Genomic DNA, 54,832 nt, shown 5'->3' on the forward strand with positions numbered 1-54,832 from the left:
GGCGCAATCCGGCCGCTCGGCATCCATTCGGCAAACCGGTGCTTCCCACCCTCAGCGGCCCTTCGCAAGGCCAAGATGATCCGGTTTAAACCCTAGCCCTCTCCGTCCCGCTCCCGGCGCTCCCTCGCCTGCAAGGCTTCCTCGATGAGTTCCGCGACCCGCTGCGCCGCGGCGCGGGACCGCTTGGCCCGGACGGCGACGATGCGGGTCGGGGGCGCCCCCGGCGCGGAGACGACCAAGCCGCCGTCGGCGCGCAGGCGCACGGTGGCGACCACGTCCTCCGTGGCGGCCTTACGCACGGGCGGGGGCTCCACGTCCCTCGATAGGTCGACGTAGCTGCCCGAGGCCCGCATGCGCGCGACGCGCTCCTCGAAGGCCCGGGTCCCCGCGCCCTTGGCCGCCTCGGCTTCCAGAATGGCGGCCCGCTCCTCCGGCGGGAGGGCGAGCCACGCCGGATCAGGGACGTCCTCGACGTGCCCGGCCGGCCGCCGGGGCGGGGCCAGCCCATCAAGGACGCGGGCGGTCTCGGGCGGGTATGTGGGCTCGTCGGGATCGGGCATGCCCGCAGGATCGCGCCGGCCGGGACCCGGGGCAAGCTCGGGCGGGTGCTGAGGTCAGGCCCGCGCGACGGCCGCCTCGACGATCCGCGTGACCGTCAGGCTCACCGGGCCGATATCCCAACCATTAAAGCGTCCGGTCACGATACAGCCGATAGCCCTCTGGATCCGGCGGACGCGGTTTTGTGGCGTTTCCCTGTCGGTAAAGGGCCGGAAAAGTTCTGCGTGGTCGATGTGAAACGACCGCCCTGCGAACCGGCTGACGAGGAACGCTACCTCCTCGTCCGTGGCGCGGGGCAGCGCATCGCGGATGAGGGTCTCGGCCTGGCTGAGTGGGATTTCCCGCATGAGAAGGCTCCTGCCCGGCGCGGCGGCCGGTGCGATCGATGGGAGCCCTCAAGGGGATGCGGGAGGCTGACCGGCCGGAGCCGGTCCCCTATGCCAAGATGATGCCCCTGCGGAGGGGGCGCCGCAAGGCCAGGGTCTGTCCGGTAAGCGGACATAGCTGAAGGGGAGGGGGCCTCACCGCCGGATCTTCTTCTCTGCCTTCGGCTTCCGTGGCCGGCCTGGCCCACGCACGACAGGCTCGGGATCCGGTGTGGGCTCGGGCGGATCGACCGGGGGGGCAGATCGCAGCATCCGCTCGACGATCGGCCGCTCGCGCTCGTACGTATCGAGCACGTGCCGGACCCACACATTCATGCCCCGGGCCTTGAGCGGGAACCTCTGAGCCCTCGCGTAGACCCTTCGCGTGATGTCTTCGACCCTCGCGTCTTCATCGTCCTTCTTGCCGGTGCTGTGCGCCAGGATCGCGCTGCCGGCGCCGCCAAGTTCCTCGTCGGCCAGGTAGGAGGAGAGCGTCCGGCGGGCATCGTGCGGGGTCCAATGCCGGACCCCGACGAGCTTCAGCCAGTCCCTCTTGCGGGCGGTGACGGCGCCCTTTTTGCCCTTCTTCGCCTTACCTTGCAGCCGGTAGAACATCTGATTGAGGCCGTCCGACGTGACGTGCTTGCCGCTCGCTCGGCTGGGGAATAGCCAGTTCGTCTCGTTCTCCCGCTCGAACCGGGCGAGTACCTCAAGCGCCTCGGGCGGAATGGGCAGGCCGTGTGGGCGCGCCGCCGACGTACCGCCCTTCATTTCCTCGCCGGTCCAAGTCCAGGCGAGCCAACCGGGGTGGTCGGGCACGTCGATGATGCCATCCCGCCGGGTACACCCGAGGGCACCGGTCCGCTGTGCGGTCAGGACCACGGCCCACAGCGCCGCGATCGTCCCCGGTGTTGTCTCCTGGTCCGTGCCGCCGAGCGCCCTGCAGTGCTCCGCGACAAGGATCGTGCGGACGAGCTCTGTCACCGTAGGCGTATGCTCGCGCGTGTCCGCCTTGTACCGGACCTTGGCCCGATTAGACCACCAGGGGACGTCTTGCTCAGTCCAGCCGCAGAGGCCCGAGTGATCACTGTGGCCCCAGTCGAGCGCCGCGCGGGCGTTCGACATCGCCCGGGACGCCGTGCTCGGCGCCTGGTTCCGCACAAGGGCGTCCCTAATTTTCTCGAGCCTTGCCAGGGTTAGGCTGCTCACTGGCGTCTTGGCGATTTCATCGAACTCGGGCAGGCGCAGGGACCGTTCGTACTGCGGCTGCCAGCTCTCCCTTAGCGTCGGAAGATGCGCTTCGAGATAGAGGTCGACGAGATCCCGCCACTGCCACGGCCCCTTGCGGCGGCGTTCTTCCTGAGGTGTTTCGGGTGGCAAATGCTCACTCGGCGGATAAGCCAGCTCGACCGCCTTCGGTAGGGCCGTGCCTTCGCCGAGTGACCGCTCGAAGATCCCTGCGTCGAACTTGGGGTCAAACCCGGCGGCGAAGTCCAGACGCGCTCGTGCGGCGGCGATCCGGGCGGCCTGCAGGTCCAGCACGTCGACGCCCCCGAGCCGGATCGTGCCCCGGCGGTGGCGCAGGTACCAAGTCGCGCTCGCCCTCGTAACCCGGAGCGTCAGGCCGGCGGCGTCCTTGGCCGTGTCCGCGAACTCGATGCCGCGGCCGGGGACCTGGCCTTCGTCGATCATCCGCATCGCCCTAGCCACGGTTTGCGCCGTGAGATGGACGCGCTCGCGCTCGTAGCCCTGTCGCTCCTTCGCCACCGTGACCTCCAACCGGGATACAACGGGGGATACAACACGGCCCTGCGCGGCCCTGCAACGCAGCGGACTGCGCAGAAATGCAATATATCTGTGTGATATAAGTGATTTAGCTGGGGTGGTTAATAGGTTTTGCGGGTGCCAGTAAACCCGTCTCTAAAGCTTCCCAAGCTGAATGTCGTCGGTTCGATCCCGATCGCCCGCTCCATAGTTTTCAAGAACTTAGCTTGGGTCGGTGGTATCCGCGAGCGGATCTGTTCCACCCAGAATCCTCGTCCGTCCGGCGCCAGCACATGACCCTTGTCCGGATGGCGGGCAGAGGCGGCCTTCGTCATCGCCGATCGCGAGGGACGTGATCGGGACATCGGGCCTGCTTCGGCTGCTTGGCCTCCCCCACCCATTGACGGCTCGCCTTCATCGCACCGACGCGGCGCGGCGCGCGCCCCACGGAGGACGAGGTCGCCGGCCTCGCCGTCGAATGCTGCGGATGCGCCATCGAACGCGCCAACGCTGACATGCCGGCTCCGTTCGGCCCGTGGGACGCCGCCTGCATCGAACTCGGCGCATCCGAACGCCCGTCGGCTGCCTGATTGCCGGTCGGGGGACAGCTGGGCCCGCGGGACGGTCGGTTGGCCGGTCGAACGCCTCGTCGAGGCGGAGGCCTGTATCCCGTAGCCGGATTTCCTGTGTCGAGTTCCGGCGCTCTCGCGAAGGATCGGCGGTTCCCTTCCGGAACCCGCCACGCCCGTCGACGCGCCCGTGCTGCGGACGAGGCGTCCACGTCCCGCGTTTCGCGGCAGGCGCTCCGGGCTTGCGTATGACATAAGCATCTGCTTATCTATTGCCATGGTTGAGGACGACATCTTCCGGGCCCTGGCGGACCCCACCCGACGCGCGATCTTCGAGAAGCTCGCGGGCGGGCGCATGAACGCCAGCGCGCTCCGCCAGGGCATGGCGATCAGCCAGCCGGCGATGTCCCAGCATCTCGCCGTGCTGCGGGGCGCCGGGCTCGTGCGCGAGGAGCGGCAGGGCCGTTTCGTGAACTACGACGTCGATCCGGCCGGGGTGGCGCTCATCGCGCAGTGGCTGGCGAAGTACCGCGCCTACTGGCCCGCCCGTATCGACGCGCTCAAGGCCGTGCTGAAGGAGATGGATCAATGAGCGACGCGGCGTGCGACGAGCCCGGCCCCGGCATCGAGCAGGCCTACGAGCTGAGCGAACCGCCCGCGAAGGTGTGGCGCGCGCTCAGCATCCCGGCGCTTCGGGAGCATTGGCTGCCCGGGGCGGCGCTGGCCGCGCCCGAACCGATTGCCGTCACGCCAGGGTGCGAGGTCAGCTACCGGATGCGCGAGGCCACCCCGCCGTACCTTGAGAGCACGGTGACGTTCCGCATCGCCCCGAACGGGACGGGCGGCACCTGCCTGCGCATCGTTCACGACCTGACGGATGCCCGGTTCGCGCCGCTGACGACGACCGCCGCGAACGGCAACGCCCCCGTGCTGCGCGCCGCCTGACGCGGCTCGTACCAAGGCTTACCCCATCCAAGTCCCATCCCGGAAGATCGGAGGTCGCCGATGCGCGACGCGATGCAACTCGTCCCTATGGTCGTCGAGCAGTCCAGCCGCGGGGAACGGTCCTTCGACATCTATTCCCGCCTCCTGCGTGAGCGCATCGTCTTCCTCAACGGGGAGGTGAACGACACGGTCTCGGCGCTGGTCTGCGCCCAGCTCCTGTTCCTGGAGGCCGAGAATCCGACGCGGCCGATCCACCTCTACATCAATTCGCCGGGCGGCGTCGTCACGAGCGGCTTTGCCATGTACGACACGATGCGCCACATCCGCGCTCCGGTGCATACGCTGTGCATGGGGATGGCCTACTCGATGGGCTCGTTCCTGCTCATGGCCGGCGAGCCCGGGGAGCGGGCCGTACTGCCCAATGCCAGCATCCTCGTCCACCAGCCGCTCGGGGGATACAAGGGACAGGCATCCGACATTCTCATCCACGCCCAGGAGACGCTGCGAACCAAGCAGCGCATGACGCGGCTCTATGCCGAGCATTGCGGGCGGTCCTACGAGGAGTTCGAGCGCGCCATGGACCGCGACCGCTTCATGACGGCGGAGGAGGCGCTCGACTGGGGCCTCGTCGACCGCATCCTCCCTCCCGCGCGAACGGGCGGCCTCGCGTAGGGTGCAGGGCGCACGAGGGCCGAGCCTGCGGCGAACGTCATGTTACCGAAACCCCAAGCGCGTCAGCGCGCGGACCCGACCACGTGGAGGATCGTCACGATGCTCATCTTCGTGAACGGAGTGCGACTCTTCGTGGATGTCGCCAATTTCGGCCTCGTGCCTGACGGCGACACCCTGCGCGAGAAGCCGACCCTCCTCATGCTGCACGGCGGGCCGGGCTGGGATCACGTCGGCTTCAAGGAGGCATTCGCAGGCTTGAGCGATGTCGCCCAGGTGGTCTTCTGCGATCTTCGCGGCAACGGCCGCAGCGAGGGAGACGATCCAGCGACCTGGAACCTGGCGCAGTGGGCCGACGACGTGAAGGGCCTCTGCGACGCGCTCGGCATCGTCCGGCCCATCGTCTGCGGTCTCTCGTTCGGCGGCTTCGTCGCGCAAGCCTATGCCACCCGCTACCCCGACCACCCGGGCAAGCTCATCCTGCTCAGCACGGCCGCCAGGATCGACTTCCCGACGATCTTCGCCGCGTTCGAGCGTGTCGGCGGCCCGGACATCGGCGCGTTGGCCGAAAGCTACTGGATGAATCCAACCCCGGAGGGACGCGCCCGCTACATCGAGCGCTGCAGGCCGTTCTACCGGCACCGTCGTGACCGACCGCCCCCGAACCTCTCGCGCATCATCATGCGAACGGAGGTGGCACTGCACTTCAACGGGCCCCGGAACGAGCAAGGACGGTTCGACTTCCGCGATGACCTCGAAAGGTTGCGCTGCCCCGTGCTGCTGATGGCGGGTGAGCACGACCCCATCGTGCCGATACCTTTGGCCGAGGCGACAGCCGCGGCCATTCCCGCTCACCTCTTGCACTTCGAGCGTCTGGACCAGTGCGCCCACGACATTCATGGGGATGACCCGGATCGGGTGTTCGGTGCGATTCGCGACTTCATCGTCGCTCCGCACGCGCCGCCTGCTTGAGCGTCGAAAGGCGATCGGCTTGAGCATGCGAAGCGCCGCGGAGGGTGGACGGCGCTGCTCCGGGCATTCGATCGTGCCGCATCGTCTGCGACGAACCGGCAGCCCCTTCGTCGGACAATGCTCTCGCGAGAGGGTCCCCGTCCTGCGACGAAGACCCTCGATGCCGTCGGGTCCGGATGGGTCGGTGCGTCACGCCTTCGTGTCGATCAACTGCGCGACCCGGCGCAACGCCAGCAAGTATCCTTGCGTGCCGAGCCCCGCGATCACCCCGTCGGCGCGCAGCGAGACGTAGGAGTGATGGCGGAAGGCCTCGCGCTTGTGCACGTTCGAGATGTGCACCTCGATCACCGGCGCCTCGACGGTGTTGAGCGCGTCGAGGATCGCCACCGAGGTATGGGTGAAGGCCGCCGGGTTGATGACGATCCCGCCGGCGGTCTCGCGCGCCTCGTGGATCCAGTCGATGATCTCGTATTCGCGGTTCGACTGGTGGAAGCGGATCTCCAGGTCGAGCTCGCCGGCGAGCGCCCGGCACGAGGCCTCGACGTCGGCGAGCGTCTCGCTGCCGTAGATGTGCGGCTGGCGCTTGCCGAGCAGGTTCAGGTTCGGGCCGTTCAGCACGGTGACGAGGCGGCTCATGACGGGGCTCCTCCGGGATCCTCAGTACGACAGGCGGGCGACAGCCCGCAGTTCCTCGGCGGTCGTCGTGCCGAAGCCGAAGAATTCCAGGTAGGCGGGGATCTGCTCGAACAGCATGTCGGTCCCGACCTGGATCGGGCAGCCCTTCTCCAGGGCGGCGCGCAGGAACGGCGTATGCTCCTGCTTCATCACCACCTCGCCCACGAACGTGCCGGGCGCGATGCGGGTGACGTCCATCGGCAGGGGATCGCCGTCCCTCATGCCGAGCGGCGTGGCATTGACCACGACGTCGTAGCCGGCCGGGTCGTTGCTGCCGGTGACGACCTCCAGCGCCGTGTAATGCGCGCGCAGGCGTCCGGCGAGCGCCTCGGCGACGGCCGGATCGTGGTCGCAGACCCCGATCCCCGCGATGCCGGCCGCCGCCAGCGAGGCGGCGATGGCCGAGCCGACCCCGCCGCTGCCGACGACCAGGACCCGGGCGCCTGCGAGGTCGCGGCCCTTGCGCTGGACCCCGCGCACGAAGCCGGCACCGTCGAACATGTCGCCGACGAGCGTCCCGTCCGGGCGCCGCAGCACCGCGTTGCACGAGCCGGCGATCGTCGCGGTGGTGCTGACCTCGTCGAGCAGCCCGATCGTGGTGATCTTGTGCGGCATGGTGACGAGGGCGCCGCGGATGTTGGTGAGCCGGAACAGCGACCGGAACACATCCGGATAATCCTCGGCCTTGACGCCCATCGGCATCACCACGGCGTCGATCCCGCGCGATTCGAACCACGGATTGTAGATCATCGGCGCCTTGAACGACTCGGTCGGGTAGCCGAGATGGGCGATGAGGGTCGTGGTACCGCGGATCATGGTCTTGCCTCTCAGCAGGTTTCGCAAAAGCGGCCGCCGGTCTTGCGACAGAAAACTGCGAAAAATAAGAGCTTGGGCAGACTTGCGTCGGCCGCCAACGCAAGTCTGCCTTGTGGTTTGCGGGGCGGCCGGGAGGCCGCTCCCTGTTCCCGGTGCTACGCGGTCCGGACACGGACCGCGGCGGCTGCACGCCGCTTGCCGAGTTCGTTCATCGGCGTCCGATAGGTCTCGCGCGCGGTCGTGATCGAGACCGCCGCGATGGCGCAGGTGATCATGACGAAGATCGCGACGGGAACCCAGCCGTCCTGGCCCTGGCCCTGGAGGGCCGCCGCGATGCTGGGCGCGAAGCCGCCGATGGCGAAGCCGATCTGCGTGCTGATCGCCATGCCGGACAGGCGGATGCGGGTCTCGAACATCTCGGCGTAGAGGCACGGCCAGATGCCGTTCGCCGCGCTGTAGACGATGCCGGAGAGCAGGAGGCCCAGCACGTAGATCGGCGTGATGTCGGCCCGGCTGATCGCCCACAGATAGGGATAGATCAGCACGGCGCAGCCGATCGCCCCGAAGATGAAGACCGGGCGGCGGCCGATCCGATCGGCCAGCATGGCCCAGAGCGGGATCGCCGCGAGCGCGATCACGTTGGCGAGGATCAGCAGCGTCAGCATCGTCGGCCGCGGGATCTTCACCACGTTGACCGCGTAGGACAAGGTGTAGACCGCAAAGATCGTGCTCACCACGGAGATGATCGCGGCGAAGATCACCCGCACCACGTCCGGCCACTGGTTGCGGAACAGCGCCAGCACGGGGGCGGGCTCGCCCTGGTGCTGGTGCTTCTCCTCCTCGAAGGCGGGGGTCTCCGGCAGGGTGCGGCGGACCCAGAAGCCGACCGCGACGACGAGGGCGCTGAGGAAGAACGGGATGCGCCAGCCCCAGGACAGCATCTGGTCCTCGGGCATCGCCGAGACCGGCAGGAAGGCGAGCGTCGCCAGGATCAGGCCGGCCTGGGTGCCGCTCAAGGTGAAGCTGGTGAAGAAGGCGCGGCGGTGGGGTGGCGCGTGCTCCAGCGTCATCGAGCTGGCGCCGGCCTGCTCGCCGGCGGCCGAGACGCCTTGCAGCAGGCGCGCGATGACGAGCAGGATCGGCGCCAGGATGTCGGCCTGGCCGTAGGTCGGCAGGCAGCCGATCATGAAGGTCGAGAAGCCCATCAGGAGCAGCGTGAAGGTCAGCACCTTCTTGCGGCCGAAGCGGTCGCCGATATGGCCGAGCGCCACCGCGCCGAGGGGCCGGGTGATGTAGGCGACGCCGAAGGTCGCGAACGAGGCGATCGCCGCCGCCTGCGGGTTGTCGGGCGCGAAGAACAGCTTCGGGAAGATCAAAGCCGCGGCGGTGCCGTAGATGAAGAAGTCGTAGTATTCGACCGCGCTGCCGATCCAGCTCGCGAGCGCGGCCTTCTTCGGCTCGTGCGCGCCGGACGGTTCGTGCCCGGCAGTTTTTAATGAATTGCCCTGTATCGTCATGGTGGTTCCTCCCTCGTCAAGGCGCGCTGATCGTCGGCCTGGATCGGCAGGCTCCGGCGCATCGTTCGTGTTTTCTCGAGACCGGCGTGGCGTCCCGGATGCCGGCCAGGTCCGTGCGGATCGTAGCCGCGCCCGTACGGCGTTTCAGCCGGCGAGCACGCGCCGGGCCGCGGCCAGGTTCGTCCGCACGTGGTCCTCGGGCGTGGTGGTGCCGGTGACCGGCACCTCGATCGAGAGGGCGGTCGTGGGCGGCAGGGCCGCGACCAGCGCCTGCAGCGGCAGCGCCCCCTCGCCCGGGGGCAGGCGCCCCGCCCTGGCTTCCTGGATGATCGCCTCCGTCGAGTCCGGCGCCTGCGCCGGCGCGTCGCAGAGCTGCGCGTGGCGGATGAGGTGAGGCGGCACGGCGCGCACGTCCTCGGGCGACCCGCCCGTCCGGGCGAGGTGGAGCGCGTCGACGAGGACGCCGCCGTTCGGCCGGCCGGCGGCCTCGACCACCCGGACGGCATCGGGCAGGCTGGCGACCCGGCGCCAGGCCATGCATTCGAGGTCGACTCCCATCCCGAACCCGGCCGCGAGATCGCAGAGTTCGGCAAAGCGCGCGACGAGGCGCGGGCGGTCGGCATCGTCGCCGCACACGCTCAGGCGCCGGGCGCCGAGCCCCGCGGCGGCCTCGAGCATGCCGGACAGCGAGGCCGGCACGAAATCCTCCCCGACGACGACGAACTCGATGTCGTAGACGCGAAGGCCCTCGTCGGCGAGCGCCCGGCGCATCGCCCGGAAGGCGTCGCTCCCGGGCGGCAGCTCGTAGAACGGAGCCCCCGGAAAGGCCGGATGGAGCCGCAGGCCCACCGAGGCGCAGCCGGTCCGGGCGGCAAGCCGGACGAGGTCGACGGGCGGCACCCCGATGCAGGTGAAGTGGGCCAGGCCGAGCGGCCAGTCGGAGGAGGCATGCATGAGGGTCGCTCGAAGGATCGGGAAGGCGCTGGCGCTTACGGGGCGAGCCTGTCGGCGAGATGCCGCTGCAGGTTGGTGCCCGTCCGGTGGATGTGCTCGCGCAAGGCGGCACAGGCGAAGTCGGCGTCGCGGGCGACCGCGCCTTGCGCGATCTCGCTATGCTCCTGGGCGACGTTGCGGTCGCCCCCGGGCGTGCGGCGCAGGAACGAGCGGCGGTAGCGGTCGTTCAGGCTCAGGAGCACGCCGCAGAAATTGAGCAGCAGCGGCATGCGGCACCCGGCGATCAGCGTGAGGTGGAACTCGCGGTGATACGCCTCCCACCGCTCCAGCGTGTCGGGCTGCTCCGGATCGCGCTCGGTCCGGTTCATGCGGTGGAGGGCGCGCATCACGTCGCCCTCCCAGTCCACGGTGCCGATCGCGATCGCCTGGCGCAGGGCCAGGATCTCGAATTCCTCGCGCAGCCGCGTGATCTCCTCGAGGTTCGCGAGCGAGACCGGCGCGACGCGATAGCCGCGATTGTCCTCGAACACCACGAGGCCGTCGGCGATCAGCCGGGCGAGCGCCTCCCGGAGCGGGCTGAGCGAGACTCCGAAGCTGCCGCGGGCACGCTCCAGGTTGATCTTGCTGCCCGCCTCGAGCTGACCGGACACGATCGCCTCGCGTAAGCGATCGACGAGCTGGCTCGCCATCGTGTTCTTGCCGTCGTCGACCAGGGCGGGGCCCGGCATGGCCAGGGCAGACTGAATGCCGTCCCGGTCACCCGCAGCGCGTCGGCTCCTGGCCTCGGTCAAGACGCTCTCCCCCGACATGCGATTCGGCGCTTCGTCGACGATCCATAAGAAAAACGATTTTATTTGTCAATCACGGTGGCGCCGTCCCTGCGGCCGGGCGCCGTACCGGGTCGGGATGCGACTTGGCCCCGGAGGGAGGCCCGACCTCTCCCGATCGGTGATGCCAGTCAGAAAACCTTCTTCAATAGGGGGTCTTACCCTTAGCTGGGACAGCCCGAGAGTGCCCAGGACGGCGGGCACATCACGAGCACGGGTGGCGACGGGAGCGGTCCGATGCGCCGCATCCGGCGCTCTTTGGGAGCCCGGATCCCGCATCTTCACAATCGCTTCTTGACGAATAATCGATGATATGGGACCAGGGCGCAGATTCAGGGAGGCGGAAGCCATGCGTATCGAGCGCCAGCAGGACGTGACGCCTGCCGTTCTGGAGGTCATGGCGCGGACGCGCGATCCGCGCCTGCGCGAGATCATGACCTCGCTCATCACCCACCTGCACGGCTTCGTCCGCGACGTGCGCCTCACCGAGGCCGAGTTCCGCGACGCCACCGCGATCCTCAACGAGATCGGCGCGCTCGCCTCCGACACCCACAACGAGTTCGTGCTGATGGCCGGCTCGCTCGGCGTGTCCTCCCTCGTGTGCCTCCTCAACAACGGCGACCACGGCAACACCGAGACCTCGCAGTCGCTGCTCGGGCCGTTCTGGCGCCTCAACGCGCCGCGGGTCGAGAATGGCGGCACCATCGTGCGCTCCGACACGCCGGGCGACCCGCTCTTCGTCAATGCCCGGGTGATCGACGGCGAGGGACGGCCGATCGCCGGCGCCGAGGTCGATGTCTGGCACGCCTCGCCCGTTGGCCTCTACGAGAACCAGGATCCCGAGCAGGCCGAGATGAACCTGCGCGGCAAGTTCACCACCGATGACGACGGCCGGTTCTGGTTCCGCTCGGTGATGATGATCGGCTATCCGATCCCCACCGACGGGGTCGTCGGCCGGCTGCTGGCGGCGCAAGACCGCCACCCGATGCGCCCGGCCCACCTGCATGCCCTGATCTTCAAGCCGGGCTTCAAGGTGCTGATCTCGCAGGTCTACGACGCCAACGACCCGCATATCGATTCCGACGTGCAGTTCGGCGTGACCAAGGCGCTGGTCGGCGACTTCGTGCGCCACGATCGCCCGCATCCGGAGGCGGCCGATGCGACGGCGCCCTGGTACGCCCTCGACTACACCTACGTCATGGAGCCCGGCGAGGCCGTGCTGCCGCGCCCGCCGATCAAGTGAAACTCTGGAGGACACAAGCCGTGCTGAGCGACGACGACCACCGCAAGGCCGCCGAGGCCATCCTCAAGGCCGAGCGCGAGCGGGTGCCCTGCCCACAGCTCTCCAAGACCTTTCCCGGCATGGAGATCGCGGATGCCTACCGCGTCCAGGATCTCTGGGCCGAGGCCCGGATCGCCGCCGGCGCGCGCCTTGCCGGCCACAAGATCGGCCTGACCTCGCGCGCCATGCAGATGGCCTCGAAGATGACCGAGCCGGATTACGGCCGCATCCTCGACGACGCCCTGTTCAACGACGGGGCGCAAATCCGCACCGACCTGTTCATCAAGCCGCGGCTCGAAGTCGAGCTCGCATTCATCATGGGCGAGGACCTGTCGGGCCCGGGCTGCCGGATCTACGACGTGATGCGGGCGACCGAGTTCGTGGTCCCGGCCCTCGAGATCATCGATTACCGCACCGAGGTGCCGCGGGCGATCGTCGACACCATCGCGGACAATGCCGCCTTCGGGGCGATCGTGGTCGGCGGGCGCACGATCCGTCCCTTCGACGTCGACGTGCGCTGGATCGGCGCGACCCTGTCGCAGAACGGCATCATCGAGGAATCCGGCGTCTCGGCCGCCATCATGGGCCATCCGGCCGCGGGCGTCGCCTGGCTCGTCAACAAGCTCGCGGCGGTCGATTCCGGGTTGAAGAAGGGGCAGATCGTGCTCGGCGGCTCGTTCACCCGTCCCGTCGACATCAAAAAGGGCGACGTGATCCAGGCCGATTACGGCCCGATCGGCGCCATCGGCGTCTCCTTCGTCTGAGGCTTCAAGATGATCGAGAACCGCTTCAAGCGCGCCTTGCGCGAGGGCCGCCAGCAGATCGGCCTGTGGTGCAGCCTGCCGGGCTCCTACGCGGCGGAAGCCGTGGCGGGATCGGGCTACGACTGGCTGCTCTTCGACACCGAGCACTCGCCGGGCGATCCGCTCACCGTGCTGGCCCAGCTCCAGGCCGTGGCGCCCTACGACGTCTCGGCGGTGGTGCGGCCGGCCGCCAACGACGCGGTGCTGATCAAGCGCTTCCTCGATCTCGGCGCCCAGACCCTGCTGATCCCCTACGTGCAGGATGCCGACGAGGCGCGGGCTGCGGTCGCGGCGACGCGCTATCCCCCTGAGGGCGTGCGCGGCGTCTCCGGCCTCACCCGCGCCACGCGGTTCGGGCGGGTCCCGGGCTACGCCAGGCGCGCCGCCGAGGAGATCTGCCTGCTGGTGCAGGTCGAGACCGCTGAGGCGCTCGACCGGCTCGAGGAGATCTGCGCGGTCGAGGGGGTCGACGGCGTCTTCGTCGGGCCGGCGGACCTGGCGGCGAGCCTCGGCCATGTCGGCGAGCCCGGCCACCCGGAGGTGGTCGCAGCCGTGGAGGGCGCGGTGCGCCGCATCCGGGCTTCGGGCAAGCCCGCCGGCATCCTGACCCCCGACACGGCGTTTGCGAAACGCTGCATCGAGATCGGCACCACCTTCACGGCGGTCGCCATCGACGTCGGCGTGCTCGCCCGCGGCACCGAGGCCCTGGCGCGTCAGTTCAAGGCGGGCTGAGCCCGCGCCTCGTCCCTTTTTTGCAAGGCGGGCCGCGCCCGCTCCTCTTCCTTACCAAGACAGGACGACCCATGCCGACAGAGATCACCCACTTCGTCGACGGCGCCCGCACGCCCGGCCGCAGCGGCCGCACCGCGCCCGCCTTCAACCCCGCGACCGGCGAGGAGAGCGGCCGCGTCGCCCTCGCCAGCCGCGAGGAGGTCGATGCCGCCGTGGCGAGCGCGCGGCGCGCCTTCCCGCAATGGGCCGCGACCCCGCCTTTGCGCCGCGCCCGCATCCTCAACAAGTTCCTTCGCATCCTCGAGGACCGCATCGACGAGCTCGCCGCGGTGATCACCGCCGAGCACGGCAAGGTGCTCTCCGACGCCAAGGGCGAGATCCAGCGCGGCATGGAGGTGGTCGAGTTCGCCACCGGCGCGCCGCAGCTCCTCAAGGGCGAGATCACCGAGAATGTCGGCACGCGGGTGGATTCCCATTCGCTGCGCCAGCCCCTCGGGGTCGTGGCCGGCATCACGCCGTTCAACTTCCCCGCCATGGTGCCGATGTGGATGTTCCCCGTCGCGCTGGCCTGCGGCAACTGCTTCGTGCTCAAGCCCTCCGAGCGCGATCCCTCCGCCTCGCTGATCATGGCCGAGTGGCTGAAGGAAGCGGGGCTGCCCGACGGCGTGTTCCAGGTGATCCAGGGCGACAAGGAGGCGGTCGACGCCCTCCTGTACAACCCCGACATCCAGGCGGTGTCCTTCGTCGGCTCGACCCCGATCGCCAAGTACATCTACGAGACGGCGGCGCGCACCGGTAAGCGGGCGCAATGCCTCGGCGGGGCCAAGAACCACATGGTGGTGATGCCCGACGCCGACCTGGACCAGGCGGTCGACGCCCTGATGGGCGCCGCCTACGGCTCGGCCGGCGAGCGCTGCATGGCGATCTCGGTGGCGGTGCCGATCGGCGAGGAGACCGCCGACCGGCTGATGGAGAAGCTGATCCCGAAGGTGCGGGCGCTGAAGGTCGGGCCCGGCACCGATCCGGAGGCCGAGATGGGCCCGCTGGTCACCGCGCAGCACCGCGACAAGGTGAAGGGCTACATCGACCGCGGCGTCGCCGAGGGTGCCGATCTGGTGGTCGACGGCCGCGGCCTGACGCTCCAGGGCTACGAGAACGGCTACTTCGTCGGCGGCACCCTGTTCGACCGGGTCACGCCCGACATGACGATCTACAAGGAGGAGATCTTCGGGCCGGTGCTGGCCGTCGCCCGCGCGCCGGACTACGCGACCGCCGCGCAGATGATCAACGAGCACGAATTCGGCAACGGCACGGCGATCTTCACCCGGGACGGCGACGCGGCGCGGGAATTCGCCCACCAGATCCAGGTCGGGATGGTCGGCATCAACGTGCCGATCCCGGTGCCGATGGCGTTCCACTCCTTCGGCGGCTGGAAGGCCTCGCTGTTCGGCGACCACCACATGCACGGACCGGAGGGCGTGCGCTTCTACACCCGGCTCAAGACCATCACGACCCGCTGGCCCACCGGCATCCGCGCCGGCGCCGAGTTCGTGATGCCGACGATGAAGTAACGGCGGCGGCGGCGAGGGAGACGGCGACAGCCCGGGCTCTTACTCGCCGCCTCCCGGCCGGACGCCCCGCGCAACCTGGATGCCCGGCATGGGCCGCTTCGGCAGCATCCTCGGCGCCGATATCGGGCGACGTGCTCCTGGGGCTCGTCTGGAAAATCCAGGCCATCCCGATCGCCCCGGCATGTCCGACCCTCCCGGCGGCCGCCATCCGGTCCAAGGGACGACGGACGGCCGAGGCAGGGGGCGGCCGGGCTGCGCCTGAGCGCGAGGCGCGGTCTCGATGAGGGGGAGACACCAACGAATGAGTGAGTGTGGTCACCACGGCGCACGGGCTCTCGACCCGGCCGCATCCCGGCCCCTGCGCATCGCGATCAACCTCGCCAACACGGCGCTCGTGCGGACCCGGGAGCACGACGGCGAACCGCACGGGATCGCCGTCGACCTCGGCCGCGCCCTCGGCGAGTGGCTCGGTCGGCCGGTCCGCCTCGTGACCTTCCCGTCGGCCGGATCGCTCATGGCGTCCCTCGGCGAGGAGGGGTGGGACGTCGCGTTCATCGCCGTCGATCCGGCCCGCGCCGAGCGCGTGACGTACAGCCGCCCCTACATGCAGATCGAGGGCGTCTTCGCCGTTCGGGAGACGAGTTCACTGCGAAGTGGGGACGAGGTCGACCGGCCGCGGGTGCGGGTCGCGTCGGCGGCCGGGGCCGCCTATCACGGCCATCTGCTCCGGTCCCTCCGGCAGGCCGAGCTGGTGGCGATGCCGACGCCGAACGAGGCTCTGCGTCGTCTCCGCGAGGGCGGGTGCGAGGTTGCGGCAGGCGTGAGGCAGGCCGTCGAGGCGTTCGCGGCCGAAGGCGGCGACCTCCGTGTCCTGCCGGGCCGGTTCATGGCGATCGAACAGGCGATCGCCGTGCCGCGGCACTCGGCGCTCGGAGTGGACCTGCTGGACGCATTTCTCGCTCACGCGACGACGAAGAGTCTGATCGAAGTCGCGTCGACTGCCGGCGACCGCGTCGACACGAAGTAGCGCGGTCGTGAAGCGCTCCAGGCCCGGCGAGCCGACGGCATGACCGCGACTGGCAGGTCCGCTTCTCCTACAGAGCGGATCTGCCAGTCGAATCGATCCCAGGTTCAAGCCAGCGACAGCCGCACGCGCCGGTTCTGCTTGCCCTTCTTCTCGATCGCCGTGACGGTGGCTTTGCCGATCTCGCCCGTGCGGCTCACATGGGTGCCGCCGCAGGGCTGGAGGTCGAGGCCCTCGATCGCCACCAGCCGCACCCGGCCGCTGCCGATCGGCGGCTTCACCGACATCGTCTTGACGAGGCCGGGATTGGCCAGGAGCTCCTCGTCGCTGATCCAGCGCGTCGTCACGGCGGCATCCTGCGCGATCATCTCCGTTAAGCGCGCCGTCACCGCCTCCTTGTCGAGGCCGGCATCCGGGATGTCGAAATCGAGCCGGCCCTCGCCGTCGCCGATCGAGCCGCCGGTGACCGGGTAGGGGAGGGCGACCGAGAGCAGGTGGAGGGCGGTGTGCACCCGCATGCGGGCGTGGCGCAACGGCCAGTCGAGGACGAGGCGGACAGGCTCACCGGGGGCCGGCAGAGCGGTGCCCGGCGCGACGCGGTGCAGGATCGTGCGCTTGTCGGGACCGTAGACGGTGTCGAGAACGGCGATCTCGCTGCCGTCCTCCCGCACCATCCGGCCGCGGTCGCCGGGCTGGCCGCCGCCCTGCGCGTAGAACAGGGTCCGGTCGAGAACGAGGCCGGCCTCGTCCGCCGCCACGATCCGGCCTTCCGCCTCGCGGAGATACGCATCGTCGCGGAAGAGGAGTTCGGTGGACATGCGTGCGCTCCGTTCTCGAGGGAGCGCGACACTGCCCCGCCGCCGCGCCGCCGTCGAGGTTGGGTTTACGTTAACCATCTCGGTTAGCGAAGCCGCAGGGTTGATCGTGCTTAACCTCTGGTCAGTCGAGACCGAGCCCGCGATGATCGCCACCCCGACCTTCCCGGACCTGTCGGCCCTCGTGGTCGACGAGAGCCTCTATATCCGCCGCATCGTGCGCGACATGCTGATGCGCGTCGGCATCAAGCGCCTGCTCGAGGCGCCGGACGGCGCGGAGGCGCTCGGCGTGCTCGCCGAGAGCAAGCCCGATCTCGTCGTGCTCGACTGGGACCTTGCGATCCTGTCCGGCGAGGAGTTCATTCGCCTCGCCCGCACCCCGGCCACCTCGCCGGCCCCGACCGTGCCGATCATCCTGATGCTGGCCCAGCCGCGCCGCAACGTGGTCGACCGGGCGATCAATCTCGGGGTCAACGAGATCATCGCCAAGCCGTTCTCGCCCAAGACCCTGTGGTCGCGCCTCGACGAGGTCATCAACCGGCCGCGGCCGTTCTCGCAGGTCAAGAGCCTGCTGCGGCCCCAGCCGCGGCTGCCCGCCGCGGCGGTGGTCAAGGGCATGCTCTGACGCGGTCGAGTACGCGCGGCGATTTAATCCGCGAGTCTAAAGTCTTATCCCTGGCGCCGTAATCCGGCTTTCGGCCGGCTCGACCTTTGTCCAGTATCCGGCACCAAACCGGGCGCCCCTGCCGTCCGGACGGACAGGGAGAGACCCATGCTCACGCGCCTCGCCGCCATCGCCGCCGTCTGGGCGGCCGTCGCCGGCCCGGCCGCCGCCCAGGACGTCGTGCGTCTCGGCAACCTGAAATTCGCCCATTACGGCGCGATCTCCTACATGAAGGAGATCGCGGCCAAGTATAACCTCAAGATCGACGAGAAGCAGTTCGCCAAGGGCGCCGACATCTATCCGGCGATGGCGGTCGACCAGATCGACATCGCGGCCTCGGGCGCCGACGGCGCGGTGGCGGCGCGCGGCAACGGCGTGAAGCTCCTGGTGGTGGCGGGCTTCGCGAATGGCGGCGTGCGCATCCTCGGCCGGCCCGATCTCGGCGCCAAGACGCTCGCCGACGTGAAGGGCAAGAAGGTCGCGGTGGTGCGCGGCGGCACCCAGGACCTGATGCTGCTCGCCGAGCTGGAGAAGAACGGCCTGACCTGGTCGGAGCGGCCGGGCAAGGACGTGCAGCTCGTCTACTTCAACAACTACGCCGACCTGAACCAGGCGCTGGCGCAGAAATACGTCGACGTGATCTGCCAGAGCGAGCCGCAATCGACGCAAGCCATCTCGAACGGCTGGGGCTACGAGATCGTCAAGCCCTACGACACCCCGGTCGGCGTGCCCTACCGCCCGCTGGTCATGACCGAGAAGATGTATACCGAGAAGCCGGAGGTCGCTGCCCGCGTCCTCAAGCTCTTCGTCGAGGCGACCAAGACCTTCATCGAGAAGCCGGACCTCGCGGAAAAATACGTCCGCGACACGGTCTTCAAGGGCCAGCTCAGCAGCAAGGATTTCCGCGATTCGATGGAGAACGCGGATTACACCTACGACATGCCCGCCGGCCACATGCAGGTCACGGCCGACCTGATGCACAAGTATGGTCTCGGCAAGATGGTGAACCCGCCGAAGGGCGACGCCGAATGGGTCAAGCTCGACCTGCTCGAGAAGGCGAAGGCCGAGCTCGGCGCCAAGGCCAATACCAAAACGAACTGAGCCGTCATCGTGAACCGCCTCTCCGCCTTCCGCGGCGCATTTCTGCCGGTCGGGCTGCTGATCCTCTGGGAGATCGCCAGCCGGGCCGGCCTGTTCTCCGCCGTGGTGCTGCCGCCGCCGAGCGCGGTGGCCTCGCGCTGGGTCGCCAGCCTCGTCCCGGCCCTGCCCTACGATCCCGCCAGCCAGAGCTACGCCGCGTGGCTGGTCTCGGGCGAGCTGCCGCATGACGCGGTGGCGAGCCTCGGCCGGGTGATCGCGGGCTTCGCCATCGGCGTCGGCCTCGCTCTGCCGGTCGGCCTGCTGATGGGCACGAGCGACCGGCTCTACGGCCTCGTCAATCCGCTCCTGCAGATCCTGCGGCCGATCCCGCCGATCGCCTACATCCCGCTCGCCATCGTGTGGTTCGGCCTCGGCAACCCGCCGGCCCTGTTCCTGATCGCGCTCGGCACCTTCTTCCCGGTCCTCGTCAACACGGTGGCGGGGGTGCGACAGGTCGATTCGATCTACATCCGGGCCGCGCGCAACCTGGGCGCCAATTCCTGGACGATGTTCCGGAGGGTGATCCTGCCGGCGGCGAGCCCCTTCGTGCTCGCCGGCATGCGGATCGGCATCGGCACCGCCTTCATCGTGGTGATCGTCGCCGAGATGATCGCGGTCTCGGACGGGCTCGGCTACCGGATCCTGGAGGCGCGCGAATACATGTGGTCGGACAAGATCATCGGCGGCATGCTGACGATCGGCATCCTCGGCCTCGTCATCGACGGCGCGATGTCGCGCCTCAACGACCACCTGCTGCGCTGGCATCGCGGCCTGGAGCGCTGACCCATGACCGCGACCGCAACGCTCCGCACGTCGGAGCCCGCCGCCCGGCCCGGCCCGGGCGCCGCCGAGATCACGATCGCGCACGCCTCGAAGGTGTTCGGCACCGGCGAGGGCGCCGTGGTGGCGCTCGAGGACGTCACCGCGGCGATCCCGAGCGGGCAGTTCGTCTGCCTGCTCGGGCCGTCGGGCTGCGGCAAGTCCACGCTCCTCAACGCCATCGCGGGCTTCTCGCCGCTCACCGCGGGCGAGATCCGCATGAACGGGGACAGGATCGTCGATCCGGGCCCGGACCGGGGCATGGTCTTCCAGGAATACGCGCTGTTTCCCTGGATGAGCGTGGAGCAGAACATCCGCTTCGGCCTCGACATCAAGGGCGTGGCGCGCGGGCAGGCCGACAGGGTCGTCGCCGGCATCGCCCAGAAGCTCGGCCTGTCCGACTTCCTCGGCCGCTTTCCGAAGGACCTGTCGGGCGGCATGCGCCAGCGCGTCGCGATCGCCCGCATCCTGGCCCTCGACCCGCCGGTGATGCTGATGGACGAGCCGTTCGGCGCCCTCGACGCGCTGACCCGGCGCACGCTCCAGGACGAGCTGCTGCGGATCTGGGCCGAGTACCGCAAGACCATCGTGTTCGTGACCCACTCGATCGAGGAGGCGATCTACCTCGCCGACCGCATCGTCGTGCTCACCTACCGCCCGGGCCGGATGAAGCGCGACCTGATCGTGCCGCTGCCCCGCCCGCGCGACACGGCGTCGAGCGAGTTCAACGCCTTGAAGCGCGAACTCGCCGGGCTGGTGATGGAGGAGCAGCAGCGCTTCACGCAGGCCGAACTGACCGGAACGGCGGTCGATTGACCGGCGATCCGGGTCCTCTGGTCCGAACCGTCACGGCGAGTTGGCGGGCCGCGCGGCACGATCGCTGCTTTGCGTTCCGCCCGGAGCCACGTAAGCTCCCCATCATGTGATGGACTTTCGCCCCGCCAGGGGGCGACCATGAAGGATATCGGCATCGCCGATGAGGGATGAGACGGTCGTCTCCGTGCCGGCGCGCGCCGCGGAGTACGCCGAGACAGCGCGCGCGACCGCGCCTCCGCCTCGCGTGGCGGAGGATCATGGCCCACGCCGGAGCGAGCGCCGCGCCTACGCGGCGCTCGATCTCGGCACCAACAATTGCCGGCTCCTGATCGCCGAGCCGGCACCCTACGGGTTCCGGGTGATCGATGCCTTCTCGCGCATCGTGCGCCTCGGCGAAGGCTTGGGGAGCACCGACCGCCTGAGCGACGACGCCATCGACCGCACCGTCGATGCGCTGGCGGTGTGCTTGGGGAAAATGCGCTCCCGCGGCGTGGTGCGGTCGAAGTCGATCGCCACCGCGGCCTGCCGGCTCGCGGTGAACGGCCAGGCCTTCGTCGAGCGCGTCCACCGCGAGGTCGGCCTCGACCTCGAAGTGGTGGACCGGCGCACGGAAGCCTATCTCGCCGTCACCGGCTGCGCCGCGCTCGCCGACCGGCACGCCGAATCGGTGGTGATCTTCGATATCGGCGGCGGCTCGACCGAGATCGTCTGGCTCGACGGCTCGGCGGCGCTCGCCCGCAGCGCCGACCCGACCTTGCGCATCCGCGCCTGGGACTCCCTCCCCGTGGGCGTGGTCACCCTGGCCGAGCGCTATGGCGGGGCCGACGTGACCCGTCCGGTCTTCGAGGGCATGGTCGAGGAGGTCGCCGACCGCCTGACCAAGTTCGCGCTGATCGCGGGTGCTGCGGCCCATGCGCCGAACTTCCACCTGCTCGGCACCTCCGGCACGGTGACGACCCTGGCCGCCACCCACCTGCGCCTGCCGCGCTACGACCGGCGCCGCATCGACGGCTTGTGGATGCGCGACCGCGAGGTCACCGAGGCGATCGACGGCCTTCTCGCCACGCGGCTGTCGGACCGGGCGCAGAACCCGTGCATCGGCCGCGACCGGGCCGACCTGGTGCTTGCCGGCTGCGCCATCCTGGAGGCGATCCGCCGCGCCTTCCCGTCGGAGCGCCTGCGCATCGCCGATCGCGGCCTGCGCGAGGGCCTCCTGATGAACATGATGCGCGAGGACGGCGTCTGGCGCCGGGGCGTGCGGCCGGGCTGACGACCGCTCCGGGCTTGCGCCGGCTTGCTTTTAAGAAGCGGGCTTGCGCCCACAGGCCCGGGGCGTCATTGACCTTGAACGATTTTTTCGATCATCGAAGGTCACGGGATATGAGCGATCGTCGCGGCGGCGGCCTCCGGGGCGACCTGAAGCAGCGGGTCAAGACCGGGCGCGGGCGCACGGTCTCCTCCAAGCTCTGGCTCGAACGCCAGCTCAACGACCCCTACGTGGCCCGCGCCCGGCGCGAGGGCTACCGCTCGCGGGCGGCCTTCAAGCTGATGGAGATCGACGACCGCTTCCGGCTGCTGCGGCCGGGCCAGCGGGTGGTCGATCTCGGCGCGGCGCCGGGCGGCTGGTCGCAGATCGCCGCCGCCAAGGTCGGCAGCCATCCGGGCGCCCCGATGCCGCGGGGCCGGGTGGTCGGCATCGACCTTCTCGAGATCGAGCCGATGCCCGGCGTCGACTTCGTCACCCTCGACTTCCTCGACCCGACCGCGCCGGGGCTCCTCACCGAGATGCTGGGGGGACCTGCCGACGTCGTGATGTCCGACATGGCCGCCAACGCCACCGGCCACAAGAAGACCGACCACCTGCGCATCATGGGGCTCGCCGAGACGGCCCTGGCGTTTGCCCGCGAGATCCTGGCGCCGGGCGGCACCTACCTCGCCAAGGTGCTCCAGGGCGGCACCGAGGGCGGCCTGCTCACCGACCTGAAGCGCGATTTTGCGAGCGTGCGCCACGTCAAGCCGGCGGCGAGCCGGGCCGATTCGAGCGAGCTCTACGTGCTGGCGACCGGCTATCGCGGCGCCGAGGCGACCGACGGGCCGTATCGCGAGACCGACGAAAGCGGCGAGGAGGACGAGGCGGGCTGGCGGCCGTGACCCCGGCAGCGGCGATCGACCGCGCCCGGACGCTCCTTCTGGCGGAGGGCTTTTCGGAAGTCGGGCAGGGGACGCGGGGCGAGAGCTTCTACTTCGGCCTGCCCGGTGCCGAAGGGCAGTTGCGGGTGGCCAATCATGCCCGCACGCCGAAGCAGCGGCTCAAGCATCCGGAGGTGGTGGCGAGTCTCGTCGTCGCCGGGCCGTTGTCGGAGACGGCGTTGCGGGAGCGACTGTACGCGACCCTGCGGGACTTTCGGGCGCGTCGGAAGAAGCCGCCGATGGCGATCGGACCATCCTGACGTCTGTGAGGCGAATGCGGTTTATCTTGTCCCGATAAGGAGCTCGGTGGCTTGATGCCCCGAGCCTGCGTCGACCAACGGTCGTTCGCCGACCAAGCAGTCACGGCCCGGGAACTTGCATCGACCTGGGACCGACAAACGGCGGAGGCTCCCCCCACGGGGATCGATTTAGACTTCAGCGCCTTCGATGTCCTGGCAGACGCGGTGGTGGAGCGTCCGGTCGGATTCGTGAGGGCGAGCTGAACGCGCCGCAATACGCGAGTATCTCAGCCTCTTGCCGGGGAACTCCCTGCATCCCAAGCCCCTGCATCCACGTGGGAAGCGACGCAGCGTTCGCGTTCATTTAAGAGAGTATTATTCAAAATTCCGTAGATTTCAGCGTCTGACCAAAATCGATTCGTGGCGGAAATCACGATGTCTGTCAAAAAAATCCTACTCGCTCTGATGTCCATGATCGCCGCGACGGCCCTCGGCCTCGCTGGAGAGAGGCTGCTGACGAGCTACGCGCTCCAGGCCGTTGCGGGGCGGGTCACCCAGGACTCCACGATCAACCGCAATCTGTTCGCGAGTCTCGTGGGCGTCCGAGTCGAGTGGGGCCACGGACTGAACGCCCTGGTGATGGAGCCGGAGGCCGGCCTCTGGCAGCGGCAGATCTCCGTGGGGGCCCGCGCCGCACTCGATCAGGCCTTCACGGCCGCCGCAAACGCCTTGGCCGGCTTGCCGGATGCGGATCTCGCCGGCAAGGGCCGCGAACTGAAGGCAACGCTCGACGCGTGGACCGGCCTGCGGCCCGAGATCGACCGGGACTACGCCAAGCCGCTCGCCGAGCGGGACAAGACCCTCGTCAAGCGGGGCGGCGAGCTGTCCGGCCGCGTCATCGCCCAGCTCGAAGCGGCGTCCGACGCGGTGACGGCGCGGATCCAGCGCGACGAGCCGAGCATGGGCGTGCCTCTGAACGCCCAGGCCGTCGCGTGGCAGGTCCGCATGATGACGAGCCGCTTGGGCTCGACCTTCAGCCTGCTCGTGCTGGCGGACCGCCCGCCGACGCCCGCCGAGATCCGGGACCTGACCCAGCTCGACCTGCAGACCGAGCTGGGCTGGAGCATCGTCGGCCGCCTGGTCGCGTCCGGCGCCATCGGCGACACGGTCCGGAAGGCCCATGCCCGCGCCACCGCAGCCTATTTCGGTGGAGCGATGGCGGCGATGCGCAAGGACGTCCTCGCGGCCCTTGTCGAGGGACGTCGGCCATCGGTCTCGAAGCTGGAGTGGGATAAGACCATCTTCGCCGGCCGCAACACCATCACCGATATGACCATGGCCATCATGGACGACGTCGTTCGCCAGACTGAAGATCGGGCGGCCGAGGCGAAACGGATGTTCGTGACCCATGGTGTCGTCGCCCTGTTGGTCGCCGCGATGCTGGCGGTGGCGATCGTCGTCATTCAGTGGCGCGTGGTGGGCGGCATCACCCGGCTGGCGGCGGCGATGCAGCGCCTCTCGTCAGGCGAGACCGACACGGCCATTCCGGGCGTCGTGCGACGCGACGAGATCGGCGCCATGGCCGCCGCCGTGCAGGTGTTCAAGGATGGGCTGATCCATACCCGGGAGCTGGAGGAGGAGACGGCGCTCGCCCGTGCGTCGGCCGAGGAGCAGCGCCGGGCCGGCATGCGCCAGATGGCCGACGCCTTCGAGCGAGCGGTCGGCGGCATCGTCAGCCAGGTTTCGGCCTCCGCCACCGAGCTGCACGCCACTGCCCGGACCTTGACCGCCACCGCAACGCAGACCGCCGCGCAATCGACCACCGTGGCGGCTGCGGCCGAAGAAGCCTCCTCGAATGTCGGCACCGTCGCGGCGGCGGCCGAGGAACTCGGCGCCTCTGTCCAGGAGATCGGCCGCCAGGTCGATGGCTCGGCCCGACTGGCGCGGGCCGCCGTCACCGAGGCCGGGCAGACCGCCCATCAGGTCCGTGCGCTCACGGAAGCGACGGCCCGCATCGGCGACGTGGTTGGGCTGATCTCGTCGATCGCCGCCCAGACCAACCTCCTGGCGCTCAATGCCACCATCGAGGCGGCACGCGCGGGCGCGGCGGGCCGGGGTTTCGCGGTGGTCGCCGCGGAGGTCAAGGAGCTCGCCGGGCAGACCGCGAAGGCCACCGAGGAAATCACGACCCAGATCGCGGCGATCCAGGCCTCGACGGGCCAGGCGGCCGGCGCGATCGGTCAGATCACGGTGCGGATCGAGGAGCTCTCGGACGTTGCGACCTCGATCGCGGCGGCGGTGGAGGAGCAGGGCGCGGCGACCCAGGAGATCGTCCGCAACATCTCTCAAGCGGCTGCGGGCGCCGGGGAGGTGACGAGCAATATCGCCGGAGTGGCGCAGGCCTCTGAGGAGGCGGGCGCCGCGGCGAGCCAAGTACTATCGGCGGCATCCGAGCTCTCCCGGCAGTCGGAACAGCTTGGCACCGAAGTCGATCGCTTCCTCGCCACCGTACGCGCAGCGTGATCGAGAAAAATCGGTAGCGGATTACCGCTACCGATTCAGGATGTGGAAGGTCCGCCGCTGGACGGAGGTGAAGGCTCTGCCAATCCACAGCGCGCGGTCACCCCGCACGACAACCTCGGCTGCAAGGAAAATATACGTTTGCCGACCAGAGGAGCCGTCAACCACGCAGCGCATCGACCACCGCCGTGGAGGAGATGACGGTCAGCACCGGATCCACAGGATGCACGGGAACGCAGCGTGACCGGGGGGCCGCGGCAAACCCCGCTCACCCCGCCCGCTTCGCCGCATCCGCCAGAAACTCCGCCACCGCCTCGACGAAAGGCTGCCCGTAGGCATCCCGCTTGCGCTCGCCCACCCCGTGGACCGAGCGCAGGGCCCAGAGGTCGACGGGCTTGGCGCGCGCCATCTCGATCAGGGTGCGATCGGGGAAGATCATGTAGGCGGCGACGCCCTCCTGGCGGGCGAGCGTCGCGCGCAGGCCGCGCAGGTGCTGGAACAGGGCCTCGTCGGCCTCCGACAGGCCGAGGCTGTCGTCGCGGTCGGCGGCGGACCCGCGGCGGCGCTCCTTCGGGGCCTTCGGCTCGGGATCGGGGCGCAACTGCACCGGCTCGCGGCCGAACAGGATCGCCTCGCCCTTGTCGGTGAGCGACAGGCCGCCATAGCCGTCGCCGTTCTCGGCAACAGCGCCCGCCGCGAAGAGCTGGCGCAGGATCGCCCGCCAGGCCGCCACCGGCTTGTCGGAGCCGACCCCGAAGGTCTTGAGCTGGACGTGGCCGTTGCGGCGGATCTGCTCGCTCTCCTTGCCGTGGACGAGATCGCAGATATAGGCCGCGCCGAAGCGCTGGCCGGTGCGGACCACCGCCGAGAGCACCTTCTGGGCCGCCACCGTGCCGTCGATGAGCGAGACGCCGCCGCGGCACAGGTCGCAGCGGCCGCAAGGAGCGCTCTGCTCGCCGAAATAGCCGAGCAGCGACTGACGCCGGCAGGTCGCGCCCTCGCACAAAGCGATCATCGCCTCGAGCTTGCGGCGCTCGACCCGGCGGCGGTCGTCGGGCACCTCCTTCTCGTCGATCTGGCGCCGGCGGAGCGCCATGTCGTCGAGGCCGTAGAGGGTGAGGGTGTCGGCCGGCAGCCCGTCGCGGCCGGCGCGGCCGATCTCCTGGTAGTAGCTCTCGATGGTCGAGGGCATGTCGGCGTGGCAGACGTAGCGCACGTCCGGCTTGTTGATGCCCATGCCGAAGGCGATGGTCGCCACCACCACGACGCCGTCCTCCTGCAGGAAGGTGTCCTGGTTGCGCATCCGCACGCTCTGTTCGAGGCCGGCATGGTAGGCCAGCGCGTTGAAGCCGTCCTGTTGCAGGATCTCGGCGATCTGCTCGGTGCGCTTGCGGGACGAGCAGTAGATGATGCCGCTCTCGGCCTTGCGCGGACGCAGGAAGCGCGAGAGCTGGCGCGTCGGGTGCTCCTTCGGCGCGAAGGTCAGGCGGATGTTCGGTCGGTCGAAGGAGTGGACGAACAACTCCGGCTTGCGGCCGCGGGGAAACAGCCGCTCGGAGATGTCGGCCCGGGTCGCGGCATCCGCCGTCGCGGTCAGCGCCACGGTCTGCACGTCGCCGAGCGCCTCGCGGGCGCGGGCGAGGTCGCGGTATTCGGGCCGGAAGTCGTGGCCCCATTGCGAGACGCAATGCGCCTCGTCGACGGCGAGCCGCCGGACGCCGGCCCCCTGCAACGCCTCGATCAGGCCTTCCATCAGGAGCCGCTCGGGCGAGACGAAGAGCAGGCGCAAGCTGCCCTGGCGGATGCCGCGCCAGGTCTCGCGGGCGCTCGATTCCGACACCGACGAGTTGAGGGTGCCGGCCGCGACGCCGAAGGCCTCCATCTGCTTCACCTGGTCGTGCATCAGCGCGATCAGGGGCGAGACGACGACGGTCAGCGACTCCTCCACCAGGGCGGGAAGCTGGTAGGTCATCGACTTGCCCGAACCCGTCGGCATCACCGCGAAGACGTCGCGCCCGTCGAGCACGGCGCCGATCACCTCGGCCTGGCCGGGACGAAAATCCTCGTAGCCGAAGGTTTTGCGAAGGGCGGCGCGGGCCTCGTCGAGGCGGTCTGTCATCGGGGTTCTGCGGGCTCGTTGCGGGCGGCGAGGGATTGGCTTGCGGGTGCTTCGGATCGACGATAGCACTTCCTCGCCGACGCGGGACGCCACCATGACGCTCGACATTCGCGATGAGGACGTGGACCGCCTCGCCGAGACGCTGGCATCGATGGCGGGACTCAGCAAGACCGAAGCGGTTCGTATGGCGTTGGCCAACGAACTGCAACGGCGCGAACAGTCGCTGGCCGAGTTCTGGGCCCGCATCAAGCCGATCCAGGACGCGATCGCGGCCACTCCGTCCACCGGGCTGAAGGCCGACAAGGCCTTCTACGACGAACTGAGCGGCCAGCCCTGATGTTCGTCGATGCCTCGGCGCTCGTCGCCATCCTGGCGCAGGAGCCGGGCTACCTCCGGATCGGGGAGCGCCTGCACGCCGCGTCCTCCCGGTCGACGAGCGGGCTTGCCGTCTTCGAGGCGGTGATGGCGATCGCGCGCTTGAAGACGCTGACGATCGCGGCGGCCGAAGCCCATGTGCGGGACTTCCTGCAAGCGGCCGCCATCGCGGTCGTGCCGATCGCCGATGCGGAGGCACGGGAGGCGCTTGCGGCTTTCGCGCGCTTCGGCAAGGGCCAGGGGCACCCGGCCCAGCTCAACATGGGCGATTGCTTCGCTTATGCCTGCGCGCGGACGCGCAAGGCCGAGCTGCTCTTCGTCGGCAACGACTTCAGCAGGACCGACATCGTCCCATAATCATGGCGCCGCGACGCGGATCGCGCCCTCCGCCACCTGCACCATATCCGCCCGCCCGCCCAGCTCCCCGAACAGCACCGGATCGGCCCCGGTCATCCAGACCTGCCCCGGGAGCGCTTCGAGCGCGTCGAACAGCCCGGCGCGGCGGCGCGGGTCGAGATGGGCGGCGACCTCGTCGAGGAGGACCAGGGGGGCCAATCCGCTCATCCCGGTGACGAGGCGGGCATGGGCCAGCACCAGGCCGATCAGCAGGGCCTTCTGCTCGCCGGTCGAGGCGGTGGCGGCAGGCACGTCCTTGGGGCCGTGGCGGACCACGAGGTCGGAGGCCTGGGGGCCGGCGAGCGTCCGGCCGGCGGCGCGGTCGCGAAACCGGTTCTGGCGCAAGGTCGCGCGGTAGCGGTCCTCGGCATCGACCGCCGGCCAGACCGCCACGAGGTCGTCGATGTCGCCCTCCAGCCGCACCCCGGCCCAGGGGAAGGGCGAGGCCTCGTCGCGGGTCGACAGGATCAGGCTGTCGAGCCGTTCCACGGTCTCGCGGCGGGCGAGCGCCACCGCGACGGCGAGCTCCGCCACCTCGCGCTCGATCGCGTCGAGCCAGGGCCCGTCGTCGGGCCGCTCCTCCAGGAGGCGGTTGCGCGAGCGCAAGGCCCGCTCCATGGCGTTGACCCGGGCGCCGTGGCCGGCATCGACCGCCAGCACCAGCCGGTCGAGGAAGCGGCGCCGGTCGCCGGCCGGCCCGCGAAACAGCGCGTCGAGATCGGGGGTGAGCCAGACCACCCGCACCTGCTCGGCGAAGGCCGTGGGGGAGGGCGCGGTGGCGCCGTCGATGCGGCAGAGCCGGCCGCCGCGCTCCTCGCGGCCCCGCGGCGGCTCCCAGGCGGTGCCGATGCGGTGGTCGCCGTTGGGGCCCTCCAGCGTCAGCGACACCGCGAAGCCGCCGGCCCCGCCCTCGCGCGCCATCCCGGAAAAATCCGCCCGGCGCAGGCCCCGTCCGGGGGCGAACAGCGACAGCGCCTCCAGGATGTTGGTCTTGCCGGCCCCGTTCTCCCCCACCAGCGCGACGAAGCGGCGCCCGACCGCGAGGTCGAGATCGGCATGGTTGCGGAAGTCGCGGGCGATCAGCCGGGTGACGCGCAAGGGATCGGGCTCGGTCATCCCCGGGCCATATCACAGGTCGTCGCGGGAGCCGGCGATAGCGCTATTTTTTCCGAAAATCCTGTTCCATCCGCGACCTCATCCTGAGGTGCCGGGCGATCGAAGATCGCTTGGCCTCGAAGGAGGGTTCCAGGGATCACGGAGGCTTCTGGAGCCCTCCTTCGAGGTCAGTCGATTTTCAATCGACTGACACCTCAGGATGAGGTTGCGGGTAGGAGAAAGACGACTCTGCTGTGCAATCAGGACGTTCGAGGGCGGGCAATCCCGTCCTCACACCCGCATCGGCATCAGCACGTAGAGCGCCGGCGCGCCCTCGCGGTCCTGGATCACCGTCGGCGAGCCCGGATCGGCGAGGCGGAACAGGGCGGTGTCGCCGTCGAGCTGGGCCGTGATGTCGAGGAGGTAGCGGGCGTTGAAGCCGATATCGAGAGGGCCGGATTCGTAATCGACATCCAGCTCCTCGGTCGCCGAGCCCGAATCCGGGTTGTTGACCGAGAGCGACAGGCGCCCGTCGGTCATGGCGAGCTTCACTGCGCGGCCGCGCTCGGACGAGATGGTCGAGACGCGGTCGACCGCCTTGGCGAACTGGTCGCGCTCGACCGTCAGGCGCTTGTCGTTGCCGGTCGGGATGACGCGGGCGTAGTCCGGGAAGGTGCCGTCGATCAGCTTCGAGATCAGGGTGACGCCCGACGAGAAGCTGAACCGCACCTTGGCGGACGAGATCTCGACGCCGACGGTCTCGCCGCCATCCTCGACGAGCTTCTGGATCTCGGCCACGGCCTTGCGCGGCACGATGATGCCCGGCATGCCGCCGCTGCCCTCCGGCGCCTCCATCTGGACGCGGGCGAGGCGGTGGCCGTCGGTGGCGACCGCCCGCAGCTTGAGCGAGCCTTCCGCCTCGATGGTGTGGAAGAAGATGCCGTTGAGGTAGTAGCGCGTCTCCTCGGTCGAGATCGCGAACTGGGTCTTGTCGATCAGGCGCTTGAGATCGGCGGCCGGCAGCTCGAAGGAATGCGGCAGCTCGCCGGCGGCGAGATCGGGGAAATCGGCCTCCGGCAGGGCGCCGAGGGTGAAGCGCGAGCGGCCCGAACGGATCAGCATCTGGCCGGTCTCGCCGCTGGTCTCGAGGGAGACCTGGGCGCCGTCGGGCAGCTTTCGGACGATGTCGTAGATGACGTGGGCCGGCACCGTGATGGCGCCGCCATCGACCACGTCGGCGGGGATCGTCTCGGTCACCTCGATGTCGAGGTCGGTGGCTTTCAGCTGGAGGCCGTCCGGCCCCGAGCGCAGCAGCACGTTCGACAGGATCGGGATCGTGTTGCGCCGCTCCACGACGCGGTGCACGTGGCCGAGCGACCGAAGAAGGGCCGCGCGCTCGACGGTGACTTTCATCAGGGTGATCCGTGTCTCGAACGACCGACCGTTCAAGGCCGGCAACCGCACTCGTTGCCCCGTGCACGCACGGGACGGGAACTTTGGCGAAGGCGCTCCCCGAACGCAAGCCGGCGGGGGAGGCTCATCCACGAGCCTCCCCCGCGCGCATCCAGGAGGGTTATCGATTTCGAGGCGTTAGTCCTGAAGCATCCGCTTCAGCAGCTCGACCTCGTCGCAGAGCGCCGTGTCCTCGCCGATCGCCTTCTCGATCTTGCGCACCGCGTGGAGCACCGTGGTGTGGTCGCGCCCGCCGAAGCGCCGGCCGATCTCCGGCAGGGAGCGGAGCGTCAGCACCTTCGAGAGGTACATCGCGATCTGGCGCGGCTTGACCACCGCCGCGGTGCGGCGCTCGGAGAGGATGTCGGAGCGCGAGACGTTGTAGCGGCTCGCCACCAGCTTCTGGATGTCCTCGATCTTGACCCGCTTCGGCTCGCGGTTCTTCACGAGGTCGCGGATCGCCGTCTCGGCGGTGTCGAGGGTGACGGGCGCGCCGGTCAGCGTCGCGTGGGCCAAGAGCCGGTTGACCGCGCCTTCGAGGTCACGACCGTTGGCGGTGATGGCCTTCGCGACGTATTCGGCGACCGCGGGACCGACCTCGAAGGCCGGGTGCGAGGCGCGCACCGCCTCCAGGCGCGATTGCAGGATCGAGGCGCGCAGGGCCTCGTCGAGGGTGCCGATCTCGACCACCAGGCCGCCGGCCAGGCGCGAGCGGACCCGCTCGTCGAGGGCCTCCAGTTCCGTCGGCGGCCGGTCGGCCGCCACCACCACCTGGCGCCCTGCATCGATGAGGGCGTTGAGGGTGTGGCCGAACTCGGCCTGGATCGAGCGGCCCTGGATGAACTGCACGTCGTCGAGGATCAGGACGTCGATCGCCCGCAGCTTTTCCTTGAAGGCCAGCGCGCTCTGGGTCTTCAGGGCATTGACGAAGCCGTACATGAAGCGGTCGGCGGTGAGGTAGATCACCCGACGGCCGGCATTCTTCACCGCGTGGCCGATGCCGTGGAGGAGGTGGGTCTTGCCCAGACCCACGCCGGCATGGAAGTAGAGCGGGTTGTAGAGCGCGGGACCGCCGTCGTGGCGGGCGACCCGCTCGGCGGCGGCGTGCGCGAGCGCGTTCGAGCGGCCGACCACGAAGCTCTCGAAGGTCAGGCGCGCATCGAGCGGAGCGCCGCCGAGATCGCCCTCGGGGGCGGCACCGCGGGCGGCGCGCTCGGGCTCGGGCATCTCGACGACCGGGCTCGGGCTCGCGGCCGGGCGCGGGCTCGGGGCGGGCTTCGTCAGCGCGGCGGCGCCCGGACGGGCCGGCGCCATCGCGCCGCGCACCCCGACCTCCAGGCTCTCGATGCCGTCGGCCTCGCTGCGGAAGGTGGCCAGCACCCGGTCGATGTAGTGCGACTCGATCCAGCTCTTGAGGAACCGGGTCGGGACGGTGAGGCGGGCGACGCCGCCGGTGACGTCCTGCAATTCGAGCCGGGCGAACCAGCTCGCGAACACGTCCTCGCCGAGTTCCGCCCGCAGGCGGCGCTTCACCCGTTGCCAGGCTCCCGCGATCTCGGCGGCTGCGACCTCGCGGCCGTCGTCGCCGTTGCCGCCACGGCCGGAACCGACCCCTTCCGCCAAGCTGCCGTCCACACGCATGACTGGTCCCTTCTCGGCCCGGTGGCGGCTGCCCGCTCCCGGTCCGTACGCAGATACGCTTGCCGCCCCGGCCCCGAACGCGGGGATGGGCGGCCGGGTCGCAGGCCCGGGAAGTCAACTCCCTCCCGGCCTTTGTCCCCTTGGTTCGTCCCGGTCTATCAACAACTGGTCTCGTTTCTCTTAAAGACCCCCGGGCCCCAATTCCGCGAGGCGCCGCCGAGGCTTGGCGGCACGGTGCGGCGATCCCGCGGGTGTTGCGCCGCGGTGTGGGCCGGTTGCGTCGATCGAGAGCGGGACGAGACCCGCGCGAGCGGCGGGCATGGACAAAAACTAGGCTGTCCGGGGGACTTTTCGCAACAGGAACGATCGGCGGCAAGGTGAACCGATCGTTACACCGGTCCTTCGCCCACGCCCGGTCCACAGCCTGTCCGGCGGCAACGTGCTGGAATCGTGACCGTTTCGTTGATGGGCCCGTTGGCCCTGCGAAAGACCTGTACGAACTCAAGGACTTGTCGAGAGCGGGGAGGGCGCCGGGGACAGGCCGGTGGAAACCGCTGCCGTGTCCTGCACGCACTTGACAGGCGCGTCCGCCGTCCCAGGCCAGGGGATCACCGTCAGTTCGGGCCACAGCGCCCGGGCCCGCTCCGCCTTGGCGGCGTAGGCCGGCCCGTTGGCGATGGCCGGGTTGGGGCGCAGGACCATCCCGAACAGGTCGGAAAGGCCGAACGGCGCGGCGATCGAGAGCGTGTCGTCCGGCTCGAGCCGCATTCCGACCGCGTGGACCACGGCCGCATAGCGGGACAAGGCCGCGTCGGCGCTCGGCAGGGGAGGGTAGGGGGCCCCGAAGCGACGCTCGAACCAGAGATGGACCCGGGCCTGGTTGCGGATCTCGACCGGGCCGACGCAATCCGCGAGAACCGGGGCCGCGCGGCGAAGCACCGCGTCCTCGGCCTCCCAGGACAGGTCGGCATCGTCGAAGTAAATCAGGTCGTAGTCGCGGATGCCGTGCCCGCGCGGCCGGCCGGTCAGGACGTTCCAGACCGTCTGGTAGAGGCAGCCAGCGACGAGGCGCCATTGCGGCAGGGCGAGGGAGCGGGCCTTCGCCAGAAGCGCCATCAGGTCGGGGTCGGCCCGGACGATGGCGGCGAGACGGTGTCGGTGCTCCGCTTCGTCAGGAGTCATACGAATTCCGCTTGATTCGTTCGAAAAAGTAAAGCGCGCCTCCCCTCTCCCGTGTGGGCTAGCGGATTCACACTTCTCCTCTGAATGCTAACCCATTGAAATTAAGCGCGCTTCCCCTCCCCCTTGTGGGGAGGGGCTAGGGGTGGGGGTGGTGCAGAAGGCACCGCTGCGCTCTATCCGGCACCACCCCCACCTCCAGCTCCTCCCCACAAGCTTGAGCGATCTCGGGCAAGCCCGAGATCGCCTGGGGAGGAGAGGCGCGCGACCTTCACCGGAGAAGCTCTCGAACCGAGAAGTGTGAACACACTAGCCCGTGTGGGAGAGGGGCCTGGGGATCGAAGATCCCGCGTGAGGGTGGCTCGGCTTCCGTGTAAAGCTGTGACCGTCGTGCTGGCAGCGGAACGGTTCAGTCTTCTTGCGGTACCGTCTCCACCCTGCGCGATCTTCGATCGCCCCTACCCCTCTCCCACACGGGAGAGGGGATCCCGCGCTTTATTGTTTCCAAAATAGATCAAGCGCAAGCTGTATCACGCCCCGGTATATTCCGCCCACGACATCGGCGTCTCGAACACCTTGACCGAGGACAGGAGCGGCAGGGCCGGCCGCGTCTTCTCCCAGATCCAGACCGCGATGTGCTCGGCGGTCGGGTTCTCGAGGCCCGGCACCTCGTTGAGGCAGTAATGGTCGAGGCGTTCGAGCACCGGCCCGAACGCGGCCTCGACGTCGAAGAAATCCACCACCCAGCCGGTCTCCGGATCGACCGGCCCGTCGAGGGTCAGTTCCACCCGGTAGGAATGGCCGTGCATGCGGTGGCAGCGATGGGTCGCGGGCACGTTGGGCAGCCGGTGGGCCGCCTCGAACGTGAAGGCCTGGGTGATCTTCATCTGTGGTCGCGTCTGGGGATGAATGTGTGCCGCCCCTTAGCACCGTTGGTCCGGCAGGCGAAATCACCCGCGGCCGGACTTACGGGATGCCGATCAGCTTGTGGGTCTGGAGGCTCAGGCGCCAGCGGGCGTCGCGCAGGCAATGGGCCACCGCGGCCTCGGTATTGCCGATCCGGTCGGGCCCGTCCATCGGCTGGAGCCAGAGGTGGCGGAAATCGAGTTCGGCGAGCGCGTCCGGGTCGAGCTCGGCCTGCGGATAGACGAGCTTCAACTCGTCGCCGCTTGTGAGGCGCAACGGCGCCCCGGCCTTGGGGCTGACGCAGATCCAGTCGATCCCGGGCGGCGGCTCCTGCGTGCCGTTGGTTTCCACCGCCGCCTCGAAGCCCCGGGCATGGACGGCAGCGAGAAGCGCCGCGTCGAGCTGCAACAGCGGCTCGCCGCCGGTGAACACCACGTAGCGCCGGCCCCGCGCCCCGTTCCAGGTCCGCTCGATCGCCTCGGCCAGCGCCTCCGCGTCGGGAAACCGGCCGCCGCCGATGCCGTCGGTGCCGATGAAGTCGGTGTCGCAGAAGCGGCAGACGGCTTGCGCGCGATCGGCCTCGCGCCCGCTCCACAGGTTGCAGCCGGCAAAGCGGCAGAACACCGAGGCGCGCCCGGCCTGGGCGCCCTCGCCCTGGAGGGTGTGAAAGATCTCCTTGACGGCGTAGCTCATGATGTCGATCGTCGGGCGCCGCCGGGTGGCGGCGCGCACGTTGCTCCATGTGGTTCTTGCGGCCATCCTGCCGTGTCAGATGGGAGCCGCGCCGGCAAGCCCACCGGATGCAGGCCTCCCGCGCAAGGTCGGGTGCCCTTTGGCCCCTGTGGACGGCCCTGTGGGCGGGCACGGGATGGCAGCGCCGCCATGCTCCCGCCACGGATGGTCGGTTCATGGGGGTGTCGCGCGGCGCTGTCAAAAGCTTCGCCTTTGCCTTACATTGATGGTCGGTCCGCCGTGCGGTGCCCGGGGCGGCGTGACCGGACGGCCTTCTTCTCAAGGCCGGACGGTCGCGGGAGGCGCTGCAGGGCGGCACCGGCACGACGGGGACCCATCGGAATGTTCACAGCTGCGCTGCTGCCGCGCCTCGCCGGACGCCTCTTCGGCCTCGGCGCCCTCGTGGCCGCCGGATCCTTGGCTGCCGGGACGGCGGGGGCGGTCACCGCGCCGATGCTGGTCGTCGACGTCGATTCCGGCAAGGTGATCTACAGCCAGGGCGCCACCGACCCCTGGTACCCGGCCTCGATCACCAAGCTGATGACGACCTACGTCGCCCTCGACATGGTGCGCCAGGGCCGCGCCTCGATGGACCAGCTCCTCACCATCTCGGAGGCCGCCGCGGCCGAGCCGCCCTCCAAGATGGGCTTCAAGCCCGGCACCCAGCTCACCCTCGACAACGCCCTCAAGATCATCATGGTGAAGTCGGCCAACGACGTCGCCTGGGCGATCGGCGAGAATCTCGGCGGCTCGATCGACGGCTTCGCCGCCCAGATGAACGAGACCGCGCAGCGCCTCGGCATGCGCGAGAGCCACTGGTACAATCCCAACGGCCTGCCCGACGCGCGGCAATGGACCTCGGCCCGGGACATGGCGGTCCTCGGCCGCGCCCTGCTGCGCGACTTTCCCGAGAACCGCGACCTGTTCTCGATCTCGGCGATCCAGTTCGGCCGCGCGGTGATGCCGAACCACAACGGCCTGCTCGGCCGCTATGCCGGCGTCGACGGGATGAAGACCGGCTTCATCTGCGCGGGCGGCTTCAACGTGGTGGCGACCGCCAACCGCAACGGCCGGCGCATCCTCACCGTGGTGATGGGCCAGGCGAGCGCCCGCGAGCGCGACCTGAAGACCGCCGACCTGTTCGATTACGGCTTCGGCCAGTCGGGGTTCAGCTTCGGCGGCCAGACGCTCAACGACCTGCCGGTCTCGTCGATCGCGGCCCCGCCGGACATGCGGCCCTATATCTGCGACAAGCGCCGGCCGATGCCGGCCGACTCGGATTCCTCCGCGGTGACCGCGGGTGCGGCCGCCGGCGGCAATGCCGACAACGCCAACGCGCAGCTGATGGCGGCCGGCGCGCCGCCCTCCTCGGCGCTCGCCTTCGCCACCATGAACAGCGCGGCCCTGCGCAACCGCGCCCTGCCGCCCCGGGCGCCGCTGCAGCCGGTGCTGGTCTGGACCGGCCGCGACCCGGCCGAGAGTGCCATCGCGGCGAACGACGACGCGCCGGCCAAGCCCATCACCGCCAAGCCAGCGCGGGTGAAGCTGGCCAAGCCCGTGCCGCAAAAGCCCGCCCCGAGCCGCAGCATCGCGGCGACCGGCGCCACCGTGCCGCAGCCCAAGCTGCTGGCCCGCCACAAGGGCGCGACGCCGGCCGCGGCCTCCGCCTTCGCCTCCACCGGCCCGGCCACCGCGGTGATCGCCGAGCCGAAGGGGCACAAGGCGGCGGTGACGCCCGCGGCGAAGCCGGCCGGCAAGGCGCCGAAGCCTGCGGCGAAGCCCGCACAGAAGGCCGAGGCCAAGCCCGCGGCGAAGCCGGCCGTGAAGTCGGCGCGCAAGAAGGACGATTGAGCCGGTGGCCGATGCGGCGCCGGTCTTCTGCCCGGACGGTGCCCTGGCCTACGACCGCAGCCGCACCGTGTTCGTGCCGGGGCGGGGGCTCGCCCTCGACGAATCCTACCGCCTCGCGCACCTGCCCCTGGTGGCGCCCGATCATCCGGGCGTGATCCCTACGCGGGAGAATCGGTACTACACGCGCGGCCGCCATCCCCGGGTCGTCTCGCTGGTGCTGCCGGTGCCGCAGGCGCATCTCGCCGCCGCCCCGGCCCATGCCGCCCTGGAGCGGGATCTGCGGGCCGCACCCTTCGCGCACAAGATCGCCTGGGAGGTCGCCGCACGCCGGGCCGACCGCCTGCACGCGACCCTGTGCGGTTCCCTCGCGGTCGGGCCCGAGGCGGTGCCGGTGCTGACGCCCGCGCAGCAGGCGGCGTTGGCCGCCCTCGGCCCGGTCACGGTCGAGCTACGCGGCCTGTTCTCGGGCAACATCAACCTCGGCCGGCTCTACCTGCGGGTCTATCCCGAATGCCGGGACGGGATCGACGTGCTGGCGGAGATCCAGCGGATCATGGGCCGGCCGGCGAGCGGGCTCTACCTCGTCGGTCTGCACGCCCTGACCGACGACCTCGACCCGGCGGAGGCCGCGTTCCTCGCCGAGATGATCGATCGTTGGTGGGACCGGCCGGTCCTGCGCCTCACGGTCGATGCGCTGTGGCTGCTCTGGGCCACCGACGATCAGGTCCTCGATGGCGGCGTGCTGGCGCAGGTTCCGCTCACCGGTCCGACGAGCCGGGATTGACGTTCGGCAGCCGGATGCGCAGTTCGCGGTGAATAGTCCGACGAGACCGCCCGCATGACCGACACCCCAGGCCGCCCGGCCCCGATCCCGCTCACGCTCCTCACCGGCTTCCTCGGAGCCGGGAAGACCACCCTGCTCAACCGGCTTCTCCAGGCGCCCGAGCTCGCCGACACGGTGGTGATCGTCAACGAGTTCGGCGAGGTCGGGCTCGATCACCTGCTGATCGAGACGGTGGACGAGGGGATGATCCTGCTCGGGGCCGGCTGCCTGTGCTGCACGGTGCGTGGCGACCTGATCGCCACCCTGGAGGACCTGCTGCGTAAGCGCGACAACGGGCGGATCCAGCCGTTCCGCCGGGTGGTGATCGAGACCACCGGCCTCGCCGATCCGGCGCCGATCCTGCACGCGCTGCTCTATCATCCCTACGTGGCGATGCGGTACGCGCTCCAGGGCGTCGTCACGGTGGTCGACGCGGTCAACGGCGACGGCACCCTCGACGCGCACCCGGAGGCCCTGCGCCAGGTCGCGGTGGCGGACCGGCTGGTGGTGACCAAGGCCGATCTCGCCGACGGGCGGGACGAGGCCCTGCGCGCGCGCCTGCACCGGATCAACCCGGGCGCCGCGATCCTGGCGCCGGACGCCCCGGCTGACGCGCTGCTCGGCGGGTTGTTCGACCCCGACGGCAAGGTGGCGGACGTGCGGGCCTGGCTCGGCGCGGAGGACCATCATCATCACCATCACGGCCACGATCATCACCACCACGACGTCAACCGGCACGATGCGGCGATCCGGGCCTTCCACCTGGTGAGCGACGCGCCGGTGCCGCGCGCGGCGTTCGAGATGTTCCTCGACCTGCTGCGTTCCGCCCACGGCCCGAAGCTCCTGCGCCTGAAGGGGCTGGTGGCGCTCGCCGACGATCCGAACCGGCCGGTGGTGGTGCACGGGGTGCAGCACGTCGTCCATACGCCCGCGACCTTGCCGGCCTGGCCCGACGGCGATACCCGCTCGCGGCTGGTCCTGATCGTGCGCGACCTCGATCCCGCCTTCGTGCGCCGGCTGTGGGACGCCTTCCTGGGCCGGCCGGCGGTCGATGCGCCCGACGCCGCGGCGCTGACCGGCAACCCGCTGGCGATCCCGGGCGGCTGATCCCGGCGAGGTCGGTCCCGCAACGGATCGGCACGCCGCTTGAACCGCGTCGCCCGGCGCGGCCGTAGGGGCCGTGTTCCTGTCCCGTTATGGGACGGATGACCCGGAGCGAGGCTGCGATGAGCACTCCCTTCACGCTGATCGAGGGCGGTCTGACGGGCGCAGTGAGCCTGCGGGCGGAGCTGCGCCATCCCTCCTCGCTGCGCGAGCCCGAGGTGGAGGCCTGGCGCAGCCTGATGGCCCGCGCCCTCGAGCCGAGCGTCTACGCCGATCCGGACTTCACCCTGACGGTGGCGCAGCACCTCGCCGACGGCCGGACCCTGGCACTGCTGCTGGTCTGGCAGGACGGCCTGCGCACGCCGACCTTACGCGGCGTGCTGCCGCTGCGGCTGCCGGCGCGCCAGGGCCTGGCCGGCCGCGCTCGGCTCTGGCGCCTGCCGCTCGCCGGCACTGCCGAGGCGGCGATTGATGCCGGCCACGCCGCTTCGGTGCTGCGCACCGCCCTCGACCATCTGCGGCTGTCGCGCTTGCGCCTCGTCGACCTGCACTGGCCGGACCTGCGGCCGGATTCGGGCCTCGCGGTCGCCCTCGGCGAGGCTGCGGGCGGTACGGGGCGCCGCCTGGCGGTCGCGGACCAGGCCGAGGCGCCGGCGCCCGAAACGGCTCCCCTGACCCTGCCGGCCGGGCGGACCTCGCTGGAGCGGGTGCGGGACCCGGCGCGCCTGCGCGACGCCGTCGAGCATTTTCTGGTGCTGGATGCCCGGCGCGGCCCCGACAGCCTGCTCGCCGACCCCGCGACCGCCACCGCCTTCCGGGTGGTGACACGGCGCTTCGCCCATCGCGGCCAAGCCTGCGTCGATCTGGTGCGGCGGGATGGGGAGGTGGTGGCGGCGGCCGTCCACCTCGCGACCGGACGGCACGACACGATCTGGCGCCAGGCTGGCCTCTGCCTGGCGCAAGCGCCGGCCCTCGCGCCGGCACCCGCCCGCATCGAGGCCCTGGTCACGATCGAGGCGTCGGGCGTCGCCCGTCGGACGCCGCAGCCCAGAACCCTGCGCCGCCTGATGCGCCTGCGGGCCTGACGGGTCCCGGCGAGCGGGGAAGGCCTACTCGTCCTCGCCGAAGCGGTTGGCGAGGAGGGCGGTGATCGCCTCCATGCAGAAATCCTGGTCGGGCCCGAGCGCCGTGACCCGGATGCTGGTGCCCTGCGCGGCCCCGAGGGTGAGCAGGCCCATGATCGAGCGCCCGCCCACCGTCTCGCCGCCCCGGCTCACCGTGACCTCCGAGCCGAATTTCTCCACCGTCTGCACGAACTTGGCGGAGGCCCGGGCGTGCAGGCCGCGGCGGTTGATGATCGGCAGGTCGCGGGCGCTCGCGCCCTCGGGAACCGGCGGCAACTCGCCGTCGGCATCGTCTGTGTCGGCAAAGGGCGTCATGGGTCGGGGCACCTGCTCGGATCCGGTGGGACGGGTTGTCGCCCGTCGTCCGGGTCTCGCGCGCGTTGTCGGGAAGCGTCCGGTCACGGTAACCGGGCTTCCGCAGAAAGCTAGAGCGGATGACGCGGGAATCGAGGGTACGGCCCCTCGGCCGTCCTGCCGGCGATCCTGCGGTGCAGGGCCTACTTGCCGGCGAGCACCCGCGAGGCGACGTTGATGTACTTGCGCCCCGCTTCCTGGGCGTGGAGCACCGCCTCGCCCAGGGATTCCTCGTCGCGCACGCTGGCGAGCTTGATCAGCATCGGCAGGTTGATGCCGGCGACCACCTCGACCGAGCCGCCGTTCATGCAGGAGAGGGCGAGGTTCGAGGGCGTGCCCCCGAACATGTCGGTCAGCACGACGACGCCCTCGCCGGTATTCACCCGGCACACCGCCGACATGATGTCCTTGCGACGGACCTCCATGTCGTCCTCGGGGCCGATGGTGATCGTCTCGAGCTGCTCTTGCGGCCCCACGACGTGCTCCAGCGCGGCTTTGAATTCCGTCGCGAGCAGGCCGTGGGTGACGAGCACCATTCCAATCATCGACACGAGTTCCGACGCCCCGTTGGAGCCGAGCCGCCATTTTGTGCAGCGCAAAGGCGAGCGCAAGAGCAATGCGGCGAAATCCGCATCAATCGGTCATCATCATGACACGGAGGCGGCGCCAACGCCACAACACCGTTGCGGCCCGGCCGGGGTCCGGCGGCAGGATCGTTCTGGGAAGCGCCACCCCCCGGAGAAGAACCGTCTCGTCGGCGGCCTCGGGCATCCGCGGGGCCGCCTCGGCGAGGTCGACGACGAGCCGCAGGATCGCCGAAGGCACCGTGGCGTCAACGGGTTGCAGGCCCAGCCCGCGGATCTCCAGGAGGCCGGCCAGCGCCGGGTGCGGGGCGGCGACGAGACGACCGTGCCGCGGCGTCAGGGTCACGCGGTCGTCTCCCACCAGGGCAGCGAAGACGCCCGAGATAGCGCCGAGCCCGATCAGGTCACGGACCAGGGTCGATTTGCCGCTCCCCGCCGGTCCCCGGATCAGGACCCCATCCTCGCCGAGCACGACGCAGCTGGCGTGGACGGCCCCCATCCCTCAACGGCTCTGGGCCGGGATGCGGACGATGAAGCGGGCGCCGAGCAAGGCCGGCTCGCCGTCTTCGCCCAAGGCCCCGAGGCGGTTCTCGGCCCGGATCGTGCCGCGATGGGCCTGGACGATCTGGCGCGAGATCGAGAGGCCCAGCCCCGAATTCTGCCCGAAGCCTTGTTCCGGCCGGTCGGTGTAGAAGCGCTCGAAGATCCGCTCCAGGGCGTGGGGCGGGATGCCCGGCCCGTCATCCTCGACGGTCAGCTCGACGGCGTTGCGCCGCCGCCGCAGGGCCACCCGGACGCTCGCGCCCTTGGGCGAGAACGAGCGGGCATTGTCGAGGAGGTTGTTGACCACCTGGCCGAGCCGGCTGTCGTGGCCGAGGATCGCGAACGGGTCGTCGGTGCCGGAGGGCGCCGGCTCGACGGTGAGGTCGATCGATGCGTCGCTCCGGCGCCGGCGCTCGTTGGCCACCGACACCACCGTGGTGATGAGCTTCTTCAGATCGACGCGGCCCGCCTCGGCCCGGGCCAGCTCGGCATCGAGGCGCGAGGCGTCGGCGATGTCGCTGATCAGCCGGTCGAGGCGCTTCACGTCGTGCTGGATCACCTGCATCAGCCGGCCGCGGGACTCGTCGGTCTTGGCGAGCGGCAGGGTCTCGACGGCGCTGCGCAGCGAGGTGAGCGGGTTCTTCAACTCGTGCGAGACGTCCGCGGCGAAGTTCTCGATCGCGTCGAGGCGGCGGTAGAGCGCCTGGGTCATGTCGCGGAGCGCACCCGAGAGATGGCCGATCTCGTCGGTGCGCCGGGTGAAGTCGGGGATCTCCTGGCGCGACTTGATGCCGGTGCGGACCCGCTCGGCGGCCTCCGCCAGCCGCCCGACCGGGCCGACGATCTGGCCGGCGACCAGCATCGACAGCACCACCATCACGAGCGCCGCGATGATGAAGACCTGCAGCAGCGAGAAGCGCTCGGCTGCGATGATCTTGTCGATGTCGCCTTCCTGGGTCGAGAGCAGCAGGGCGCCCCGCACGGTGCGGCCGCGCTGGATCGGCACCGCCACCGACACGATGGTCTCGCCTGGGCCGTTGCGGCGCACCAGCGTGCCGCGGGCACCGGCGAGCGCGCGCTGTACCTCCGGCAGGGTGCGCCCGTCCGCCGGGCCCGGCTCGTCGGCCGACGAGGGCCGGCCGAGGCCCGGGATGTGCGTCCGCACGGCGTTCCAGGCCTGCTCGATCAGGCTTGGACGCTCCTTGTGGGCCGGCGGCGGCTCGCGGCTGAGATCGCCCCTTATGTAGAGGCCGCGCGAATCGATCAGCATCGTGCCGTCGCGGTCGTAGACCCGGGCGCGGGTGCCGGTCGGCGTGATGAGGCGGCGCAGGAGCGGGGCCACCCGTTCCGGGTTGAGGGAGAATTCGAGACCCGAGGGCGCCTCGTCGCCGAAATTGCCGCCTTCGCCGGCCTGGAGCTGGAGCAGGCGGTCGGGATCGATGGTGATCGCGTCGGTATCGACGGTCGCCGAGGCCGCGATGGCGCCGGCGATGATGTCTCCTTGAGTCAGCAGGCTCTGCACCCGGGCCTCGATCAGGCCCTGGCGGAACTGGTTGAGGTAGAGGAAGCCGATCAGGAGCGCGATCAGCCCGGCGAGGTTCAGGACCACGATGCGCCGGGTCAGGCTCGAGGCGAAGCGCTGCGCGATCCAGCGCCGCACCGTCCGCGGGCCGAACGGCTCGCGCGCGGCCTCGGCGTCGGGGTCAATCTCGCTCGACGGTTTCACGGGTGAGGATTTCACGGGCGAGCCGCCGAAGAAGCGGCCGGTGCCGCCGAGGAGACGGCGCACGGCGCCGCGGGCCGATCCGTCGCTCACGCGATCACATCTCTGGAGTCCGACGATCCGAAGGTCAAGTGTCTTACATTTCCTTGAAGCGGTAGCCGACGCCGTACAGCGTCTCGATCATGTCGAAGCTGTTGTCGGTGACCTTGAACTTCTTGCGCAGGCGCTTGATGTGGCTGTCGATGGTGCGGTCGTCGACATAGACCTGGTCGTCGTAGGCCGCATCCATGAGCGCGTTGCGGCTCTTCACGACGCCGGGGCGCTGGGCCAGCGCCTGGAGGATCAGGAACTCGGTCACGGTCAGCGTCACCGGCTCGCCCTTCCAGGTGCAGGTGTGGCGCTCCGGGTCCATCATCAGCTGGCCGCGCTCCAGGGAGCGCGCCGCCGCGGCCTCCGCCTCCTTGGCCGAGGCGCCGGGCCCCGCCTCCTTGGCGGCGAAGCGGCGGAGCACCGCCTTCACCCGCTCGACCAGGAGACGCTGCGAGAACGGCTTCCGGATGAAGTCGTCGGCGCCCATCTTGAGGCCGAACAACTCGTCGATCTCCTCGTCCTTCGAGGTCAGGAAGATCACCGGCAGGTCGGATTTCTGGCGCAGGCGGCGCAACAGCTCCATCCCGTCCATGCGCGGCATCTTGATGTCGAAGATCGCGAGGTCGGGCGGCGAATGCTTCAGGCCGTCGAGGGCGGAGGCGCCGTCGGTATAGGTCTGAATCCGGTACCCCTCGGTCTCCAGGGCGATCGACACGGAGGTCAGGATGTTGCGGTCGTCATCGACGAGGGCGATGGTCGGCATGGGCATTCCCTGGGGCGCGGGCGTCGCCCGCAGGACATACCGGCCCTGCTGAACGCAACCCGACTGGACCCGGTTCCGGGGTCAATCTCGTGTGTCGCGGCCCCTCCTGCCAATAAAGGCTGGACAGTGGCCGCGACGCCACGATTCTGTCTCCCTTAAGGCCATCCCGCCGAAAAAGCGAGCACCCGTGGCGAGGCCGCCACAGATGGGCCCGGATTTCGGGTCCGCGCGCCGCGGCGTCGCGCGGCCTGGACGGGCCTGCCTGCCATCGCCAAGGTAGATCGCGAGACGCGCGAGGCGAGGGGGGAGACCGCATGGCCGAGGCAGACAGGAAGCAGGCCGCGCCGCTGCCGGCCGCCGAGGCGCCGTTCGACGCGATCGGCCTCGCCAAGTCGCTCCTGCGCAAAATCCGCTCGGGGGCGCTCGCCACCCTGGAGCGGCAAGGGGAGCATGAAGGCGGGGCGCCCTTCGCGTCCCTCGTCACCGTGGCGACGGATGTCGACGGGACGCCGCTCCTGCTGCTGTCGCGCCTCTCGGCCCATACCCTCAACCTGGAGGCCGATCCGCGCTGCTCGCTGCTGCTCTCCCAGGGCGGCAAGGGCGATCCGCTGGCCCATCCGCGCCTGACCGTGACGGGGCGCGCGGAGCGCAGCGCCGAGCCCCGGGCGCGGGCGCGCTTCCTCGCCCGCCACCCGAAGGCCGCGCTCTACGCCGACTTCCCCGACTTCGCGTTCTTCCGGCTGGAGGTCCGGGCCGGGCACCTCAACGGCGGCTTCGCGAAGGCCGCGACGCTCACGGCAGGCGAACTCCTCACCGATCTCACCGGCCTCGAGGCGCTCGCCGAATCCGAGCCCGGCGCCGTCGCCCACATGAACGAGGACCACCTCGACGCCGTCGCGCTCTATGCCACGCAGCTCGCCGGCGAGGAGCCCGGGCCGTGGCGCCTGACCGGGTTCGACCCGGAAGGGCTCGACCTGATGGCCGGCGAGCGCACCGCCCGGGTCCCGTTTCCGGAGCGGCTAGCCGGCCCCGCCGCCTTGCGCCCCACCCTGGTGGCGATGGCCGCGCAGGCGCGGGCCACCCCCGTCCCCTGACACAAAGTCCGGCTTGTCACCGCCGATTCGCGCGAATTCGATTGAACCGCGAAGGTTCGCCACCTACTAAAGCACCCCACCGAGGCGACTTGATCGGCCTCGGCGCGGAGGCGCGCGACCTGCTACGACAGCATCGGTCGCCGGATCCGGCGCAAGGGTTAAGTCAATCGGCCCGATCCGGACCGGCTGCCGGCCGTGGTTCCAGAGGTCGGCGCCAGGAGGAACGGGCGTGAACGACATCGGCGTATTCAACGAGGCGTTCGGCGCCGCCAAGATCGGCCTGCGCAACCTCAAGCGCGTCAACTGGAACCTGGAGGCCCCGAGCCTCTACGAGCACGCGCTGCAGCGCGGCGAGGCGCAGCTGGCCGCCGGCGGCGCCCTTGTGGCCGAGACCGGCATCCATACCGGCCGCTCGCCCAAGGACAAGTTCGTCGTCCGCGACGCCGACACCGAGAACGAGGTGTGGTGGGAGAACAACGGCGGCATCACCCGGCCCCAGTTCGAGACCCTGCTGGAGGACTTCCTGGCCCATGCCGAGGGCAAGGAACTGTTCGCCCAGGATCTCGTCGGCGGCGCCGAGGCCGGTCATCGGGTCCGCACCCGGGTCTTCACCGAATATGCCTGGCACTCGCTGTTCATCCGCAACCTGCTGATCCGGCCGGAGCGCGAGACCCTTGCGACCTTCGAGCCGGAGCTGACCATCATCGACCTGCCGAGCTTCCGCGCCGATCCGGCCCGGCACGGCTGCCGCAGCGAGACCGTCATCGCGGTCGATTTCTCGCGCAAGATCGTGCTGATCGGCGGCACGTCCTATGCCGGCGAGATGAAGAAATCGGTCTTCACCTACCTGAACTACGTGCTGCCCAAGGCTCACGTGATGCCGATGCACTGCTCGGCCAATGTCGGCCACGAGGGTGACTCGGCCCTGTTCTTCGGCCTGTCGGGCACCGGCAAGACCACCCTGTCCTCCGATCCCAACCGCGTGCTGCTCGGCGACGACGAGCACGGCTGGAGCCCGAAGGGCATCTTCAACTTCGAGGGCGGCTGCTACGCCAAGACCATCCGCCTGTCGAAGGAGGCCGAGCCCGAGATCTACTCCACCACCGAGCGCTTCGGCACCGTGATGGAGAACGTCGTCATCGACCCGGTCACCCGCCTACCGGACTTCGACGACGCCTCGCGCACCGAGAACACCCGCTGCGCCTACCCGCTGCCCTTCATCAGCAATTCGAGCGCCACCGGCCAGGCCGGGCACCCGAAGAACATCGTCATGCTGACCTGCGACGCCTTCGGGGTGCTGCCCCCGATCGCCAAGCTGACCGGCGCCGAGGCGATGTACCACTTCCTCTCGGGCTACACCGCCAAGGTGGCCGGTACCGAGAAGGGGCTGAAGGGCCCGGAGGCGACCTTCTCGACCTGCTTCGGCGCGCCGTTCATGCCGCGTCACCCCTCGGTCTACGGCAACCTGCTGCGCGACCTGATCGCCCGTCACCACGTCGATTGCTGGCTGGTCAACACCGGCTGGACCGGCGGCGGCGTCGGCACCGGGCGGCGCATGCCGATCCGTGTCACCCGCCGGCTGCTGACCGCGGCGCTCGACGGCTCGCTCGCCAAGGCGGATTTCCGCCGCGACCCGTATTTCGGCTTCGCGGTCCCGACCTCGGTGCCGGGTGTCGAGCCGCACATCCTGTACCCGGTCAAGACCTGGCAGGATAAGGCGGCCTTCGCCGCGACCGCCAAGAGCCTGGTCGAGATGTTCCAGAACAACTTCAAGCGCTTCGAGGCCCATGTCGACGCCGACGTGCGCGCCGCCGAGCCGACCATGTCGATCGCGGCCTGATCTTTTTCAGGTTTCGATCATGCGAGGGCCCTTCTCCCCGGAGAGGGGCCCTTTCTCGTTGTATAAGCCCTAACGAAGAAACTCAGGGAGGAGCGGCCGATGATGGTGCTCGTCGTCGGTGCCGGCGTGGTCGGCCTCGCGATCGGTCGGGATCTGGCTCTGCGCGGTCACGAGGTGATCGTGGCGGAGGCGGAAGGCGGCATCGGGACCGGCGTGTCCTCGCGCAATTCCGAGGTGATCCATGCCGGGATGTACTACCCGACCGGTTCGAGCCGGGCCCGCCACTGCGTCGAGGGACGGCGCCGGCTCTACGCCTTCTGCGCGAGCCACGGGGTCCCGCACGCCAAGATCGGCAAGCTGATCGTTGCGGCGACCGAGCCGGAGGGCGCCAAGATCGCGGCGATCCACGCGCAAGGGGTCGAGAACGGGGTCGAGGGCCTGTCGCTCCTCGACGGCGCGGAGGCGAGGCGCCTGGAGCCGAACCTGACCTGCAATGCCGCGCTCCTCTCGACCGAGACCGGCATCGTCGACAGCCACGCCCTGATGCTGGCGCTGCAGGGCGACATCGAGGGGGCGGGCGGCGCGCTCGCCTTCAACACGCCGATCGACCGCCTCACCCGCTCGCCCGACGGGTGGGTCGCCCGCTTCGGCGACGATGAGCTCACGGTCGATGCCGTGGTGAACGCCGCGAGCTTCGGCGCGCAAGGCCTTGCCCGGGCGACGGAGGGCTATCCCGAGACCCGGGTGCCGCGGCTCGTGCTCGCCAAGGGCAATTATTTCGGCTGCACCGGCCGGCCGGCCTTCTCGCGGCTGATCTACCCCGCGCCGGTCGAGGGGGGCCTCGGCATCCACCTCACCCTCGATCTGGCCGGGCGGATGCGCTTCGGCCCCGACGTCGAGTGGATCGACGCCCCCGACTACGAGGTCGATCCCGGCCGCGGTGCCCTGTTCACCGCCGCGATCCGCCGCTACTGGCCCGCGCTTCCCGACGGCGCGCTGGTGCCCGACTATGCCGGCATCCGCCCGAAGCTGTCCGGTCCGGGGGAGGGGGCGGCCGACTTCCTCATCGACGGCCCGGCCGAGCACGGGCTGCCGGGGCTCGTGCATCTCTTCGGCATCGAGAGCCCGGGGCTGACCTCGAGCCTGTCGCTGGCGGAGGATGTGGCGGACCGGTTGGGAGCGTGAGGTTCGCTGCCATGGCCGGCAATGGATGACGTGTCGCCACGGGCACTTGACGCTGACGCTTATCGCACCGCCAATAGGCGTCAATGCGTTGACGTTTCGACGTCTGAACGACATCGCGGAGGCCCCCATGGCCGTACAATTCACCGAATCCTGTGCGCCCGAGCAGGACAAGAATGCGGACAAGCTCACGCTGAGATTGTCGGCTGATAACAGGCAGATCCTCGAATGGATCGCGAGCCGTTACGGCAATATCACCCTCTCGGAGGCCGTCCGTCGCGCGCTTGGGACCGAAAAGTTTCTCCTTGAGCAGAAGGAGCGGGGTGCGTCGATCCTGATTCAGGAAAGCGATGGGCGCATAAAAGAGGTCGTGTTCCGCTGATTTCGGTCGGCGGATCACTTCCTCTGGCTGAAATAGAAACCCATCGCAGTCCCGTAGACGCCGAACAATCCGGGCAGGATGATAGACAAGATATCTTTTAACGCTGCTGTCCTGTCCGGAAATGCCACCACCAGGCCGATCGCCGAGATGGAAAGCAGAACGATCGCGTAGGTCAGATGGATGGTGACGCGCTGGCGAAAACCCTCATGTCGGCGTTCCAGAACGTCGGGAGCGATGGCCATCTTGTCGACCTCGACCAGATTCGGTCGCTGCCCCGCATCGCTGTTGTCTCTTTCCACGGTTCGATCCCTGCGTCATCTCGCGACTGAGATTATGCCGAAGCCGGAGTGATAGTCACTTCGCTGTAGCGAGCCGGCGGGAACGGGGCTGCTGCCGACCGCTGCCGATGAGGCGCGCCGTGGAACGTGTCGCGTGCGTCCGGCCGCCGTCTTGGCGCGGCGGGGTGCCGCTGCTATCTCCCGTCGACTCTTATCCCCACCGCCGTGCGCCCCGCGCATCGCCGCGCCTGCGCGCCGGAGACAGCCTCACGATGACCGCGTCCCCCATCGACAACATCCGCAACTTCTCGATCGTCGCCCATATCGACCACGGCAAGTCGACGCTCGCCGATCGGCTCATCCAGATCACCGGGGCGGTCGCGGCGCGCGACATGAGCGAGCAGATGCTCGACTCGATGGACATCGAGAAGGAGCGCGGCATCACCATCAAGGCGCAGACCGTGCGCCTGGAATACAAGGCGCAGGACGGGCGCGACTACGTCCTCAACCTGATGGACACTCCCGGCCACGTCGACTTCGCCTACGAGGTGTCGCGCTCGCTCGCCGCCTGCGAGGGCTCGCTCCTCGTCGTCGACGCCTCCCAGGGCGTCGAGGCGCAGACGCTCGCCAACGTCTACCAGGCGCTCGACGCCAACCACGAGATCGTCCCGGTCCTCAACAAGATCGACCTGCCGGCGGCCGAGCCCGACCGGGTCAAGGAGCAGATCGAGGAGGTGATCGGCATCGACGCCAAGGACGCGGTGCCGATCTCGGCCAAGACCGGCCTCAACATCGAGGCGGTGCTGGAGGCGATCGTCACCCGGCTGCCGCCGCCGAAGGGCGACCGCTCGGCCCCGCTCAAGGCGTTGCTGGTCGATTCCTGGTACGACGTCTATCTCGGCGTCGTGGTGCTGGTGCGCATCGTCGACGGCGTGCTCAAGAAGGGCATGACGATCCGCATGATGGGGGCCGATGCGGCCCACGGCGTCGAGCGCCTCGGCGTGTTCCGGCCCAAGATGCAGGACGTCTCGGAACTCGGTCCCGGCGAGGTCGGCTTCTTCACCGGCTCGATCAAGGAAGTCGCCGATACCCGCGTCGGCGACACCATCACCGAGGACAAGCGCAAGACCAAGGAGGCGATGCCGGGCTTCAAGCCGGTGCAGCCGGTGGTGTTCTGCGGCCTGTTCCCGGTCGACGCCGCGGACTTCGAGAATTTGCGCGGCGCGATGGGCAAGCTGCGCCTCAACGACGCCTCGTTCTCCTACGAGATGGAGACCTCGGCCGCCCTCGGCTTCGGCTTCCGCTGCGGCTTCCTCGGGCTCCTCCACCTCGAGATCATCCAGGAGCGGCTGGAGCGCGAGTTCAACCTCGACCTGATCTCGACCGCGCCGAGCGTGGTCTACCACCTCAACATGTCCGACGGGGAGAAGAAGGAGCTTCACAACCCGGCCGACATGCCCGACGTGATGAAGATCGACACGATCGAGGAGCCGTGGATCCGCGCCACCATCATGACGCCGGACGAATATCTCGGCGGCGTCTTGAAGCTGTGCCAGGACCGGCGCGGGGCGCAGATCGACCTCAACTACGTCGGCAAGCGCGCCATGGTGGTGTACGACCTGCCGCTCAACGAGGTGGTGTTCGATTTCTACGATCGGCTGAAGTCGATCTCGAAGGGCTACGCCTCGTTCGACTACCACATCTCGGATTACCGCGAGGGTGATCTGGTGAAGATGTCGATCCTGGTGAATGCCGAGCCGGTCGATGCCCTCTCGATGCTGGTCCACCGCACCCGCGCCGAGAGCCGCGGCCGGGCGATGTGCGAGAAGCTGAAGGACCTGATCCCGCGCCACCTGTTCCAGATCCCGGTCCAGGCGGCGATCGGCGGCAAGATCATCGCCCGCGAGACCATCCGGGCCCTGTCGAAGGACGTCACCGCCAAGTGCTACGGCGGCGACATCTCCCGCAAGCGCAAGCTCCTCGACAAGCAGAAGGAGGGCAAGAAGCGCATGCGCCAGTTCGGCAAGGTCGAAATCCCGCAGGAAGCGTTCATCGCCGCCCTGAAGATGGATACCTGATCGGGTCTTCGGCCTACCCCTCCGGTACGAAGAAGGCGCGCCACCCGGCCGGGTGGCGCGCCTTCTCTGCGTCGGGGCGGGGTCGAGCGATCGTGCCGGGTCTACATGCCCGGCTCGTTCGGACCCGGACGGCGGCGGCGGGTGTGGGGGACGGAGCCGCCCTGGGGCCGCATCGTCGCGATCACCGGGTTCGGCTCGTGGTCCATGGCGGCGCCGGTATAGGCGTCGACGCCCATGCCGATGATGCCCCCGGCCAGCACGTTGCCGGCGAAGCCCGCCGCGCCCTTGCCGACGATCTTCGTCCGCACCGGGATCGATTGCGGCTGGTAGCCGGGCTTGGTGAAGGTCGCGACGAATTCGTCCGAGCGCTCGATGTCGAGCGTGCACGGCGTGACCGGGCACGCATACTTCTTGTCCGTCGTCATCGCCGCGCCCGACGGAATGGAGACGAACGACACCGGCTCCGTCGTGCCCCGGACGATGCTGCCGCAGGCGCCGACACCGACCGCCATCAGGACGGCCGCACTGATCTGCTTGATTGACATGATGCCCCCAGATTCGCCTCTTCGAGCGATGTCCGAGATAGACGTGACGCCGCGTCGGCAATCAAGATCGCACTTGAGGTTTTCACGAGACAACCGTGAGAGTTGCCGATTTGACACGCTCTATCATATCGCCGGAGCGATCTGTTCTTTGATCTAACAGAGCGCGCCTGGTTCTCGACTGGGGTGGGGCAGGAGCCTGATCGGTTCCGGCCCTCTCCCGGATGGGCGTGGCCTCGCGCCTCGGGCGGCCACCGTCCCGTCGCCACCGACGCCCTTGTCGCCCGCCGGTCCGCCGTGGCATGACGGGTCCCCTTCGACATCGTGGGCCGCTCGCCGCGGCCGGGATGAGACGACCGTGTCCGTGCTGAGCCTGAAGCCCCGTTCCGAGGATGTCGACGCGCTGATGCGCGAGATCGGCCGGCGCGCCCGCGCCGCCTCCCGCCGGATGGCTCTGGTCCCAGGCCCGGTGAAGGATGCCGCCCTGCGCGAGGCCGCCGCTTGCTTGCGCGATGCGAGCGCGGCGATCCTGGCGGCCAACGCCGCCGACCTCGCCGACGGGCGCGCCAAGGGCCTGACGCCCGCCTCCCTCGACCGCCTGGCGCTCGACGCCGCCCGGATCGAGGGCATCGCGGAGGCGCTTGAGAGCATCGCCGGCCTGCCCGATCCGGTCGGGCGGGTGCTCGCCACCTACGAGCGGCCGAACGGCCTGACGATCGAGCGGGCGGCGACGCCGCTCGGCGTGGTCGGGGTGATCTTCGAGAGCCGTCCCAACGTGACGGCGGATGCCGGGGCCCTGTGCCTGAAGGCCGGCAACGCCGCGATCCTGCGCGCCGGCTCGGAGAGCCACCGCAGCGCCACCGCCATCGCAGCTGCGATGATCGAGGGGCTGACCCGCCACGGCCTGCCGGCCGACGCGATCCAGCTCGTACCGACGACGGACCGCGCGGCGGTCGGCGCCATGCTCACCGGCCTCGACGGTGCGATCGACGTGATCGTGCCCCGCGGCGGCAAGAGCCTGGTCGCCCGGGTGCAGGACGAGGCGCGGGTGCCGGTCTTCGCCCATCTCGAGGGGATCTGCCACGTCTTCGTGCACGAAGCGGCCGACCTCGAAATGGCGCGCGCGATCGTGCGCAACAGCAAGCTGCGCCGCACCGGCGTCTGCGGCGCCGCCGAGACCCTGCTCGTCGACCGCGCCTGCGCGGGCACCCATCTCACGCCCCTGGTGTCCGACCTCCTGGAGGCCGGCTGCGCCGTGCGCGGCGACGAGGCGGTGCAGGCGGTCGATCCCCGGGTGACGCGAGCGACCGAGGAGGATTGGCGGACCGAGTATCTCGACGCGATCATCTCGGTCCGGGTGGTCGACGGGCTGGATGCCGCCATCGACCACATCGAGACTTACGGCTCGCACCACACCGAGTCGATCCTGACGCGGGATCGGGCGGCGGCCGAGCGCTTCCTGGCCGAGGTCGATTCGGCGATCGTCGTCCACAACGCCTCGACGCAGTTCGCCGATGGCGGCGAGTTCGGCTTCGGCGCCGAGATCGGCATCGCCACCGGGCGGATGCATGCCCGCGGCCCGGTCGGCGTCGAGCAGCTCACCACCTTCAACTACCGGGTCCGCGGCACCGGGCAGATCCGCCCGTGACCGCCTGACGACGGGAGCCTCGGGGAACGCTCCCGTGATCGTGCGCCTGCCGCCCCTCGCGCCGGGCCTCCGGGTCGGCCTCTATGGCGGCTCGTTCAACCCGGCCCATGCCGGCCACCGGCATGTCAGCCGGCTGGCCCTACGGCGCCTCGCCCTCGATCGGGTGTGGTGGCTGGTGAGCCCCGGCAACCCGCTGAAGGACCGCAGCCACCTGCCCGAGGCGGCGGCCCGCGCCGCGGGCGCCCGGGCGGTGGCGGCCGATCCGAAGATCGCCGTCACCGACTTCGAGGCGGGGCTGGGCGAGGGCCGCCTAGGGATTAGATACACCATCGACACCCTGCGCTGGCTGACCGCGCGGCACCCGGAGGTCCGCTTCGTCTGGATCATGGGGGCCGACAGCCTGGCGAGCTTCCACCGCTGGAAGGGATTTCGCGAGATCGCCGCCCGGATGCCCTTCGCGGTGATCGACCGGCCGGGCTACACCCTGAAGGCCATGGCCTCCCCGGCCGCCCGCCTGCTCGCCGCCTCCCGCATCGGCGAGGCCGCCGCCCCGACCCTGGCCGACCGCGCGCCGCCCGCCTGGGTGTTCCTGCACGGGCCGCGATCGAGCCTGTCCTCGACGGCCCTGCGTGCCGGCGCCGCACCGAGGCGACAGGGCGCGACAAATCGGGATTAATGCTGGACGCGCTTGAAAAACCGCCTTCTGTTCGCCACTGTCTTCGAATAATGGCATCGGCACCGCGTAGGCCGCGGGCAATTTCGTCTCGTGGCGCCACAGGGTGCCTTCATCGACAGGGGCCGGCACTGAACGACGCAGTCTCTCACGAAGCTCAGGACAACGAGCTTCCCGCTGACGCCCAGGCGCAGGACTCCAGGCAAGAGTCTGGGAATGCGGCGCCCGAGGCCGCGGATATGAGGTCGGTTGCCCTCGCCTGCCTCGAGGACATGAAGGCCGAGGAGACCGTCGAGATCGATCTCGCCGGCAAGACCTCCATCGCCGACGCCATGATCATCACCTCCGGTCGCTCGCAGCGCCATGTCGGCTCGATCGCCGACAAGGTGATCCAGGAGTTCAAGAGCCGCGGCTTCGGCAATCCCCGGGTCGAGGGCATGCCGGCCTGCGACTGGGTGCTGATCGATGGTGGGGACATCCTGGTCCACATCTTCCGGCCCGAGGTGCGCCACTTCTACAACCTCGAGAAAATCTGGGGCGCCGACCGGCCGAAAGATCAGACGGCCCATCGCCTCGCTGGCTAGTCGCGCGAAAACCCTGGCAACGGACACGCCGCCATGCGGCTCGCCCTCGTCGCGGTCGGCCGCCTCAAGCGCGGTCCCGAACGCGACCTCGCCGAGGAATATCGGGGACGAGCCGACGCGCTCGGCCGTGGCCTCGGCTTTTCTGCCGTGCAGCTCACCGAGATCCCGGAGAGCCGGGCAAGGCGCGCGCCGGACCGCTGCGCCGAGGAGGCGGGCGCGATCCTGGCGGCGGTTCCGCCCGGCGCCGCCCTGGTGGTCCTCGACGAGGGCGGCAAGGCGGTGACGAGCCTCGGTTTCGCCGAGCAGATCGGCGCCTGGCGCGACGGCGGCCGGCCCGGTCTCGCTATCGTGATTGGCGGCGCCGACGGCCTCGATCCTAGTGTCAGGGCCAGGGCGGACCTGGTCTTCGCCTTCGGCGCCGCCACCCTGCC

The 54,832-nt window shown here is 69.8% G+C and carries 56 protein-coding genes (1 of these 56 cut by a window edge); 32 read left to right on the top strand and 24 right to left on the bottom strand.

From position 1 onward, the window contains the following. Positions 1-92 precede the first annotated feature (92 nt). From AC3AOF_RS29785 to AC3AOF_RS29800, 4 genes are all read right to left on the bottom strand, one after another. Complete coding sequence (locus AC3AOF_RS29785; protein WP_488347313.1) at positions 93-560, bottom strand: hypothetical protein; 468 nt, start codon at positions 558-560, stop codon at positions 93-95. Positions 561-614: 54 nt separating this feature from the next. After that, positions 615-905: a hypothetical protein gene (locus tag AC3AOF_RS29790; RefSeq protein WP_488347314.1), complete on the bottom strand. Its 291-nt coding sequence runs from the start codon at positions 903-905 to the stop codon at positions 615-617. 174 nt (positions 906-1,079) lie between these two features. Then, positions 1,080-2,690, bottom strand: a complete 1,611-nt coding sequence (locus tag AC3AOF_RS29795; protein WP_488347315.1) for a tyrosine-type recombinase/integrase — start codon at positions 2,688-2,690, stop codon at positions 1,080-1,082. Between the two features lie 119 nt (positions 2,691-2,809). Beyond that, positions 2,810-3,022 carry a hypothetical protein gene (locus tag AC3AOF_RS29800; protein ID WP_488347316.1) on the bottom strand — a complete coding sequence of 71 codons (213 nt, stop codon included), beginning with the start codon at positions 3,020-3,022 and terminating at the stop codon, positions 2,810-2,812. 511 nt (positions 3,023-3,533) lie between these two features. Here AC3AOF_RS29800 and AC3AOF_RS29805 point away from each other — a divergent pair. The 4 genes from AC3AOF_RS29805 to AC3AOF_RS29820 all read left to right on the top strand — a co-directional run bounded on the left by AC3AOF_RS29805 (position 3,534) and on the right by AC3AOF_RS29820 (position 5,842). After that, positions 3,534-3,848 (top strand): ArsR/SmtB family transcription factor, encoded by a 315-nt coding sequence (locus AC3AOF_RS29805; RefSeq protein WP_442919213.1) that lies wholly within the window; start codon positions 3,534-3,536, stop codon positions 3,846-3,848. Then, positions 3,845-4,201 (top strand): SRPBCC family protein, encoded by a 357-nt coding sequence (locus AC3AOF_RS29810; RefSeq protein ID WP_236987485.1) that lies wholly within the window; start codon positions 3,845-3,847, stop codon positions 4,199-4,201. Before AC3AOF_RS29805 ends, AC3AOF_RS29810 begins: the two co-directional genes overlap by 4 nt. Positions 4,202-4,261: 60 nt before the next feature. Then, positions 4,262-4,873 carry an ATP-dependent Clp protease proteolytic subunit gene (locus AC3AOF_RS29815; RefSeq protein ID WP_236987484.1) on the top strand — a complete coding sequence of 204 codons (612 nt, stop codon included), beginning with the start codon at positions 4,262-4,264 and terminating at the stop codon, positions 4,871-4,873. Positions 4,874-4,972: 99 nt separating this feature from the next. Beyond that, positions 4,973-5,842 (top strand): alpha/beta fold hydrolase, encoded by an 870-nt coding sequence (locus tag AC3AOF_RS29820; RefSeq protein WP_488347317.1) that lies wholly within the window; start codon positions 4,973-4,975, stop codon positions 5,840-5,842. 189 nt (positions 5,843-6,031) lie between these two features. Here AC3AOF_RS29820 and aroQ read toward each other — a convergent pair whose 3' ends face one another. From aroQ to AC3AOF_RS29845, 5 genes are all read right to left on the bottom strand, one after another. Continuing rightward, positions 6,032-6,478, bottom strand: coding sequence for a type II 3-dehydroquinate dehydratase (gene aroQ, locus AC3AOF_RS29825; RefSeq protein WP_236987482.1), 447 nt, complete (start codon positions 6,476-6,478; stop codon positions 6,032-6,034). Positions 6,479-6,499: 21 nt separating this feature from the next. After that, positions 6,500-7,333 (bottom strand): shikimate dehydrogenase family protein, encoded by an 834-nt coding sequence (locus AC3AOF_RS29830; RefSeq protein WP_236987481.1) that lies wholly within the window; start codon positions 7,331-7,333, stop codon positions 6,500-6,502. 155 nt (positions 7,334-7,488) lie between these two features. Continuing rightward, positions 7,489-8,850: an MFS transporter gene (locus tag AC3AOF_RS29835; RefSeq protein WP_236987480.1), complete on the bottom strand. Its 1,362-nt coding sequence runs from the start codon at positions 8,848-8,850 to the stop codon at positions 7,489-7,491. A 144-nt stretch (positions 8,851-8,994) separates the two neighbouring features. Then, positions 8,995-9,804: a sugar phosphate isomerase/epimerase family protein gene (locus tag AC3AOF_RS29840; RefSeq protein ID WP_236987479.1), complete on the bottom strand. Its 810-nt coding sequence runs from the start codon at positions 9,802-9,804 to the stop codon at positions 8,995-8,997. Between the two features lie 35 nt (positions 9,805-9,839). After that, positions 9,840-10,532, bottom strand: coding sequence for a GntR family transcriptional regulator (locus AC3AOF_RS29845; protein WP_488349072.1), 693 nt, complete (start codon positions 10,530-10,532; stop codon positions 9,840-9,842). Positions 10,533-10,980: 448 nt separating this feature from the next. Here AC3AOF_RS29845 and AC3AOF_RS29850 point away from each other — a divergent pair, with 448 nt between their 5' ends. The 5 genes from AC3AOF_RS29850 to AC3AOF_RS29870 all read left to right on the top strand — a co-directional run bounded on the left by AC3AOF_RS29850 (position 10,981) and on the right by AC3AOF_RS29870 (position 16,046). Then, a complete protein-coding gene (locus tag AC3AOF_RS29850; RefSeq protein WP_236987478.1) occupies positions 10,981-11,874 on the top strand; it encodes a dioxygenase family protein in 894 nt (297 codons plus the stop codon). A 20-nt stretch (positions 11,875-11,894) separates the two neighbouring features. Then, positions 11,895-12,677 carry a 2-oxo-hept-4-ene-1,7-dioate hydratase gene (gene hpaH / locus AC3AOF_RS29855; protein WP_236987477.1) on the top strand — a complete coding sequence of 261 codons (783 nt, stop codon included), beginning with the start codon at positions 11,895-11,897 and terminating at the stop codon, positions 12,675-12,677. A gap of 9 nt (positions 12,678-12,686) precedes the next feature. After that, entirely contained in the window at positions 12,687-13,448 is a 762-nt protein-coding gene (hpaI, locus tag AC3AOF_RS29860; RefSeq protein WP_488347318.1) for a 4-hydroxy-2-oxoheptanedioate aldolase, read from the top strand. Positions 13,449-13,519: 71 nt separating this feature from the next. Then, positions 13,520-15,019, top strand: a complete 1,500-nt coding sequence (locus AC3AOF_RS29865) for a CoA-acylating methylmalonate-semialdehyde dehydrogenase (RefSeq protein WP_488347319.1) — start codon at positions 13,520-13,522, stop codon at positions 15,017-15,019. A gap of 301 nt (positions 15,020-15,320) precedes the next feature. Then, positions 15,321-16,046 (top strand): transporter substrate-binding domain-containing protein, encoded by a 726-nt coding sequence (locus tag AC3AOF_RS29870; protein WP_488347320.1) that lies wholly within the window; start codon positions 15,321-15,323, stop codon positions 16,044-16,046. Positions 16,047-16,150: 104 nt separating this feature from the next. On the opposite strand, the gene AC3AOF_RS29875 is transcribed toward AC3AOF_RS29870, so the two are convergent. Then, entirely contained in the window at positions 16,151-16,861 is a 711-nt protein-coding gene (locus AC3AOF_RS29875; protein ID WP_488347321.1) for an alanyl-tRNA editing protein, read from the bottom strand. A gap of 142 nt (positions 16,862-17,003) precedes the next feature. On the opposite strand from AC3AOF_RS29875, the gene AC3AOF_RS29880 reads away from it, so the two are divergent. The 8 genes from AC3AOF_RS29880 (at position 17,004) to AC3AOF_RS29915 (ending at position 25,249) form a co-directional block, all read left to right on the top strand. Beyond that, entirely contained in the window at positions 17,004-17,483 is a 480-nt protein-coding gene (locus AC3AOF_RS29880) for a response regulator (RefSeq protein ID WP_203157164.1), read from the top strand. A gap of 147 nt (positions 17,484-17,630) precedes the next feature. Beyond that, positions 17,631-18,623 (top strand): ABC transporter substrate-binding protein, encoded by a 993-nt coding sequence (locus tag AC3AOF_RS29885; RefSeq protein ID WP_488347322.1) that lies wholly within the window; start codon positions 17,631-17,633, stop codon positions 18,621-18,623. 6 nt (positions 18,624-18,629) lie between these two features. Next, complete coding sequence (locus tag AC3AOF_RS29890) at positions 18,630-19,445, top strand: ABC transporter permease (RefSeq protein ID WP_488349073.1); 816 nt, start codon at positions 18,630-18,632, stop codon at positions 19,443-19,445. 3 nt (positions 19,446-19,448) lie between these two features. Further along, positions 19,449-20,297: an ABC transporter ATP-binding protein gene (locus AC3AOF_RS29895; protein WP_488347323.1), complete on the top strand. Its 849-nt coding sequence runs from the start codon at positions 19,449-19,451 to the stop codon at positions 20,295-20,297. 160 nt (positions 20,298-20,457) lie between these two features. Further along, a complete protein-coding gene (locus AC3AOF_RS29900; protein ID WP_488347324.1) occupies positions 20,458-21,567 on the top strand; it encodes a Ppx/GppA phosphatase family protein in 1,110 nt (369 codons plus the stop codon). A gap of 110 nt (positions 21,568-21,677) precedes the next feature. Next, the gene (locus AC3AOF_RS29905; RefSeq protein WP_488347325.1) at positions 21,678-22,448 is read left to right on the top strand and encodes an RlmE family RNA methyltransferase; all 771 of its coding nucleotides are present in this window, start codon (positions 21,678-21,680) and stop codon (positions 22,446-22,448) included. Next, positions 22,445-22,747 carry a hypothetical protein gene (locus AC3AOF_RS29910; protein ID WP_488347326.1) on the top strand — a complete coding sequence of 101 codons (303 nt, stop codon included), beginning with the start codon at positions 22,445-22,447 and terminating at the stop codon, positions 22,745-22,747. The genes AC3AOF_RS29905 and AC3AOF_RS29910 overlap by 4 nt, the downstream gene beginning before the upstream one ends. Positions 22,748-23,197: 450 nt before the next feature. Next, positions 23,198-25,249 (top strand): methyl-accepting chemotaxis protein, encoded by a 2,052-nt coding sequence (locus tag AC3AOF_RS29915; protein WP_488347327.1) that lies wholly within the window; start codon positions 23,198-23,200, stop codon positions 25,247-25,249. Positions 25,250-25,514: 265 nt separating this feature from the next. Here the strand turns inward: AC3AOF_RS29915 and recQ are convergent, their stop codons facing one another. Next, positions 25,515-27,365, bottom strand: a complete 1,851-nt coding sequence (gene recQ, locus AC3AOF_RS29920) for a DNA helicase RecQ (RefSeq protein ID WP_488347328.1) — start codon at positions 27,363-27,365, stop codon at positions 25,515-25,517. 94 nt (positions 27,366-27,459) lie between these two features. Between recQ and AC3AOF_RS29925 the strand changes: the two genes are divergently transcribed. Beyond that, complete coding sequence (locus tag AC3AOF_RS29925) at positions 27,460-27,702, top strand: type II toxin-antitoxin system VapB family antitoxin (RefSeq protein WP_488347329.1); 243 nt, start codon at positions 27,460-27,462, stop codon at positions 27,700-27,702. After that, the gene (locus tag AC3AOF_RS29930) at positions 27,702-28,097 is read left to right on the top strand and encodes a type II toxin-antitoxin system VapC family toxin (protein ID WP_488347330.1); all 396 of its coding nucleotides are present in this window, start codon (positions 27,702-27,704) and stop codon (positions 28,095-28,097) included. The genes AC3AOF_RS29925 and AC3AOF_RS29930 overlap by 1 nt, the downstream gene beginning before the upstream one ends. Here the strand turns inward: AC3AOF_RS29930 and recF are convergent, their stop codons facing one another. The 6 genes from recF to queE all read right to left on the bottom strand — a co-directional run bounded on the left by recF (position 28,098) and on the right by queE (position 35,102). Further along, positions 28,098-29,252: a DNA replication/repair protein RecF gene (gene recF / locus AC3AOF_RS29935; RefSeq protein ID WP_488347331.1), complete on the bottom strand. Its 1,155-nt coding sequence runs from the start codon at positions 29,250-29,252 to the stop codon at positions 28,098-28,100. Between the two features lie 270 nt (positions 29,253-29,522). Beyond that, complete coding sequence (gene dnaN, locus AC3AOF_RS29940) at positions 29,523-30,644, bottom strand: DNA polymerase III subunit beta (RefSeq protein WP_236987461.1); 1,122 nt, start codon at positions 30,642-30,644, stop codon at positions 29,523-29,525. Positions 30,645-30,821: 177 nt separating this feature from the next. After that, positions 30,822-32,324 (bottom strand): chromosomal replication initiator protein DnaA, encoded by a 1,503-nt coding sequence (gene dnaA / locus AC3AOF_RS29945; protein WP_236987460.1) that lies wholly within the window; start codon positions 32,322-32,324, stop codon positions 30,822-30,824. A gap of 501 nt (positions 32,325-32,825) precedes the next feature. Further along, entirely contained in the window at positions 32,826-33,506 is a 681-nt protein-coding gene (locus AC3AOF_RS29950; protein WP_236992610.1) for a nucleotidyltransferase family protein, read from the bottom strand. Positions 33,507-34,033: 527 nt separating this feature from the next. After that, positions 34,034-34,390 carry a 6-carboxytetrahydropterin synthase QueD gene (gene queD / locus AC3AOF_RS29955; RefSeq protein ID WP_060849121.1) on the bottom strand — a complete coding sequence of 119 codons (357 nt, stop codon included), beginning with the start codon at positions 34,388-34,390 and terminating at the stop codon, positions 34,034-34,036. A gap of 79 nt (positions 34,391-34,469) precedes the next feature. Continuing rightward, entirely contained in the window at positions 34,470-35,102 is a 633-nt protein-coding gene (queE, locus tag AC3AOF_RS29960; protein ID WP_236992944.1) for a 7-carboxy-7-deazaguanine synthase, read from the bottom strand. A 381-nt stretch (positions 35,103-35,483) separates the two neighbouring features. Between queE and AC3AOF_RS29965 the strand changes: the two genes are divergently transcribed. The 4 genes from AC3AOF_RS29965 (at position 35,484) to AC3AOF_RS29980 (ending at position 40,004) form a co-directional block, all read left to right on the top strand. After that, positions 35,484-36,992, top strand: a complete 1,509-nt coding sequence (locus tag AC3AOF_RS29965) for a D-alanyl-D-alanine carboxypeptidase family protein (protein ID WP_236992609.1) — start codon at positions 35,484-35,486, stop codon at positions 36,990-36,992. A gap of 4 nt (positions 36,993-36,996) precedes the next feature. Further along, positions 36,997-37,776, top strand: coding sequence for a hypothetical protein (locus AC3AOF_RS29970; protein WP_236992608.1), 780 nt, complete (start codon positions 36,997-36,999; stop codon positions 37,774-37,776). A 54-nt stretch (positions 37,777-37,830) separates the two neighbouring features. After that, positions 37,831-38,922, top strand: coding sequence for a CobW family GTP-binding protein (locus AC3AOF_RS29975; RefSeq protein ID WP_488347332.1), 1,092 nt, complete (start codon positions 37,831-37,833; stop codon positions 38,920-38,922). 119 nt (positions 38,923-39,041) lie between these two features. Further along, positions 39,042-40,004 carry a GNAT family N-acetyltransferase gene (locus AC3AOF_RS29980; RefSeq protein WP_488347333.1) on the top strand — a complete coding sequence of 321 codons (963 nt, stop codon included), beginning with the start codon at positions 39,042-39,044 and terminating at the stop codon, positions 40,002-40,004. 24 nt (positions 40,005-40,028) lie between these two features. On the opposite strand, the gene AC3AOF_RS29985 is transcribed toward AC3AOF_RS29980, so the two are convergent. The 5 genes from AC3AOF_RS29985 to AC3AOF_RS30005 all read right to left on the bottom strand — a co-directional run bounded on the left by AC3AOF_RS29985 (position 40,029) and on the right by AC3AOF_RS30005 (position 44,100). After that, entirely contained in the window at positions 40,029-40,358 is a 330-nt protein-coding gene (locus tag AC3AOF_RS29985) for an HPr family phosphocarrier protein (protein ID WP_488347334.1), read from the bottom strand. A 182-nt stretch (positions 40,359-40,540) separates the two neighbouring features. Continuing rightward, positions 40,541-40,942, bottom strand: coding sequence for a PTS sugar transporter subunit IIA (locus AC3AOF_RS29990; RefSeq protein ID WP_012330218.1), 402 nt, complete (start codon positions 40,940-40,942; stop codon positions 40,541-40,543). A gap of 88 nt (positions 40,943-41,030) precedes the next feature. After that, complete coding sequence (locus AC3AOF_RS29995; RefSeq protein ID WP_236992604.1) at positions 41,031-41,480, bottom strand: HPr kinase/phosphorylase; 450 nt, start codon at positions 41,478-41,480, stop codon at positions 41,031-41,033. Positions 41,481-41,483: 3 nt separating this feature from the next. Continuing rightward, on the bottom strand, positions 41,484-43,232 hold the full coding sequence (locus AC3AOF_RS30000; RefSeq protein WP_488349074.1) for a stimulus-sensing domain-containing protein: 1,749 nt from the start codon (positions 43,230-43,232) through the stop codon (positions 41,484-41,486). Positions 43,233-43,383: 151 nt separating this feature from the next. Next, positions 43,384-44,100 (bottom strand): response regulator transcription factor, encoded by a 717-nt coding sequence (locus AC3AOF_RS30005; protein ID WP_236992603.1) that lies wholly within the window; start codon positions 44,098-44,100, stop codon positions 43,384-43,386. 314 nt (positions 44,101-44,414) lie between these two features. Between AC3AOF_RS30005 and AC3AOF_RS30010 the strand changes: the two genes are divergently transcribed. From AC3AOF_RS30010 to AC3AOF_RS30025, 4 genes are all read left to right on the top strand, one after another. Further along, the gene (locus AC3AOF_RS30010; protein WP_236992602.1) at positions 44,415-45,194 is read left to right on the top strand and encodes a HugZ family pyridoxamine 5'-phosphate oxidase; all 780 of its coding nucleotides are present in this window, start codon (positions 44,415-44,417) and stop codon (positions 45,192-45,194) included. Positions 45,195-45,423: 229 nt separating this feature from the next. Continuing rightward, positions 45,424-47,034, top strand: a complete 1,611-nt coding sequence (locus AC3AOF_RS30015) for a phosphoenolpyruvate carboxykinase (protein ID WP_236992601.1) — start codon at positions 45,424-45,426, stop codon at positions 47,032-47,034. A 99-nt stretch (positions 47,035-47,133) separates the two neighbouring features. Further along, positions 47,134-48,219 carry an NAD(P)/FAD-dependent oxidoreductase gene (locus AC3AOF_RS30020; RefSeq protein ID WP_488347335.1) on the top strand — a complete coding sequence of 362 codons (1,086 nt, stop codon included), beginning with the start codon at positions 47,134-47,136 and terminating at the stop codon, positions 48,217-48,219. Positions 48,220-48,346: 127 nt separating this feature from the next. Beyond that, positions 48,347-48,598 (top strand): hypothetical protein, encoded by a 252-nt coding sequence (locus AC3AOF_RS30025; protein ID WP_236992599.1) that lies wholly within the window; start codon positions 48,347-48,349, stop codon positions 48,596-48,598. 14 nt (positions 48,599-48,612) lie between these two features. Here AC3AOF_RS30025 and AC3AOF_RS30030 read toward each other — a convergent pair whose 3' ends face one another. Next, positions 48,613-48,897: a hypothetical protein gene (locus AC3AOF_RS30030; protein ID WP_236992598.1), complete on the bottom strand. Its 285-nt coding sequence runs from the start codon at positions 48,895-48,897 to the stop codon at positions 48,613-48,615. A 251-nt stretch (positions 48,898-49,148) separates the two neighbouring features. Between AC3AOF_RS30030 and lepA the strand changes: the two genes are divergently transcribed. After that, complete coding sequence (lepA, locus tag AC3AOF_RS30035; protein ID WP_236992597.1) at positions 49,149-50,954, top strand: translation elongation factor 4; 1,806 nt, start codon at positions 49,149-49,151, stop codon at positions 50,952-50,954. Positions 50,955-51,055: 101 nt separating this feature from the next. On the opposite strand, the gene AC3AOF_RS30040 is transcribed toward lepA, so the two are convergent. Further along, the gene (locus tag AC3AOF_RS30040; RefSeq protein WP_488347336.1) at positions 51,056-51,499 is read right to left on the bottom strand and encodes a translation initiation factor 2; all 444 of its coding nucleotides are present in this window, start codon (positions 51,497-51,499) and stop codon (positions 51,056-51,058) included. 355 nt (positions 51,500-51,854) lie between these two features. On the opposite strand from AC3AOF_RS30040, the gene AC3AOF_RS30045 reads away from it, so the two are divergent. The 4 genes from AC3AOF_RS30045 to rlmH form a co-directional block, all read left to right on the top strand. Then, the gene (locus tag AC3AOF_RS30045; protein ID WP_488347337.1) at positions 51,855-53,144 is read left to right on the top strand and encodes a glutamate-5-semialdehyde dehydrogenase; all 1,290 of its coding nucleotides are present in this window, start codon (positions 51,855-51,857) and stop codon (positions 53,142-53,144) included. A gap of 34 nt (positions 53,145-53,178) precedes the next feature. Next, positions 53,179-53,820, top strand: coding sequence for a nicotinate-nucleotide adenylyltransferase (locus AC3AOF_RS30050; protein WP_488347338.1), 642 nt, complete (start codon positions 53,179-53,181; stop codon positions 53,818-53,820). Between the two features lie 269 nt (positions 53,821-54,089). Next, positions 54,090-54,401, top strand: coding sequence for a ribosome silencing factor (gene rsfS / locus AC3AOF_RS30055; protein ID WP_442919383.1), 312 nt, complete (start codon positions 54,090-54,092; stop codon positions 54,399-54,401). Between the two features lie 33 nt (positions 54,402-54,434). Continuing rightward, positions 54,435-54,832 carry the 5' portion of a 23S rRNA (pseudouridine(1915)-N(3))-methyltransferase RlmH gene (gene rlmH, locus AC3AOF_RS30060; protein ID WP_488347339.1) on the top strand. It continues 91 nt past the right edge of the window, so the window shows 398 of its 489 coding nt (coding positions 1-398); the start codon lies at positions 54,435-54,437; its stop codon lies off the right edge, out of view.

Source organism: Methylobacterium sp. 142-1Y, assembly GCF_057747795.1.

What these genes read in the sequence shown, in the direction of transcription:
- AC3AOF_RS29785 (WP_488347313.1), bottom strand. Translation starts at nt 560, where the DNA reads ATGCCCGATCCCGACGAGCCCACATACCCGCCCGAGACCGCCCGCGTC.
- AC3AOF_RS29790 (WP_488347314.1), bottom strand. Translation starts at nt 905, where the DNA reads ATGCGGGAAATCCCACTCAGCCAGGCCGAGACCCTCATCCGCGATGCG.
- AC3AOF_RS29800 (WP_488347316.1), bottom strand. Translation starts at nt 3,022, where the DNA reads ATGACGAAGGCCGCCTCTGCCCGCCATCCGGACAAGGGTCATGTGCTG.
- AC3AOF_RS29805 (WP_442919213.1), top strand. Translation starts at nt 3,534, where the DNA reads ATGGTTGAGGACGACATCTTCCGGGCCCTGGCGGACCCCACCCGACGC.
- AC3AOF_RS29810 (WP_236987485.1), top strand. Translation starts at nt 3,845, where the DNA reads ATGAGCGACGCGGCGTGCGACGAGCCCGGCCCCGGCATCGAGCAGGCC.
- AC3AOF_RS29815 (WP_236987484.1), top strand. Translation starts at nt 4,262, where the DNA reads ATGCGCGACGCGATGCAACTCGTCCCTATGGTCGTCGAGCAGTCCAGC.
- AC3AOF_RS29820 (WP_488347317.1), top strand. Translation starts at nt 4,973, where the DNA reads ATGCTCATCTTCGTGAACGGAGTGCGACTCTTCGTGGATGTCGCCAAT.
- aroQ (WP_236987482.1), bottom strand. Translation starts at nt 6,478, where the DNA reads ATGAGCCGCCTCGTCACCGTGCTGAACGGCCCGAACCTGAACCTGCTC.
- AC3AOF_RS29830 (WP_236987481.1), bottom strand. Translation starts at nt 7,333, where the DNA reads ATGATCCGCGGTACCACGACCCTCATCGCCCATCTCGGCTACCCGACC.
- AC3AOF_RS29835 (WP_236987480.1), bottom strand. Translation starts at nt 8,850, where the DNA reads ATGACGATACAGGGCAATTCATTAAAAACTGCCGGGCACGAACCGTCC.
- AC3AOF_RS29840 (WP_236987479.1), bottom strand. Translation starts at nt 9,804, where the DNA reads ATGCATGCCTCCTCCGACTGGCCGCTCGGCCTGGCCCACTTCACCTGC.
- AC3AOF_RS29845 (WP_488349072.1), bottom strand. Translation starts at nt 10,532, where the DNA reads ATGCCGGGCCCCGCCCTGGTCGACGACGGCAAGAACACGATGGCGAGC.
- AC3AOF_RS29850 (WP_236987478.1), top strand. Translation starts at nt 10,981, where the DNA reads ATGCGTATCGAGCGCCAGCAGGACGTGACGCCTGCCGTTCTGGAGGTC.
- hpaI (WP_488347318.1), top strand. Translation starts at nt 12,687, where the DNA reads ATGATCGAGAACCGCTTCAAGCGCGCCTTGCGCGAGGGCCGCCAGCAG.
- AC3AOF_RS29865 (WP_488347319.1), top strand. Translation starts at nt 13,520, where the DNA reads ATGCCGACAGAGATCACCCACTTCGTCGACGGCGCCCGCACGCCCGGC.
- AC3AOF_RS29870 (WP_488347320.1), top strand. Translation starts at nt 15,321, where the DNA reads ATGAGTGAGTGTGGTCACCACGGCGCACGGGCTCTCGACCCGGCCGCA.
- AC3AOF_RS29875 (WP_488347321.1), bottom strand. Translation starts at nt 16,861, where the DNA reads ATGTCCACCGAACTCCTCTTCCGCGACGATGCGTATCTCCGCGAGGCG.
- AC3AOF_RS29880 (WP_203157164.1), top strand. Translation starts at nt 17,004, where the DNA reads ATGATCGCCACCCCGACCTTCCCGGACCTGTCGGCCCTCGTGGTCGAC.
- AC3AOF_RS29885 (WP_488347322.1), top strand. Translation starts at nt 17,631, where the DNA reads ATGCTCACGCGCCTCGCCGCCATCGCCGCCGTCTGGGCGGCCGTCGCC.
- AC3AOF_RS29895 (WP_488347323.1), top strand. Translation starts at nt 19,449, where the DNA reads ATGACCGCGACCGCAACGCTCCGCACGTCGGAGCCCGCCGCCCGGCCC.
- AC3AOF_RS29900 (WP_488347324.1), top strand. Translation starts at nt 20,458, where the DNA reads ATGAGGGATGAGACGGTCGTCTCCGTGCCGGCGCGCGCCGCGGAGTAC.
- AC3AOF_RS29905 (WP_488347325.1), top strand. Translation starts at nt 21,678, where the DNA reads ATGAGCGATCGTCGCGGCGGCGGCCTCCGGGGCGACCTGAAGCAGCGG.
- AC3AOF_RS29915 (WP_488347327.1), top strand. Translation starts at nt 23,198, where the DNA reads ATGATCGCCGCGACGGCCCTCGGCCTCGCTGGAGAGAGGCTGCTGACG.
- recQ (WP_488347328.1), bottom strand. Translation starts at nt 27,365, where the DNA reads ATGACAGACCGCCTCGACGAGGCCCGCGCCGCCCTTCGCAAAACCTTC.
- AC3AOF_RS29925 (WP_488347329.1), top strand. Translation starts at nt 27,460, where the DNA reads ATGACGCTCGACATTCGCGATGAGGACGTGGACCGCCTCGCCGAGACG.
- AC3AOF_RS29930 (WP_488347330.1), top strand. Translation starts at nt 27,702, where the DNA reads ATGTTCGTCGATGCCTCGGCGCTCGTCGCCATCCTGGCGCAGGAGCCG.
- recF (WP_488347331.1), bottom strand. Translation starts at nt 29,252, where the DNA reads ATGACCGAGCCCGATCCCTTGCGCGTCACCCGGCTGATCGCCCGCGAC.
- dnaN (WP_236987461.1), bottom strand. Translation starts at nt 30,644, where the DNA reads ATGAAAGTCACCGTCGAGCGCGCGGCCCTTCTTCGGTCGCTCGGCCAC.
- dnaA (WP_236987460.1), bottom strand. Translation starts at nt 32,324, where the DNA reads ATGCGTGTGGACGGCAGCTTGGCGGAAGGGGTCGGTTCCGGCCGTGGC.
- AC3AOF_RS29950 (WP_236992610.1), bottom strand. Translation starts at nt 33,506, where the DNA reads ATGACTCCTGACGAAGCGGAGCACCGACACCGTCTCGCCGCCATCGTC.
- queD (WP_060849121.1), bottom strand. Translation starts at nt 34,390, where the DNA reads ATGAAGATCACCCAGGCCTTCACGTTCGAGGCGGCCCACCGGCTGCCC.
- queE (WP_236992944.1), bottom strand. Translation starts at nt 35,102, where the DNA reads ATGAGCTACGCCGTCAAGGAGATCTTTCACACCCTCCAGGGCGAGGGC.
- AC3AOF_RS29965 (WP_236992609.1), top strand. Translation starts at nt 35,484, where the DNA reads ATGTTCACAGCTGCGCTGCTGCCGCGCCTCGCCGGACGCCTCTTCGGC.
- AC3AOF_RS29975 (WP_488347332.1), top strand. Translation starts at nt 37,831, where the DNA reads ATGACCGACACCCCAGGCCGCCCGGCCCCGATCCCGCTCACGCTCCTC.
- AC3AOF_RS29980 (WP_488347333.1), top strand. Translation starts at nt 39,042, where the DNA reads ATGAGCACTCCCTTCACGCTGATCGAGGGCGGTCTGACGGGCGCAGTG.
- AC3AOF_RS29985 (WP_488347334.1), bottom strand. Translation starts at nt 40,358, where the DNA reads ATGACGCCCTTTGCCGACACAGACGATGCCGACGGCGAGTTGCCGCCG.
- AC3AOF_RS29990 (WP_012330218.1), bottom strand. Translation starts at nt 40,942, where the DNA reads ATGATTGGAATGGTGCTCGTCACCCACGGCCTGCTCGCGACGGAATTC.
- AC3AOF_RS29995 (WP_236992604.1), bottom strand. Translation starts at nt 41,480, where the DNA reads ATGGGGGCCGTCCACGCCAGCTGCGTCGTGCTCGGCGAGGATGGGGTC.
- AC3AOF_RS30005 (WP_236992603.1), bottom strand. Translation starts at nt 44,100, where the DNA reads ATGCCGACCATCGCCCTCGTCGATGACGACCGCAACATCCTGACCTCC.
- AC3AOF_RS30010 (WP_236992602.1), top strand. Translation starts at nt 44,415, where the DNA reads ATGGCCGAGGCAGACAGGAAGCAGGCCGCGCCGCTGCCGGCCGCCGAG.
- AC3AOF_RS30020 (WP_488347335.1), top strand. Translation starts at nt 47,134, where the DNA reads ATGATGGTGCTCGTCGTCGGTGCCGGCGTGGTCGGCCTCGCGATCGGT.
- AC3AOF_RS30025 (WP_236992599.1), top strand. Translation starts at nt 48,347, where the DNA reads ATGGCCGTACAATTCACCGAATCCTGTGCGCCCGAGCAGGACAAGAAT.
- lepA (WP_236992597.1), top strand. Translation starts at nt 49,149, where the DNA reads ATGACCGCGTCCCCCATCGACAACATCCGCAACTTCTCGATCGTCGCC.
- AC3AOF_RS30040 (WP_488347336.1), bottom strand. Translation starts at nt 51,499, where the DNA reads ATGTCAATCAAGCAGATCAGTGCGGCCGTCCTGATGGCGGTCGGTGTC.
- rsfS (WP_442919383.1), top strand. Translation starts at nt 54,090, where the DNA reads ATGAAGGCCGAGGAGACCGTCGAGATCGATCTCGCCGGCAAGACCTCC.